Origin of the sequence: Bradyrhizobium sp. 2S1, assembly GCF_011516625.5 — a bacterium.
Lineage (GTDB): Bacteria > Pseudomonadota > Alphaproteobacteria > Rhizobiales > Xanthobacteraceae > Bradyrhizobium > Bradyrhizobium septentrionale.
This window is the reverse complement of record NZ_CP147717.1, coordinates 10,278,027-10,335,099: the sequence shown is the minus strand read 5'-3', so window position 1 is coordinate 10,335,099 and position 57,073 is coordinate 10,278,027. Positions and strand designations below refer to the sequence as shown.

Here is a 57,073-nt window from a genome sequence, read left to right as displayed (position 1 = left end):
CGAGGACGGCGAGATGCCGATCGATAACAACCTTCTTGAGCGCGACATCAGAATCTTCGCCTGTGGCAGGAACAATTGGCTCTTCAGCGATACCGTTGATGGAGCCAGGGCCAGTGCCGTTGTCTATAGCCTGGTGCTGACCTGTCGCGCCTGTAGCGTTGAGCCCTTCGCATGGTTGCGACATGTCCTCACCGAATTGCCCCAGCGCCGCGACGACGACGATATTGAAGATCTACTCCCTCTCAACTTCCCCAAAAGCCGCAGCGCCGAAAACCCGGCCTGATATAACATAATCTCTCGTCCAGCAGCGAATCCACTGGCTCTCGTAGGGGCCGACTGATTCTATGCGAGATTCAATGTGACGAGAAAGTCGCGCTTACGGATATCAAGCGGATGCGCGCCGATCTTGCGGCGAAGAGCGAATGGTTGAGGAAGGTGCGGGCGGGAGCGCGATAAGGTGGAGTGGCAGCGTGCGCTGGAATCCCCGACCGCGTTCCTGGCGGAGCAGGCCAGGGCGGCAGATCTCGTTGTTTTCAAACGCAGGAAAATTCAGTCCGATTACTTTCACTACCTCGATTCGGATGAGTGAACCTCCTCCGAATTGATGGACACCTGTAGTAGGCTCGAAGAGCCAGGAGAGGTGTTGGATGGAAGGACGTCAGCGTAGGTCGTTTACGGACGACTATAAGGGGCAAGCGGTCGATCTGGTCGCTTCGAGTGGCCGCTCGATCGGATCGGTGGCCAAGGAACTTGGCCTGCGCGATTCAGTTTTGCGGCGCTGGGTGGAACTACGTGGAACTGGGCGAGAGCCGACGGCTGCGGCGCGGCGCCCCACAACGCAAGCGACGCTGCCGTCGGCGGACCACGCGGCGGAGATCGCTCGTCTGCAGCGAGAGAACGAGCGGCTGCGCATGGAGCGCGACATTTTAAAAAAGTCGATCGCGATCTTTGCTGGGGGGCCGAAATGAGATTCCGCTTCATCGAAGATCGCCGCGCCGACTATCCTGTGACGATCCTGTGCGACGTGCTCGGTGTCTCGCCGGCCGGCTATTATGCTTGGTGCTCCCGGCCGGAGAGCCAGCGATCGGTCGCCAACCGTGAGCTTGTCGACGACATCAAGCGCGTCCATCGCGAGACAAACGGACGCTACGGCAGCCCGCGTATCCATGTCGAATTGAAGGCCCAGGGCCGCGGGGCGAGCCGTGGCCGCATCGAGCGGCTGATGCGCCATCACGGTATCAGGGCCATCATGGCACGGCCTCGCCGGGTGCGGACGACCGATAGCCGTCACGACCTCCCGATCGCGGCGAACCTGCTCGAGCGCAACTTCACCGCCACTGCGCCGAACCGGATCTGGCTCGCCGATATCACCTACATCGAGACCGATCAGGGTTGGCTCTATCTGGCCACCGTCATGGATTTGTACAGCCGCAGGATCGTCGGCTGGGCGATGGCGGATCATTTGCGTGCCGAGCTGCCGCTGGCAGCCTTGCGGATGGCCGTCTCAGCGCAGCGGCCTGGCGCCGGTCTGATCCATCATTCCGATCGCGGCGTCCAATACGCATCGGCGGAATACCGCAAGGTCGTGCAATCTGCCGGCTTGAGGGCATCGATGAGCCGCAAGGCCGACTGCTATGACAATGCTCCAATGGAGAGCTTCTTTCACACGCTCAAAATCGAGCTCGTCTACCACACTCACTATGCAACACGCGCAGAGGCCACACGTGATATCTTTGCTTACATTGAAGGCTTCTACAATCGAACTCGTCGTCACTCCGCCATCGGCTATGTCAGTCCGATCGAGATGGAGCTAAAAGCAGCTTAACCTTGTCCATTTTTTCGGGGGAAGATCAGAGGCCATTCTGCGGATGGGTCCCACGCTGTCAGTGCCGGAAGGTGTGACCAAGTTATCGGCCGACCGCGTCGTCGTCGGTTGGAAAGATACCCGCGAGGCACGTCGGGCGGTTCGAGACGCGTTGCCCTTCCTGATCCGGGCTTCGAAGGTGACGATCGCCGAAATCTGCGCGTCGGATGAGCAAGATGTAGCCGCGCGCGCGATGTCGCGGGCTACCTTGAACGGCACTGCGTCAATTGCCAGTTCGAGGTTCGCGTCCACACCGCGGAGCCAGACGCAGAGTACCTCATCAGGCTGGCGAGGACCGAAGGCGCCGATCTTATCGTTACGGGTGGCTATGCGCACAGTCAACTGGGTGAATGGATGTTCGGTGGCATGACGCGCGGCTTGCTGCATATTTCAGTGATGGTGAGCAGCGATTTCGCGCGATCATGAGCGGCGAATTCAGACGATCGTGAGCAGCCCGCTCCGGCCGAGGCGGTGATAGAGTCAGCGTTCTGGCTGCTCGTCAAGGGTGATGGTTCTGGCGTTGCGTTTTCGCATGCTTTCGCCGGCAAGCTGGAGGCGGTGAGCGTTATGGACGAGGCGATCGAGGACAGCGTCGGCGTAGGTTGGGTCTCCGATAACTTCGTGCCATGTGTCCACAGGGAGTTGGCTGGTTACGATGGTGGAGGCGCGGCCATGGCGGTCCTCAAGGACTTCCAGTAGATCGCGCCGTTCGGCAGCGGTGAGCACTGACAATCCCCAATCGTCCAAAATCAGAAGCTGGGCGCGGCCAAGGGTTTTGAGCAAGCGGGCATAACGTCCATCCCCCCGCGCGAGTGCCAACGCTTCGAACAATCTTGGGACGCGATGATAGAGAACCGAGCGATTGTCGCGGCAGGCCTTGTGGCCGAGGGCACAGGCTAACCAACTTTTGCCCAATCCGGTCGCTCCGGTTATGAGCAAATTCTCGTGGCGATCGATCCAGTCGCCGCTGACCAGCTTGGCGAAGACGGCCCGGTCGATACCCCGCGGCGTGCGCAAATCGACGTCCTCCAAGCAAGCATTCTGGCGGAGCGCGGCCAGCTTGAGGCGCGTAGTGAGCCGCCTGGTGTCGCGTTCCGCGGCTTCCCGGTCGACCAGCAGGCCGATGCGATCTTCGAACGGCAAGGCTTCGAGATCAGGTGATCGTCGCTGCTCCTCGAAGGCCTTGGCCATGCCGCTCAAGCCGAGCTCGATCAGGCGTTCGTGGGTGGGATGGGTGAGCATACAGGTCTCCTTGGCTTCAGTGGAAATAATCCCGGCCGCGGATGTTGCCGTGGCGCAGGGGTTGGGGTTCGGAGGGCTCGTCGAGAAAGGTGCGATCCAGGCCGTTCTGGAGGATGGAGCGGATCGAGGCGACGGATCGCGCCTTGATCAGAATGCCGCGCCGGCAGGCCGCGTCGACGCGCTCGGCGCTGTAGCTTTTGGCCAGCGACAGAATGCCGAGGCAGGTGCGAAAGCCTTGCTCGGGATGCGGCCGGGCCGCGATCACGGCCTGGAAGAAGGCGGCGGTCGACGGACCGATCCGCTCGCCGGCGGCGATCACTCCGGCGGGCGTCCATTGGCCGTAGCGCCGATGGGCGCTGGGCATGTGGTCGGCGGTGGTGGTGTGGCCCCGCCGGTTGGGCGCGCGGGCGTGGCTGGCGATCCTGCGGCCGTTGTGGAAGATCTCGACCGTCCTGTCGTCGATGCGGGCATCGACAAGCTCACGGATGAGCCGATATGGCGTGGAATACCAGTGTCCATCGATCTCGATATGATAGTCGGGGCCGACCCGGCATCGCTTCCAGCGCGCGAAAGCGTAAGCCTGATCCGGCAGCTTTGTGAGCTTGGGCTTGTCGAGTTCGGAGAACAGTTCGGCGCGGCTGGCGCCAAAGTCGCGCATCTGCCGGGCATTGAGTTCGACGACGAGTATTTTGATGGCTGCGTTCAGCTCCGCCAACGAAAAGAAGCGTTGGTTGCGCAGCCGCGCCAAAATCCATCTCTGGGCGACTTGCACCGCAACTTCGACCTTTGCCTTATCTTTTGGGCGCCGCGGCCGGGCTGCGAGAATGGCCGTGCCGTAATGGCTCGCCATCTCGGCATAGGTTCGGTTGAGGCCAGGATCGTGGCGGTCGGGATTGGTGACGGCGGCCTTGAGATTGTCGCAGACCACGAATGTCGGCGCGCCGCCGAGGAAGGCGAAAAGGTTGATGTGGACCCGGATCCAGTCGGCGAGCCCCTCGCTTGGGCAGGCCTCGGCGTAGGTATAGTTGGAGGCGCCCATCGCTGCGACGAACAGCTTCATCGACTGCACTTCCCCACTTGAGGGGGCGATGACGTCGATGGTGTCGCCGGCGAAATCCACGAAAACCTTCTCGCCGCCCAGATGGGTCTGCCGCATCGAAGGCCGGGCTCGCCCCTTCCAGGCCTCGTAGGTCGTGCAGAACCATGGTAAGCGCGCATTTTACTGCACAGGCTGCGCGCGCGGCTGGCCGCGGCGTCGCGTGGCGCCGGGGCCCAGCGGGATCATCGGAACGGCTTGATTGATCCTGAGCGTTTGACGGTCAGCCGCTGTCGTTGTCAGCTGGCAGGTTTTTTTGAGCGGTGCAATTGAACGGCAACAGATCTTCGATATCGGCGTCTGGCGCGCGTTGGGGCAATTCGGTGAGCGCGTGACGTAGCCATGCATAGGGATCGACGCCGCATGCCCGGCATGTCAGCACCAAACTGTAGATCACGGCGCTTGCCTTGGCGCCGGCAACGGTGTCGCTGAACAGCCAACTTTTTCGTCCGGTGCAAAACGGCCTGATGTCGCGCTCCAGAACATTGTTATCGATCGGGGCGAGACCGTCACTGGTGTAACGGGTCAGATAATCCCATTGGTTGCGTGCATAGGCGATCGCCTTGCCGGTCAAGCTTTCGGGTAGCACCTTCGGCGCCTGGTCGTCGAGCCAGGTCCGGAAGGCGGCCAATACCGGCAGGCTATGCTGCTGGCGCAGCCGCAAGGTGTATGCGGCGCGCGTTTCGCCGTCGGGCGGCGTCTGGCGCGCCACCCTCTCGACCTCGTACAACGCCTCGAAGAACTTGAGCGCCTGCAATGGCGGACCGCCAGGCTTTGTCCTGGCCTTGAGCGCATCGGTAAATTTCCTGCGCGCATGCGCCATACAGCCGAGATGGGTCGCGCCTGTCAGCGTGCGCCAGGCGTCATAGCCGTCGCTCATCAACAAGCCGCGATAGCCGGCCAGGAAGGCCTGAGGATGTTGCTGGCCGCGACCGGGCTGGTAATCGAACAGCACGACCGGCTGCGCGCAGTCCTGGCCGCTGCGATAGGCCCACATGAAGGATTTGGCCTGCGCATCACGGCCGTCCTCTTTAAGAACCTGGACCCAGGTTTCGTCGCCGTGGACCAGGGGCTGCGACATGAGCTTTTGCTGTAGCGCGTCATAGACCCGATGCAGATGCAACTCGCTCGCCCGGATCACCCAGTTGCCCAGCGTCCCGCGGCTGATGCTGACGTCGGCGCGCCCCAGCGCGTCCGCCACACGGTACAGCGGCGTGCCGTCGACGTATTTGTTGGCGAGCACCAGCGCCAGCGTCGATGGCGTGGCGACGCTACCCGGCAGCGGCTGCGCCGGCATCGGCGCGGTCACAATCGGGGTGTTCAGCGCGGTGCGCTCGCAGTGACGGCAGGCATATTTGAACCGCACATGTTGCAGCACCGACGCCTTGACCTCGACGTGCAACTGCTCGGTGACGGTCTCGCCCATCCGATGCATCCGATTATGGCAGCACGGACAGTCCTTTTGATCCTCACCCAGATCGTGTTCGACGCGTTGGCGCGGCAGATCGTCAGGCAGCGGCTTGCGGCCGCGTGCCTTCGGCGCCGGCTTTGGAGCCTCCGGCAATCCCGTGTCCGGCACGGCGACCGCCTCGACATCGTCGTCGTCCCGGCTTTCAGCGGCGGCCTGCTCGGCTTCGTTGAAGATGCGCTCCTTGAGCTTTTCGCTCTTCGGCGCATACCGGTGCAGGCGCTCCAGGCGCAACTGCTCCTCTAGATGCAGCACGCGTTGTGCGAGTTTCTCGTTTTCGGCCTTCAGCGCCGCGATCTCGGCCGCGTGCGCCGCGATCAAGGCTTCCAGTTCGTGCGTCGTGGGCTTGCGACTCATCGGAGTCTTGAATCGAAGTCATGCCGCCGCGTCAACCGGGCTCCCATGTCTTCGTCATGTCTTCGGCCGCGTCATCTGAGAACGGCCATGCCGAAGCCCGATGACGCCGCCCGCATCGAACACGCTCAGCCCACGCTCTGATATTGCCGCACCGGATGACGACGCACCGCCGCGATGTTGATGCCGTCAAGCAGCCAGTGCAGCTCCTCCGTCGTCAGCGTCAGCACCGCCTCCTGACTTCGGGGCCAGTGGAATCTGTCGGCCTCCAGCCGCTTCAGCAGCATCCAAAATCCTGACCGATCATAAATCAGCAGCTTGATCCGGTCGCGGCGACGATTGCAGAACGCGAACACCGCGCGCTGGAACGGATCCAGCCCCATCGACTGCTCGACCACGATCGCCAGGCTGTTGATGCCCGCCCGGAAGTCAATCGGTTCGCGGTGAAGGTAGACCCGAAGATCAGACGCCAGTCGGAACATCGCAACGCCCCAGCGCTTCAATCACCGCCGACAGCAACTGCGCGTCGCCGCCTTCCAGCGAAAGCGTCACGCCGTTGGGCATCGATGCCGTCAGCCGCCCTGCACAGGATCGCTCCGTCGCGCAAACCGCAATCGCGCCAGCAGATCGAGTTGGCGACGGCGACGGCGCGCGAACCGGAATAAAGGCTGGCGCAATCGGCGCCCGCGCCTCCGGCTGGCCATCCCCGTTCTGAAGTTGTCGCTTGGCCACCCACTTGCGCAGCAGGTTCGCGTTCACGCCGTGTTGCAGCGCAAGCCCCGCCAGCGACACGCCAGACTGCAGACAGGCCTCGACCAGCCGCTGTTTGCTGGCCGGATCATAGCGACGCCGGCCATTGCGCAACACGCCGACCGTCTCAAGTCTCAAAGGTTCTTCTGGAGTGATCATCGATCGTGTCCACCTCGCTCATGGTGGACACCTCATCCCATCCCCGCGCTCAACTGCATAGGTGCGTAGAAAGGAGCGCTTACGAACCATGTGTAGCCGAATCCATCGGGATGGCTGGCGCGATACTCGTCCCACAGCAGCCGGCGGGTCACGTTGCGCCGGCGCAGCTCCTTGTCGACATAGCCCCAGTCGGGAACGGGCCGCTGTGGGCTCTGTGACGCAGGCCTCGGCGCAGGGAAAAGCAGCAGCTCCAGGTCTTCGTCGGTCATTCCGACCGGCAACGGCCAGTTCAGTCCGGCAGCCCCGGCTCGGCGCAGATAGCTGTGCACGGCTCCGTTGCTGATGCCCAGGGTGCGCGCGATGGCTCGCTCCGGCAAGCCTTGAACATGTTTTAAGCGGAGAACCTCTTTGATCCGGCGCATCGACAATCTCTGGGTGGGCATCGGCCTTCCTCGTTCACTGACGAGGCAGTTCCTAAGCCGGTTGAGTTGTCGGCCGAAGCGGGCTGAGCCGCTGAAAAGCTGCTCACGATCCCGCGAAATCCGTGCTCACGATCGTCTGAAATCTCTGCTCACGATCCCCTGAAATCCGTGCTCACGATCCCGCGAAACATGCAGCTTGCTGCAGCAACTCCAATCTGCCTGCTGATGTCGCACTAATCGCTTAAGTCGGGAGCCGCGGCAGCGGCGCTCTCGCCACCCTCCGACACTGATTGATCACCACAGTCAGCGCAATTCCCCGTTGAGTAGTTGTAGCGTATCGGCCTGACGGGCCTTCAGGCAGGCGCGCGCGCAACCCAATGATCACCATCCTTGACATAGGATCGCTTGACCGCCGACCACGCGGTCCGGTACGCGATTTCTTCCTGCCTGCGGTCGCCCGCATGCGCGGCAAATCCGTGATTGAGGGCCTCGCGATAGATTTCCTGGGCGTGGGGTGGCAGATGATTTTGGATCGGGAGCGGAAGGTATCATTCGAGCGATAAGGAATGTTGATCTCCGTCAATCCACCTGCGCCCACTCCTCGTCCTCGGGCGAGCGCTCAGACACGAGCCCATATACGGAACCGAACCGCCGCAGGTGATCATGGACCTTGACTACGCCCTTGACTTTCTCTGCGGCAACGATGGCGGCCGTCCGACAAGGTTCTTCGAAATTGTGCCGCTGAGATGAACGATTCCATCCTTGACGATCACGTTCAGTCCGGACGGGCACCAGTCCTTGTTCTCGATCTCCTCGACGACTTGTGCGCGAATACGTTCATCGTCAGTGGTAGGGGCGGCCACCCGGCCGGCCAGGCTTGCCGCCGCCTGCATCAGGTCTGACCGGGTCACAATTCCAGCGAGCTTCCCGTCTTGCACGACCGGAACGCGCTTGATGTTGTTTCTCTCCATGATCTCGACGACCTCGGCCAAGGTGACCTGTTCGTCCACCGTGATCGGAGCGGCGGTCATGATCTCGGCCACCTTGCAACCGCGCTCGTGAACGTAGTTTTCGGCGGCTTCGCCTGCGCCAAGGATCAATTCGAGCCAGCGGGCGCGCTTGCGTTGCGTGCCGATTTCACTTCTCCGCAGAAAATCGCTCTCGGACAGGATGCCAACCAGCGCGTGCCGCCCGTCGACAACCGGCAACCCGCTGATGTGATGCCGGACCATGAGGCTTGCGGCTTCCCTCATATCGGCTTCGGGAGCGATCGAAATGACGTTCCGGGCCATGATCTGATGAACTCGCACAGAAACCTCCCGTAGCTGATCTCTGAACTGATAAGCGTTGCAGGGCGACTGGTGCTTGATCCGCGTCAATCCGCCAGGCCGGTCGGCAGGTGATGCTTGCCGCGCCAGGTCGGCAACCGTGGAGCTGATTGCCGCTCGCCGCCGGCCCGGAAGCATCGAGCCGGCACAGTCTCAAGGTTGACGTGCATCAAGGCGGGCGCGCTGTGCCCATCCTAGACTAGAATCGCTAAATGGAGATAGCGCATGTTCGCAAAGGATGTGATGCGCGCCTCGTTCGCGACAATCGAGCCGGGCGCGGCGTTGCTTGATGCTGTTCGGCTGCTGCTGGAAACGGGTCAACGAGGCTTGCCCGTGCTCGACGGCTCCGGATCTCTAGTCGGCGTGATTTCGGAAGGCGATTTTCTCCATCGCAGGGAACTCGGCGTGCATTGCCCCGAAGGGTTCTGGCTCGAATGGCTTCTCAGCAAGGAGGAGGGAAGGCTCGTACGCGAGCGGACCCGGGCTCTCCGTGTTGATGCTGTCATGAGCCGCAAGCCCGTTTTCGTCGACGAGCATGCAACGGTAGACGAGATCGTCGCGGAAATGGACAATCATCAGATCTCGCAGGTGCTGGTACTTCGCGACACGCGGGTCGTTGGCATTGTGGGCCGTGCGCAGTTGCTCCTGGCGCTCGAGCAAAGCCTCAGCAGATCGACGACGGATTGAGCTGCGCCCCACCGGGTGGCAACGCGCGGTTGATCCGGATCAACTCCAGCGCATGCTGGCGGATGTTAGTCTAGATGCGGTTCACAGGCAAAGGAGGCTACCATGATGACCCGGAACGTCGGACGCGTTCAGTATGCCCGAATCATCATCGGTTTGGCTCTGACCGCTTATACCGTGAAGGATGGCTCGCTCGGGATAGGCTGGCTGGTTGCCGGGACCCTCGGCTTCATCCTGATCGCGACCGCATTCTTATCGTATTGTCCGCTCTACACGTTGCTGGGAGTGAACACCCGGCAGAATCCCAGCTCGGTCTAGAGATCTGGCAACGTTGATGAGCATAGATTTTACTCTTGCCGAGCTGCGATCACGGCTCGATCGCCTCGACCCCGGCGCTGTTTTGAGAATCTCCGAGCACGATTATGAGCGGCTGTTTGGAATCAACGAGGTCGCTGCCGCCAAGGTCGCGCAGTTTGCCGGGACGAATCGTTGCGTGAGCATCCCGGGCGCAGATGCGGTGTACTTCCGCAGATGGAGCACTGACGAGTACGAAACGAACGAATCGACCGAGTTGGCGTAGCGCGACGCTGCAGTATTCCGCTGAATCGAAGTTCGCGCACCCTCAGTCGAGGGTGATGATGGTCAGAAGCAACCGGAATATCTCCCAGCCCGCGGCGGTCAGCAATGCTCCAACGATCAACAGCCGGCCGTACCATGAGACGGTCGGGCCGCCTCGACGATGCCGACGCCGCGCGGAGTCTTCGAACGTCGGCATCGAAGCGCCCGCCGTAGCGACGCGATCACTGCTGTCAACCGCCTCTTCAAACCTCTGCCGGTTCTGCTGCCGTGGTCGATCCATTTGCCGTCCAGCCCTGCACCAAATGACATGAAGGATCGCAAATGCGGATCAACTGTGGTCCGGCGTGCCACCAAGACTACCGCACGCCGGCACGCCAGATTGTCGTCATCCATTCAGGGCGGCATCGCCGGCAGGATGTTGTCGTCCCCATGCGGCGCGATTTGGCTCGCGCCGAGCGACCGCAGGAAGCGCAAAATGCTTTCCGGCCTCAGCGGCGGCGAGGTAGCCGAGCGTTATCAGAATAATAGCGCCCAGAAGCACAGGCGGCAGGCCCGCGAACCCGAATAAGGATCGGACGGGCCCCAGCGCCAGGAAGGCGGCGGCGGCAAGGGCGCCCAGCGAGCCCAGGACCAGCACGCGATGCGGCCGGTTGGCCCACCATGGCGGTCGCCGTGAGCGGATCAGGAAGATGACCAGGATCTGGGTGGCGATGGATTCCAGGAACCAGCCGGTCTGGAAGGCCGCCGCGTCAGCGTGGAAGACCTTCAGAAGAATGATGAACGTCGCGGCGTCGAACAGCGATGAAATCGAACCCATGACAACCGTGAATCGCAAGATATCGGCCATACTCCACGATTGCGGTCTCTCGGCATCCTCCTCGTCGATCTCGTCGAAGGGAATGCCGATCTCGGAGAGATCGTAGAGCAGGTTGTTCAGCAGGATCTGCAGCGGCAAGAGCGGCAGGAACGGGAGGACGATGGACGCCAGCGCCATCGAGAGCATGTTGCCGAAATTCGAACTGGTCCCCATGCGGACATATTTCAGGATGTTCGCGAAGGTTCGCCGTCCCTCGATCACGCCGGCGCCCAGCACCGAGAGATCCGGAGCCAGCAGGATTATGTCCGCCGCGGCGCGTGCCACTTCGGTCGCGCCGGCCACGGAAATCCCGACATGGGCCGTGTGAATTGCCGGAGCGTCGTTGATGCCGTCGCCCATAAACCCGACAACGTGACCACTCTGGCGCAAGGCCCGGATGATCCGCCTCTTCTGCTCCGGATCGACCCTGGCGAACAGGTCGACATCCTCGATCTGCGCGGCGAGCGCCCGATCGCTCAAATCGGCGATCTCGTTGCCGGTCAGGATGCGGCGTGAGGGTAATCCGACGGCATCCGCGACGTGAGCGACCACCGCCGCGTGGTCACCGGAGAGCACCTTGATGCGGACGCCGCGTGCCATGAGTTCCCGGACCGCTTCAGCTGCGTCGCGCTTGGGTGGGTCGGCGAAGGCGCAGAAGCCGACCAGCGTAAGGACACCCTCGTCCTCCGTCGTAACGTCCGCTTGATCCGGAGCCATAGTCCGAATGGCGACGCCTAGGAGCCCGTCCAGATATGTTTTCGTGACGGGCATTTGTTGTAGAGTAGCAGGCTCAGGCTGCGTTTGCGAGGTTGAACAGCTTGAGGAGGTTATGGACGGTGCAGATCATTGTCCACTCGGCGCGCACTTTCTCGATGCCCCGCAACAGGAACTGGCGGAAGCCTCTTGCCTGTTTGATCTGCCCGAACACCGGCTCCACCACTTGCTTTCGCAATCGGTAGGGTGTTTCGAAGCCGCCATCGTCGATCTTCTTTCGCATGGCCTGTGTCAGCGGGCCGCCGACTTTTCCGTTCGCTACTGTCGGGTGCTTGGCGCGACCGGGCGCGACATAGCCATCGATGCTGCGTGTGTCGAGCGCTTCGAGATTGGCTTCGCTGCAGTAGCCGGAATCCGCTGAGGCCTGCCGCGGCTTGCGGCCAAGATTGCTCTCGATGGCCTCGATCAGGGGCACCAACTGGCCCTGATCGCTGCCGTGCTGGGTCAGTTCTTGCGCGACAATGATCTGGGCATGTGCATCGACGGCCGCCTGGGCATTATAGGCCTGAACGAAGCCATCCTTCGACTTCATGATGCGGCTTTCCGGATCGGTGAAGTTGCGTTGCGCCTTGGGATTGGGTTCCTCCGATGGCAGCGCCGCCGGTTTGCCCGGCTTCTTGCGGCCTTCGGCCTGGCGCTGCTGTTCCTTTTCGGCCTCGATGCGGCGCTCTTCCTCCGCCGCCAGTTTGGCGTCCGCTTCCAGCGCCGCCATCGCTTGCTGGATCTTCGCCAGCCGTTTCTGCTTGTCGACGGTCCAGTCCGGCAGTTCGTCGCTGTTGCCGAAAGTCTCATCCTCCGAGGCATCCGCCGCCTCGGCGGCCGCCAGCATGCGAGCGACCTCGGCCTTCAATTCCGCCTCGCGCTTCTTCATGCGCTCATAACTCATCGCCTTGTGTTTCGACGCGTTCGCCTTGATCTTCGTACCATCCAGCGCGACATGACCGAGCTTGACCAGCCCGGCCGTCTCGCACAACTTCAGAACCTGCACGAATAGCGCGCCGAGCGCCTTCAAATGTCGCTTGCGAAAGTCGCTGATCGTCCGAAAATCCGGCGCATCCAGCGCCACGATCATCACAAAATCGTTCCGCTCCCGGCAGGCCTTGGCAATCCGACGCGACGAATACAGCCCACTCGCATAGCTATGCAGCAGCAGCGCCACCATCATCCGCGGATCAAACGGCGGCTGCCCAAGCCCGCTCACATAGCTGCCCATGATCTCCCTGAGATCGAGGCTCTCCCGCACCAGATCAACCATAAACCGCGAGACATGGCCTTTCGGCACGAAGTCCTGCACATTCGGCGGCAGAAGCAGCGTCTGATCGATGTTCCAAGGCCGAAAATACTTGCTCATCGCCCAATGTTGAATCAGACCCGACCAGATTTGAACAGCGACTATCCAGACAAGCTCCTAGTAGCCGAAAGCCCTGCCGGGCATGGTCATCTTGCTCGGCGCGATGGCTGTCATCCAGCGGTCGCGCCAAGCCGTCGACCTCGACCGCGACCGCACGAGCCATGACGGCTTCCGGTGCGCCCTTGACGATCAGAAATCGGTCATTGCCGCGTGCCGCGAGGACCGAGAGGCAGCGGCGCTCGAAGTCGAAGGGGATTTCAGCGAGCCGGGTCCAGGCGCTGCTTCCCGACGGGATATCCACGGCGAGCAGGGCCTCATCCAGCGGGCTGCGGATGCCGGTCTGGAACGCGCTGTTCAATCGTGCCAGTTCGAGCACCCGCTCGCTACAGCGCCCCGCGGGATCGATATCCGCCGCAAGCGCTATTTTCGCTTCCGTCAGCGTGCCGGTCTTGTCGACGCACAACGTGTCCATCGCGCCAAGATCGTGGATCGCGGAGAGCCTTTTGACGATCACCTGTCTCTTGGCCATCCGCTGCGCTCCGCGCGCCAGCGTCACTGTCATCACCATCGGCAACAGCTCAGGTGTCAGGCCGACGGCCAGCGCGACGGCGAACAGGAACGATTCCATGGCCGCCCGATGCGCCACGAGATGGGCGAGCAGCACGAACAGCGTGAGGAAATCGTCAGTCTCAGAATGAGCATACCGAGCTTCTGCACGCCCTGCTCGAGCGCACTTGGCGGATCGTTCGCCAAAAGCGCGGCGCTGATCATGCCGAAGCGTGTACGGCGCCCGGTCTCGACGACAAGCATGGTTCCGCTGCCGCCGACGACGCTGGTGCCGGCGAACAGGGCATTGCTAGCTTCCGCGGGCAGACTGGTGATACAGGGATCGGTCGTCTTGGCGGCCAGAAACGGTTCGCCTGTCATAAGGGCTTCGTTCAGTTGGAGATCGCGGGCCTCAAGCGCGACCCCGTCGGCCGGCACGAGGTCGCCCGTCCGGAGCTGCACGACGTCTCCGGGGACGAGCTCACTCACCCGCAGCGCAACGCTCGCGCCATCGCGAATGGCATCAGCCTGGATCGCAACCGATCGTCGCAAGGCATCGACAGCGACTTCCGCGCGATGCTCCTGCACAATATCCAGCGTCAGCGACAGGCCCACCACGAGGACGATGATCGCAACGCTTCCCAGGTCGCCGCTGAATCCTGACACTGCTGCCGCCACGATCAGGATGGCAATCAGCGGATTGATCAGACGGTGCACGACCTTCTGCAGCATCGATCGCGTCTGGGAAGGCTCGGCGAGGTTCGGACCGATTTGCGCCAGCCGTCTTTCGGCCTCCTGTTGGCGCAGGCCGCGCCGTGGTGCATCGAGAGTACGCAACAGCGAACTGGTTGGCTCCCGCCAGAACGCCTCAACGGCTGGCCCATACGTTGACAGCTTGAGCGGCATGAGAGTCTCGCGATGCTGGAAAGGATTTGCGGTAAGTCATAGCGCGGCCGCATGGGCTCGAGGTTGATGTGGCTCAAGCCGTCCGGACCGCGTATGCCTTATTCCGACGTAGCTAATCCCTTGGTCAGGCTCGCAAACCCGCTTCAAGGGGCGGCCACGCCAGGATCGGACAGCGCCCGTCACTTGTTAACCTGCGTACGCACAGCTAGGATGACGGACCCTGTACGTGAATGGGAGCAGAAGACCGTCCCATGGAGCAGTTTGTTCACAACAAGAACCTGGCCTTGTTCAGGAAGAAGCGCGCTGATCCGCGGCTTACGGACGGGGAGCGCAAGATCGTGCACAAACTGCTGGCGGACGAGGAGGCGAGGCAGATTGCGCCGCATAACGCGAAAGAGGATCGCAAGGCCGATTGACCTGGACCAAGGTCGGCTCCTTCGTCATCCGTTTCCCTGAACTTGCCGGTTGCCAATAGCTGGCAGCTTCAACTGTTTGATCGCAGGCACGCGGGTCCCGCGAAGCTCCCGATGGCAACCTATTACTTCGACCTGAAGGATGGTGTCCCGGTCTGTGATCGGATCGGACTTGAGTTCGCAAGCCGATACAGCTGTGATCACACACAGCAAGCAAACGGCGAGCAAGATCCGACATGAGAATCCGACCGCATCCGTCGATCATTATGTCGCGGTCATCGATGAGCCGGGTAGGGAGATCCATCGGGAGCCGATTTCTTCAGGCAAGGCCTGAGCCAAGTGCTCGCTGTACCGACGTAGTGTAGACGGCAGTGCCAGTCAGGCAGCACGAGTGCTATAATGGCTGATCGTCTTCCGTCGAGGGCTCCTCCTGCAGCGAGACAAAGTCACCGCCGCCATAGTCCTCCTCTGGCGGCGGGACTTTCGAGAGCTGATCCTCGCCCGCTTCACGCCGGCAACCGGATGCCGCCGCGCAAGCCTACGACCCCGTCATGCACGCTGACATTCAGCGCGTTGGGCCGCCAAGGCGCACGCGCCAGTGCGGCAATAACCGACGCGCGGATCTGGTCGTCGTTGGCGGAAGCGGAAGGCCGATCGAGGCGGAGGTTCGCGATGGCGGTGATGAAGTCAGTGCGCGTGACCATCCCGACCAGCCTTTTATCGCGCATCACAGGAAATCGTGTGACGCCGTGCGATTCCATGAGTTGGACGACCTGTTCAAGCGGTGTGTCCTCCTCGACCGTGATCGGACTGGGCGACATGATCTGACTACCTTGCGGCCGTGTTGGCGGGCGAAGTCGAGTGCGACCTGGTTCGCGCCTGCAAGCATCGCAAGCCAGCGGCCGCGGCGCCTTTCCGTCCCGACTTCCACGCGTCGGATGAAATCTCCTTCTGACAGGATTCCGACTAGCACTCCATCCCGATCGGTGACCGGAAGGCCACTGACGCCATGGGACAGCATCGTCTTGATAGCGTCGATCACCGATGCGTCGCCGTCGATTGTGATTACGTTCCGTGACATGATCTCCCGTACGTGCACGGCGAAATTCCTCCCAATGGCGCTGACACGTTCAGCTAACTCCCGGAAACAATGAGGTGCGTTGATCCTTATCAACCAAGCGGTCGTCTAATCACGCTGATATGCCGCCGGCGCGGCGGGCGCCGGGCCGGAATGACGCCGACAGCTGGTAACCGCCTATGGTTCCTGACAGCCTGACCGCTCGCCTGAACGACAAGAACTCCCGTCAAGATCCGGGGAGAGGCGACGGCTTGGCCTTGGGGCGCGATCTCCGGCTCGATGTATGCCGAGGGATTGCTCTCTGGTGCATCTTCCTCGATCACATCCCCAACAATGTCTTCAGCTGGTTGACCCTGCGGCACTATGGCTTCAGCGATGCGGCTGAAGTCTTCATGTTCGTGTCCGGCGTGACCTGCGCGCTGAGCTACGGCGCTGTCCGCCGTCGCGAGGGGTGGTGGGCAGTCTTCGCGCATACGCTGCTGCGAGGCTGGGAGATCTATGCGGCCTTTCTCATCCTGACTATTACGCTTGTCGTGGTCGTGCACGCCTCGGGCAGCGATCGATTCGCGGACGAAGCCAACGTGAAGATTCTGTTGCAACAGCCGGGTGCCGCACTGACCCATGCTGCCATCCTGATGTATCGCCCGATGAACACGGATGTTCTGCCGACCTTTGTGCTCTTCCATCTATCGTTTGCTCCCGCCCCCTGGGGAATACTGAAGTTTCCCAATGCGTCCCTGCTGACCTCCGCGTCTATCTATGCGCTGGTGCAATTGTACGGCTGGAACTTGCCGGAGTGGCCTGTCATCAGTGGTATTTCAATCCGCTTGCTTGGCAATTCCTGGTCGTCCTTGGGGCGTGGTGGGCGATCCGGGGCTATCGGATGTTTTGGCCAAAAATCGTGTCGTGGCCCGTCGTTTTACTCGCGACAGCGTATCTCGGCTTTGGCCTCATGATCACATTGAGCTGGGAGGTCGAGCCATTGGCAGCCGCGATTCCAGGCTATATTACGCGGTTAATTTATCCGATCGACAAGCCGGATCTGGGCCTTTTGCGGCTCCTGCATTTCCTGGCCATTGCCATCGTCGTGGCGAAGTTCGTGCCACCGAATTGGCGGGGATTTACTATGGTCGGCCTGATTCATTGCGGCGAGCGTTCGCTCGAAACCTACTGCGCAGCCGTCGTGCTTTCCCTGCTGGCAAGTTGGTATCTCGTTGAAGTATCCGACAGCATCGCGGCGCAGTTCGTGGTGAGCGCCACAGGGGTCGCGGCGCTCGTCCTGTTTGCGACATGCATGGCCTGGATCGGCAAACGAAGCCGGCAACATCCGAAACTGCTGTAAGAGATGCTTCTCGTCTCTGTCCCGCGATCGCTTGTAGGAGACAATCAATCTTGCCGCTTACGCCACCATGAGCCGATTCGGCTTCACGCAGTTTCGCAACTCGACCCGGCGCGCGGTCGGAAGAGAAATTACGCCGTTCCGCTCGAGCTGGGTAAAGGTGCGCGAGACCGTTTCGATCGTGAGGCCAAGATAGTCGGCGATGTCCTGTCGCGACATCGGAAGCTCGACGGCGGCATTCTTGGTGGCGCGGCGCGCCATGTCATGCAGGAAGCCGACGACACGCTCTTCGGCGCTACAGATCAGGAGCATCAGATGCTGTTGAAACCGGCGCAGCTCCTGCGCCGCCGCGTCCCACAGCTGTCCCGCCAGATCCTTTTCGTGCGCGGCGCGGGCCATGAGGGCGGCGCGTTTTACGACGACGACCCGCGTCTCGCAGACGGCCTCGGCCGAGGAGATATGGCTTTCACCGGCCTCGAAGCCGAAGATATCTCCGGGCAGATAGAACGTGCCAATCTGGCGGCGTCCGTCTTCCAGGATCTTGTAGGTGCGGACGGCACCGGAGACAACCTGGTAAAGGTATTCCGCAGCCTCCTCCTCGCCGTAAATCTCGCTGTTGCGTGCGAACCGCATCGGCGCCCCGATCATGCCAAACGGCTTTTCGACATGCGCCTGTCGGGCGAGGATGCTGGTCGGGTGACGGCTGCTATCGCGAGAAATAGCGTTTTGGGTTTGCATGGCGACGCTCCATGGATGGGAAGATCGATGGAGGCAGATTGATCGCATCTCCTGGATTGGGAAATTTGGATGTTTCCCCTAAGTAGAAGCCACTTACGTATCTGTACGTAAGTCCAGGAGATACAGAGGAGGAATAGACGGTGTTCGTACGCCCAGATGTCAGTGTCTCGGCGCGCGGGGCGAAAAGCGACGCTAGGTCCCGTTCTTGTCGGGATAGGCAGCGCGTGTGGCGGCTCGATTCTCGTCTTGTTCCTGACGCCAGCGCGTCGTGCTGCGATCGGTGAGGACGAGCACGAGCGCAAAGACCGAGAGGAGGAGACAGACGGCTGCGACGACAAGCAGTGTGCTCATTGCCATGTTGGGCTCCTCGATCTGATCAGCCGGCCGCCTTGATGTCTTCCGGCGATTCCACATAGTAGCCGGAATAGCCGTCGACGAAGCAGAGGTGATCATGGACCTCCTTGACACCCGAGGTGTTCTCGGCGAGCACGATCGCGGCCTGGCGCGCGCGGTCATCGAAGATCAGGCCGTGCAGATGCACGACACCGTTGCGCACCCAGACCTGGAAGCCGGCGGGACGCCAACCGGTGGCGTTGATTTCGCGCAGGATTCGTTCACGGATATGGGTATCATCGGCCGTCGGGTCAGGCACTTCGCGCGCCAGCGACGCGACGGCTTGCAGGATGTCTGCTCGGGTGACGATCCCAACCATGGTCTTGCCATTCACAACCGGTACCCCCTTCACGCCATGCTTGTGCATCAAATGCACGATCTCGTCGAGCGGCGTCTGCTCGCCGACGGTGATCGGATTCGTAGCCATGACATCTTCGACCTTACGGCCGCGCTCGTGCACGAAATCGGTCGCGGCACGGCTGACCCCGGTGAAAAGCTCCAGCCAGGCCGATCGTTTGTGTCCTGTTCCGATCTCGGCGCGCTGCAGGAAATCTCCCTCCGATATCATGCCCCTGAGCGTACCATCTTCGTCCATCACCGGCAGACCGCTGAGGTGACATCGCAGCATGATGTTGGCCGCGTCCAGAATCTTCGTGTGCGGGCTGACGGCGATGATATGTTTGGTCATGATCTGATGCGCGCATGTCTGACCTCCATGTTGAAAATCAAATATTAAAGCTCTTTGCGCCCTGCATATTGACGTGGCTCAACGGACTGCTTGGCCGCGCTCCAGAGACTTCAAGAACAGCATGAAGTCGCCCACTTGGTCCGCATCGAAGCTGAATTGGGGCATGGTCGGATGGCCAGTGATGATTCCTTCCGCCAATGCTTCCTGCAGCATCTCGACCGGATAGCGCTCGTGCAGCGTCCGGAACGGCGGCGCTATCCTCAGCGGGCTGGGGTTCACCCGATCGATCGCGTGGCAGCGGGCGCAATAGAACTGCGCAAGGCGACGGCCTTGCTCCTGGTCCGCGGCGGCTGGAGCCAGCGCGGCGCAGATCGCGCTGGCGATGACGAGGCCGCAACCAATAGTATGCCGGAACGTCATGGCGGGATGCCTCACGTTGATTGGCGTTTAATGAGACATCAGGACCGGGACGGTCATCGCACGAAGCATATCGCGCGTCACGCCGCCGAGCACGGTTTCCTGCAGCCGGGAGTGGCCGTATCCACCCATTACCAGAAGGTCGAGGCTCTCATCCGCCGCGATCGACAGCAGGATCGACTGAACTTCTGACTTGGACGCCGGCAACGACGTGATCTTGGCCGGAAGCCCCTCCTTTGCAAGATAACGCACCAGATGGTCGGTGGAGCTTTCTGAGGGAATCGGATCAGCACCATCGATGGTGATGACGGCGAGAGCATCGGCTGCGTGCAACAGCGGCATTGCGTCATGGAGGGCGCGGGCAGCAAGCCGGCTGCCGTCCCAGCAAATCCCGATTCGCTTCGCCGAAAATGCGCCGTGGAACGTGTAAGGCATGAACAGGACAGGACCGCCGCTCTGGAACAATAGCTCCCGCGGGATCACGTCGTCGTAGCTGTCGTATTCGCCGCGCGGCTGCACTACCACGGTCAGGTCATGGAGTCGCGCGCTCGCGCAGATGATCCCGCGAGCATCGATGGGGAGCGCGCCCACGGCGCGGGTCGCGTAGGATATCCCTGCATTCCGAGCCTCGATGTCGAAGACGCGCAGCGCCGCCTCGGCGCGCTCCAGAGCCTGTGCATGTTCGACCTCGAACAGCGAGGCGACGGCCACTCCACCCCCGACTACGATCGGGACACTGGCAGTCTCATAGTCGATTGCCATCGCGTCAAGATGCGCGCCGGTGCTGAGCGCGAGCGAGACCGATCCGTCGACTGCGGGGCGCGGCGACAGATCCGTCGGAATGTGGACCAAGATGTTCTTGAACATGGGCCGTTCTCCAAAGGGGTACGAGCAAGTGCCATCAAAACACCGGTCGAGGACGGGCCAATTTGATCTGCCTCATGCGCGTTCGTGGATTCTGATTGAGCGGGATCAATTCATCGAGCGTGCTTTTCGCGCAAATGTTGTGCCCCAGCTTGCAGGAGCCGGCATGGCGCGCGTCGCATTGGTTACGGGTGGAAGTAGGGAAATTGGGGCCGCGATTGCGCGCGCCCTCGCTGCTGCCGGATGCCGCGTTGCGGCCTGCTATGCTAGGAATGTAGGAGCCGCGTGGTCTTTTCAGGATCAGACCGGAATTCCCGTTTTCCAGTGGGATCTCGCGAACTACGAGCCTGTGCAGCCGGTGTCCGCGAGGTGGAGGCGGCGCTGGGCCCAATCGACATCCTGGTCAACAACGCCGGTATCGTGCGCGACGTCACACTGCATCGAATGACCAAGCCGCAGTGGGATGCGGTGATCCGGACCGATCTCGATTCATTGTTCAACATGTGCCGGCCCCTCATCGAGGGCATGCGGGCGCGCAAGTTCGGGCGGATCATCAACATCTCGTCGATCAATGGGCAGAAGGGCCAGATCGGCCAGACGAACTATGCCGCGGCGAAGGCCGCCGAGCTCGGCTTCACCCGCGCGTTCGCGCTCGAAAGCGCGCGGTTTGGGATCACTGTTAATGCAATCTGCCCCGGTTACATCAACACCGAGATGCTGGCTGCGGTGCCGGCCGATGTCATGCAGAACTCTATTCTGCCGCAGATTGCGGTCGGGCGGCTGGGGCAGCCGGAGGAGATCGCCCGTGCCGTCGCCGTTCTTGCTGCCGACGAAGCAGGGTTCATCACCGGGTCGACGCTGTCAATCAATGGCGGCCAGCATATGTGGTGAATGGGAGACATGACAATGCTCGCAACCGATGTGATGCGCAGTTCGTTCGCAACGATCAAGCCGACTGCCACAGTACTCAATGCCGTCGAGCTGCTGCTTGAAACCGATCAGCGCGGCCTGCCAGTGATCGACGACGCCGGCGACCTTGTCGGCATGGTTTCGGAGGGCGATTTCCTCCACCGCGATGAGCTTGGCATCAGCCCGCCATCAGGAAACTGGCTGGAGTCTTTGCTTGGCATTGCGGAGAATACACCTGAACGCGAGCGCATGCGCACGCTGCAGGTCGGCTCGCTCATGAGTGGCGCGCCGATCACCGTCGATGTCGAGGCATCGATCGAGGACGTCGTCGCGCAGATGGATATTTACAACGTCGCCCAGTTCCGGTGCTCGGCGCCGGAACCGTCGTCGGTATTATCAGTCGCAGGGAACTGCTTGCGGCATTGGCGCGCCGATTGAGAGAAGCAGAAAAAGAAAGCATTGGAGTTACTTCATGAGCGAGATGACCCTGCAGTCACATGCGCACGCCGTCGTTTGGATCGATCACCTTGTTGCGAAGGTTTTCGGCATTGGGTTAACAGGCGTCAGCGCGACGGCCGTCCATGTGCATTTGGCGTCGCAGCACCTGCATCATAAGGCGAATACTGGCGATGGTCTCGTCCAGGCCGATGCGACATTTCTTGCCAGGGTGGGAGAGGCCGTAAGCGGTTGCACCGATTTGCTCGTCATCGGTCCAGGCATCGAGAAGGCCGAGCTGACGCAGTATCTCAGGGCGGAGCGGCCCGGCCTCCAGTTGCATGTTGAGCCGAGCGATCATCCGACCGACGCGGAGATCGTGGCGCTGGGTCGGAAGCGGTTCCACCTTGGCTGAGCGGCAAAGGCCCGGCGTCTGAACAGCTGCCAGGTCGAAAAGATAGATTGCGCCCGAGCCCATCCGGCTCGAGTTGGAGGCGAGCGATGACAGTCCATGCAGTTCTCGACCAGCCCACATCTGCCGCTAACGACGATGTGGCGACTGCGAGAGCGCCTGCGTCGGTGCCATCCGAGAGCCAGCGCATTGCCTCATCCAAAATGTTACTGGACAACTTCTCGCCGATGATTGGGTCGGTGCCATCGAATTGGTTCGGTGGCGCCTATGGCGGGAAAGATCAGCATGGGCGCTCGGCGGGAGGTGGTGTCGGCCGTAACGGAGCGCTACCGGTCGGCCAAACGAGTGGTGAACGGGCGCATCCTCGATGCGCTATGCGCGACGACGGGCTGGCATCGCAAGCATGCGGTGCGCGCACTTGGGCGGCGCGCAAAGGTTGAACCGGGTAAGGTCGAGGCTCCCGGAGAGCGCAAGCGTAGATATGGCGCTACGATCAAGGACGCGACAACGGCGCTATGGGAGGCGTCGGATCGGGTTTGCGGCAAGCGGCTCAAGGTGATGATCCCGACCTTGCTGGCGGCCCTCGAGCAACATGGCCGATTGCAGCTTGGGCAGGCGGACCGTGATTGTGTTCTGGCGATCAGTGCCGCTACCATTGACCGCCTGCTTGTCGATGTGAAGCTCGCGGCGAGCGGCGGCAGGCGGCGCCGTGCTGGATTCTATTCGGCTATCCGGCGCGAAGTCCCGATCCGCACGTTCAATGATTGGAACAGCCCGCCGCCCGGCTTCTGTGAGGTCGACATGGTCGCCCATGGCGGCACGTCAGTGGCTGGCTCGTTCATCCAGACCCTGACGATGGTCGATATCGCCACGGGCTGGACGGAGTGCCTGTCGTTGGTGACGCGCGAAGGTTCGCTGGTCGTCGAGGCGATCAACCGCGCACAGAGCCTGTTCCCTTGGCTCTTGCGCGGCGTAGACTTCGACAACGATAGCGCCTTTGAACGATGTCGTCGTGCCATGGTGTCGCGAACAGAAGCTCGAAGTCACGCGCTCGCGTGCCTACAAGAAGAACGATCAAGCGTTCGTCGAGCAAAAGAATGGTGCTGTTGTGCGTCGCTTGATGGGCTACGGCCGCTTCGATGGCGTCGAGACAGCGCGCGCGATGGGCCGCCTCTATGCGGCGGCACGGCTTTACGTCAACTTCTTTCAGCCCTCGTTCAAGCTGAAGGAGAAGCGCCGGGAAGGGGCTAAAGTGATCAAGCGCTAACGCTCGGCAAGACGGTGACTGCCGGCGAGCCGCGTGCCACGCACCGGCGAGCTCGTCGACCCTATAAAACCAGGGTTCGCATGCCGTCCAAGCTCGACGCACATATTGCCACTATCGAAGGCTGGCTGTCAGAGCAGCCACAGCTGACCGCGCTCGCAATCGTCGGCCGGCTGAGCGAGAATCACCCAGAGGAGTTCGGGACGAGACAGCATTCGATCGTGCAGCGCCTGCTGAGGGCACTTAGACGGAAGACGGCCAAGCAGTTGCTCTCGAAGGAGCCGCTTGCGGACGCCACGACCGCTGCCCCATTGCCCGGGGTTGTGGACGGCTCGGGCTATGGAGGGCCCGACCCGCCCACAGCCCCTCTCGTCGAGCAAGCCGGAAAGCCCACCTGGCGCGGTCAATCAATCGACATCGGATCGCCATCGGCAATGGCACCATCAGGGTAACATTCGCAGATGCGGCAATACGCCAGGCAATAGCGGGTGCCGAGTCGATCGACCAATTGGTCCCACGCGGCAATGGCGCGATGGACCGGGGGGCTTTCACCGGCTAGCCTGCGCTCGCATTCGCCGATTGGCAACTCCATCTCGCGGCCTCACCCTGCAAACGGCTTCAGCTGGCGCTGAACGCGGTTGCTGACGGCTGGCGCTTCGCGCGGATGGTGTCGACGCCGCATGCTGTCTGGCAGCCCTGGTTCATGGTCAAGCCTCAACCGGGTGACAACCGGTTCGCCGGCCGGGATTGGACATTACCGGCCTTTAACGTCATGGCGCAGGCATTCCTGCTGGGCGAACAGTGGTGGCATTCGGCGGCGAGCGGCCTGCACGACGTCTCGAAGGGAAATGCGGCAATTGTGGATTTCACCGTCCGCCAATGCCTCGATGTCGTGGCGCCGTCCAACTTTGCGTTCAGCAACCCCGAGGTACTGCGCGAGGCAATGGACTCGGGTGGCGGCAACTTCGTGTCGGGCTGGCGTAACTGGTTGGAAGATTGCAGGGACCTGTTGAGCGCCAGGCCGTCCGGACCCGCCCCATTTGTGGTCGGCAAAAACGTTGCCGCGACCAAGGGCAAGGTTGTCTACAGGAATGAGCTGATCGAGCTCATCCAATACGCACCCGAGACGGCCGACGTTTGCCCCGAACCGGTACTTATCGTGCCGGCGTGGATCATGAAGTATTACATCCTCGATCTCTCGCCGCAGAATTCGCTCGTGCGCTTCCTGGTTCAATGCGGCTTTACGGTGTTCATGATCTCATGGCGCAACCCCGGGCCGGCCGATCGCGAACTTGGTCTTGATCACTATCGCAAGCTGGGATCGACGCCGCCATCGACGTCATCAATCAGCTGTTCCCGAACGTCCAATCCATGCGGCTGGCTACTGCCTTGGCGGGACGCTACTCGCAATTGCGGCTGCTCGGCTGCAAAAGGAGCGGCCCGGCTGCCTGCGCTCGGTGACGCTCTTGGCAGCCCAGGTCGATTTCACCGATGCTGGCGAGCTGACGCTCTTCATCAATGAAAGCCAGGTCGCGTTCCTCGAGGATATGATGCGGCAGAGCGGCGTGCTCGAGACGGCGCAGATGGCCGGTGCGTTCCAGTTGCTGCGATCGAACGACATGATCTGGTCACGCCTGGTCCGCGACTATCTCATGGGCGAGCGCGCCGCACCGAGTGATCTGATGTCATGGAACGCGGACGCGACTCGCATGCCATACCGGATGCATTCAGACTATCTGCACAAGCTGTTTCTCAACAACGACCTTGCCGAAGGCCGTTATTTGGCGGACGGGCAGCCGGTGGCACTCTCCGACCTTCGCGTCCCCATGTTCGTGGTCGGCACCGTTCGTGATCACGTCGCGCCCTGGCGGTCGGTTCACAAGATTCACCTGTTGGCAAATGCCGATATCGCCTTCGTGCCGGCGAGCGGCGGTCACAATGCCGGCATCGTTGCTCAGCCGTCGGAGGAGGAGCACAGCTATCAGTTGTTGGAGAAGAAGACGGATCAACCTTATGTCGGCCCCGACGAGTGGCTGCGGAGGGCGGTGAACCGCGACGGATCCTGGTGGCTGGAGTGGGTTCAGTTCCTGATGGCGCATTCCGGTGCGTGGGTGCCGGCTCAATCGGGGTTTCACGCGCCCGAGGGTAGATTGCCGCTCGACGATGCGCCCGGACAGTACGTCCTGCAGCATTGATCCGGTCAGCCGTTGCCGTGGACGGGCTTGATCTGCCGCAAAGCGCCACCACCGGTGTTCGGCCACGAGCCACGCCCGTCTGCAGGAGAGAGGCATGAGTCATAATTATTCGAATTCTCTTCATAGTCGCGGGGGTCATCGCAGCGCTGTTTGTCGCGCGATACGCTCAACTTCGACATCATGCAAATGTTCGTCGTCGTCCTACTCGTAACCGGGCTTCTGATGGTCGGTGTTCTCTGGAGTGTGTGGCGGCGCCAAGCGTGACCTTCCGCCATTCGTTTGCGTGGCGGTGTCGTTCCGGCATAGCGGCTCAGCTCGCCGCGATCCTGCATTGCCGTTGTGCTTGGTGACGCCGGATCGGCTTATGTCGGCCACGCTTGAACGTAAGCTTAGAGTCCAGCCGCCGATCGCCCGGGGATGATTTTCATGCATAGAGAGGTCAAGGCAGGTTAAGCGAATGCACTCTTCTTGCATTCTAAGCCTGCATTCTAGCGGCCTTCGACCGTGGCGTCCCGACCGGTGAAGGCTATCAGCAGCAACGACAGCGCAGACGCCGCTGCCACAAAGGCCGCGGTCCAAGCTACCGCCGAGACGACAAAGGCTGCCTCAAATCGCCAAGCCAGAAGCGGCTCGGTTGAGGCAAGCGGCATCGCGTCGGGGAAGAACCAATTGTAGAATAGAACGAGCGCCGCCGTAGAGATGGCGCTTCCGGCAAAAAGAACACTCAATGCGCGTTTCATAGCATCCTCCTGTTTTGGTGAAAAGATGCTGACAGACTTCATCGGCTCGACCAATTCCGGATATTCCCTTAGGGCGCGGTCCGCAGGTCGGAAGGGCACGATGTGCTTCGCAAACAGGACATGCTGCGGTGGAGCGTTGTAGTGGGCGAGCCGGAGGCGTCCACGATTTCCCAATTGACGTCGCCGGTTTGAATCTTCGCTTGGACCCTGACCACGTCGACCGCGTCAAGGATAACAGAGACCCCTTGCGCCAAGGCGTGCCCGGCACGATCGAGAACTGGCCTGGTAGACGAGTTCGGATGCCGGGAGTATAGGTCTCCGGCGGCAATGTGGCGTGCTCGGCAACGGCATAGAGTTGCTTGCGAATGACATCCGATCGCAGAACCAGGGCGCCCGGAGTCATCCGTGAAGAATGCAGATCGGCCTGAGAGATAGGCAGAAGTTGTCTGGATAAAGTATTCGATTTTGCAGGAAAGCTGGGTGTTGGGCCACGGTTTCTTGCGTTTTGGGATTTTGCTTTCGAGCGATTCGTGATTCCCTGACGGCGGGTCATCGGCATTGGGACGGCGATGAGCAAACCGCGGGATGATCGTCAGAAAGACCTGTTGCTTCCGGCGCTCGATCAAATCATCGACATGGGCCACCCGCTGGTGCGGTTGGCGGCGCTGATCGACTGGAAGTTTCTGGATGACCGCTTTGGTTCGGTGTGCCAAACCGGGCCGGGGCAGCCTGGCCTGCCGACGCGGCTTGTCGCCGGCCTGTTCATTCTGAAGCACATGCACAATCTCTCGGATGAGGTGCTGTGCGCCCGCTGGATCGAGAACCCTTATTACCAATACTTCTGCGGCGAGTTGAGCTTCTGCCACAGTGCCGTTGGATCGATCGTCGATGACGCGCTGGCGCCAGCGGCTCGGCGAGGAACTGCTCGTCGCGTTGATCCAGGAAAGTCTGTCGGTGGCACACAAGACTGGCGCCATCGGTGCCAAGGACCTGGAGCGGGTGGTGGTCGATACCACGGTGCAGCCCAAGGCCGTTGCCCATCCGACCGACGCGCGGCTGATGCATCGGGCCATCACCAAGCTCGTCGGGCTTGCCAAGCGCAACCGTGTGCCGCTGCGCCAGAGCTATCTGCGCCTGGCCAAGCGCACCGCCATCATGGTCGGCCGCTATACCCACGCTCACCAGTTCAAGAGCGCCCGGCGCCAACTCAAGTTCCTGCGGACGCGGCTTGGCCGGATCATCCGCGACATCCGCCGCAAGATTGATGGCGATGCGCGGCGCTGGAAGCGCGCTTCGGCCCGCTGCTCGATCTGGCGCAGCGGGTGCGCAGCCAGGATCAGCATCAGCGCGGCCCCAAGGTCTATGCGTTGCATGCGCCGGAGGTCGAGTGCATGGGCAAGGGCAAAGCCCGCGCGCCTTACGAGTTCGGCTGCAAGGTCAGTATCGCCACCCCCGTGACGTCGCCGAAGGGTGGACAGTTCGTGCTCCATGCCAAGGCGCTGCACGGCAATCCCTTCGACGGCCACACGCTCGGCCCCGTGGTCGCCGACATGGAGAAGCTCACCGGCGTGGAGGCTCGTCGTATCCACGTCGACAAAGGGTACCGCGGCCACAACTACCCGCACCGGTTCAGGGTCTGGATCTCGGGTCAGGTTCGCCGCGTCACGGCTTCCATCCGGCGCGAGATGAAGCGTCGCGCGGCTGTCGAACCCGTCATCGGTCACGTCAAGGCCGAGCACCGCATGGACCGCAACTATCTCAAATGCCGCGTCGGCGACCGTATCAACGCCGTCCTCGCCGCGGCCGGCTACAACTTCGGCCTGCTCCTGCGATGGCTCGCAGAACTCTTGCGGGCCATCATCCGGGCCTTCGCCGAAACTGTCCCGGCTCAAAAGATCGCTTAAATCAGCGCTCGTCCGCGTTCTTCACGGAGGACCCCGGAGGTGGCGCGATCAGATGCGCCATGTCGCGCGCCAGCACGCTCTTGCCGGTACCGGACTTTCCGCCAATTGCAAGCAGGCGGGGCGGCCCCGGTTCAACGAGCCGGCGTGCAAACTCGAAATACCGATTTGCATGAATGGCGATCGTTTCGTCGCTTTGCTGCTGCCGCCGCTTTGTAGAGAGGACGTTGGAGCGTATTGCAGCGCGTATCGACAGAAACAGCGGCAGCAAGGACAACGCGTTCGATTGTGCATCCAAGGTGGCTTGCATGTAGCTGTTGAACAGTCTGTTGGCTGTCGGCCCTGCCCGGAGTACAACAGGTCCATCACGGGGAATGCGAGGTCATAAAGGACGTCGGTTGTTGCGATGACCGGATCGAACTCGATCGCATCGAACAGAACGGGCTCGCCGTCGAGTAGAACGATGTTGCCGAGATGTGCATCGCCGTGACAGTGCCGGACCTGCCCGCGGCGGGCGCGGCGGCGCAACAGCTCGAGATTGCGCGCGAGGGACAGATGGCTCAGTTCGTGCAGTTTAGCGATCGCCTCTCGGGACAGAACTGGCTCGGCGCAAAACTGCTCCGTATTGCGATCAATGATGACAGAGAGCGAGGCTAGCCATGGGAATCCTTTGCGTCCGGTTGCGGTCCGATGGGATTCCAGCAGGATGGCGGCCAGTCTCTCGCCAAGCTCCGGCCGGATTGGATCTTGCTCGGCGAGATGATCGAGCGTCTTGTTTTCATCGAAGCGAGCCATTTCGACGGCCCACTCGATAACCGGTCCGGTCCCTCCGATTGCCGGACCATCGCGCCCGCGTATGATTGGCACCATCCCGCGGTAGATGGAGGGGCGTAGCGCTTGTTGATGGCAATCTCATCCTCGCAAGCGCGCCGCCGCTTCTCCAACGTCGAGTAGTCGAGATAGGGAAGCTTGACCGCTCGCTTGACCTTCAAGACGCGCGAAGGTTCGAGAAAGACGATCGAACAATGCGTGTCGATCCGCCGCACGGCCACGTTCGGTCGGTCCGATCCGGCCAAAAACGACAATACAACGTCCTGGCTGGCTTCACCCGTGGCCGCGTCGGTAGGCGATTCCGCTGTCATCACGGTCTCAGCACAGCAGCGCCGACCAGCTTGCCGTCGCGCAGGCGCGCAAGCGCTTCGTTCGCCTGATTCAAGGGGAAGACGGTGACGTGCGTTCGGATTCCGGCCTTCGCCGCGATCCTGAGAAAGTCGACGCCATCCTGTCGGGTGAGGTTGGCAACGGAGATGATCTGTCGTTCACCCCAGAGAATGTTGTAGGGAAAGCTCGGAATATCAGACATGTGGATGCCGGCGCAGACCACGCGTCCGCCCTTGCGCAGCGCGCGCAATGCAAGCGGGACGAGGGGCCCCGCGGGTGCGTAGATGATCGCGGCATCAAGTTCGGCCGGCGGTCGATCGCCCGAAGAGCCGGCCCAGCATGCGCCGAGCGACAAAGCCAAGTGCTGGGCCTCGGTGTCGCCCGCACGGGTCAAAGCGTACACATCCCGCCCTTGCCAACGCGCCACTTGTGCGACGATATGTCCCGCCGCGCCAAAACCGTAGATGCCGAGTTTGCGGCCGTCGCCAGCCATCACCAGGGAGCGCCAGCCGATCAGGCCGGCGCAGAGCAGCGGTGCAAGCTCCGCGTCCTCGCCGTCTTCACCGAGCGGAAAGCAGTAACGCGCGTCTGCCACCAGGTGGGTGGCAAAGCCGCCGTCCCGCGTATAACCGGTGAACAGTGGATCATCGCAGAGATTTTCCTTACCCTCCCGGCAATAAGGGCAGTGCCCGCAGGTCGACCCGAGCCAGGGAACGCCAACGCGCGTACCAAGCTGCGCGCCGCTTACGCCGTCACCAATCGCGTCGATGCGGCCGACCACTTCGTGCCCGGGAACGATCGGATAGGAAATGTTTGGCAATTCTCCGTTGACGACGTGCAGATCGGTGCGGCAAACGCCGCAGGCGCTGACTTTCACGCTAACCTCGCCGGGACGAGGGACTGGGTCCGGCCGTTGCACTTGTTGCAGCGTCGCGCCGCGCGCGGTCAAGATCATGGCGTGCATACCGAAACTCGCTTTAGCTCGATGACCATTCTTTGATCACATCATTTGACTCCGTTTTGATCCTGGTCAACGGCCGATTGGCTCTTCCGGATTAGCTTTGCTTCGCAATCAAGACCCAAAAGGGCCTGCTCAAGACCACCGTCAAGAGGCTGGCCGCCAAGTAGAACAGGCGATCGACATCAAGACGGTGGCGTAAGCGCTTCGCGGGGTAGTTGCTCAGGCAGCGGTGCCTCCGCGAAGTGCCATCCAACCCAGGGGATCAGCCATGTACGAGTTTCTTCAGGAAACCGTCGCGAGCAATATGACGAAGTCGGTCCGGAGCGTCGCTCCCGAGATGAGCGTGGGCGATCTTTACCGGCTGTTCGCAAGAGACGACTATGATGCCTATCCCGTCCTGCGCGACGATATCGTGGTTGGGTTCGTCACGAAACTCGACGCCCTTAAGGTGTTCGCGCTCACGACGGATCACATATTGCCACATTATGACGATCGCATGGGGACGACAGTCGACGAGATCATGTCGTGCGATGTGATTGCAGTCGAGCCGGACACAAATCTGCAGCGTGTTCTGCAGCTGATGGTCGCACATCGGCTCAAGAGCCTGACCGTGGTTGACGGACATCACCACCTGCTCGGAATTATCGCTCGCGAGGACGTCATGCGGGCTCTGGCGCGCTGCACGAATCGACAGGCGCCTCCGCTGGTTCCCTGCGAGACTGTTCGATGTCTACTTTTGGCTTAGAGCGGGTTCTTTTGCCGCGAACAATAGCACTTGTCGGCGGCAGCTCGCGTCCGTCGTCGTTGGGCGCGGCTGTTCTCAGGAATCTTAAGGCGAGCGGCTTTGTCGGCCGGATCGCCGTGGTCAATCCAAACTACGCTGAGATCGGCGGCGAAGCTACGTTCCCGGACATCAAGTCGCTACCGTTCGTTCCGGATCTCCTCGTGATCGCGGCGCCGGCGGCTGCGATACCCGTGATCATCTCGGACGCCGCCGCGGTCGGCGTCGGCGGCGCGGTGATCCTGTCGGCGGGTCTCGGGCACGGCGCGGGCTCGCTTGCCGAAATGGTTGCGCGGACGGCGCGCAAGCACGGCATACGCCTGATCGGGCCCAACTGTATCGGGCTGATGGTCCCGCACGCGAAGCTCAATGCGAGCTTCGCGGCCCATCGTCCATTCGACGGACGGATGGCCCTGATCTCGCAGTCCGGCGCCATTGCTGCCGCGATGATCGAATGGGCTGCGCAACGGCGGCTTGGCTTTTCCGGCATTGTCTCGATCGGCGACCAGCTCGACGTCGACGTTGCCGACCTGCTCGACTATTTCGCATTGGACGACCATACCAACGCGATCCTGCTCTATGTGGAGGCCATCAAGGATGCGCGCAAGTTCATGTCCGCAGCGCGCTCCGCGGCGCGGCTCAAGCCGGTAATCGTCGTCAAGGCGGGGAGGATGGCCCAGGGCGCCAAGGCCGCTGCCACCCACACCGGCGCGCTGGCCGGTTCAGACGCCGTCTTTGATGCAGCATTCCGCCGTGCTGGTATACTGCGTGTGTACGACCTGCGCGAACTGTTCGATTGCGCCGAGTTGCTCGGCCGCGGTTTTGTTCCACGCGGCAACCGGCTGGCGGTTTTGACCAATGGCGGCGGGCTCGGTATCCTAGCGATCGACCGGCTTGCCGAACTCGGGGGCACTCCGGCGAACTTGACGACGGAGATCATTGCTCGGCTCGATCGGGTTCTGCCGCGAGGCTGGTCTCGCGCCAATCCCGTCGATATTTCCGGCGACGCCGATGCCACTCGCTACGTGTCCGCGCTCGACGCATTGCTCGAGGACACGAACAGTGACGCGGTGCTGGTCATGAACGTGGAAACGGCGGTCGCGCCGGCCGAAGGAATCGCCGAAGCGGTGGCACAATGTGTTCTTGATCGTCGGACCAGGAAGAGCGACGTTGGCACGCTGGTGCTTGCATCGTGGGATGGTGCCGACGACCGCACGGCGGCGACCTTTGAAGCTGCCCACATCCCGCATTTTCCGACCGAGGATGATGCGGTGCGCGCCTTCACGTATCTGGTGAGATTCCGCGAAGCCTCCGTCGCACTGGCCGCAACGCCGCCCGGTATCGCCTCGACCTTAAAGCCGGAAACGGCTGCGGCGCGGCGCATAATCGCGAAGGCGCTGTCCGAAGGGCGGGAATGGCTTGACCCGGCCGAGATCGCCGCCCTGTTTGAGGCTTACGATATTCCGATGGTGCCGACGATTGCCGCGCGCGATGCCGACGATGCCGCGGAGAAGGCCGCGCCGTTCCTGGCCCGGGGACTTGTGGTGGCCGTCAAGCTGCTTTCCCGCGACGTCCGTCACAAGTCGGATATCGGCGGCGTCATTCTCGGCTTGCTGACTCGCGAAAGCATCGCCGAGGCGGCCCGGACGGTGCTCGCGCGTGCCCGGAACGCGCGTCCCGATGCCACCCTTCAGGGGGTGACGATCCAACCGATCATCGAGCGGAGGGCGGCACGCGAACTGATCGTCGGCATTGCCGACGATCCTACCTTTGGCCCCGTGATCGTGTTTGGCCGCGGTGGCACCGCGGTCGAGGTGATCAGCGATAAGGCGCTGGCGCTGCCACCGCTCGACATGAACCTGGCGCGCGACCTGGTGGGGCGGACTCGGGTCTCGCGGCTGCTTGCGGCCTATCGCGACGTGCCCGCTGTCCCCGGCGACGCCGTGCCGCTCACCCTCGTCAAGCTGGCGCAGATGGCGGCCGATATTCCGGAAGTCGCAGAGCTCGACATCAATCCGCTACTGGCAGACGAGAGCGGCGTGATTGCGCTCGACGCGCGCGTGGCAGTCCGCAGACCAGTGCGGCTGTTTGCCGGCCAGACGCGGCTCGCGGTGCGGCCTTACCCGTCTCAATGGGAAGGAGAGCTTGCCCTCAGGGGCGGCTCGCGCGTCGTGATACGGCCGTTGCGGCCGGAAGATGAGCTAATGGTCGAGAGCTTCTTCAGGCGAGTGACCGCCGAGGACCTTAGGCTTCGCTTCTTCCAGGCAATGAAGAATTTTTCGCACACGTTCATTGCACGGCTGACTCAGCTCGACTATGCGCGTGCGATGGCCTTTGCGGCGCTGGATCCGAGTACTGGCGCGATGGTGGGAGCAGTCCAGCTTCATTCGGACTCGCTCTACGAGAATGCCGAATATGCTATCCTGCTGCAGTCAGACCTCAAGGGCAAAGGACTGGGATGGGCGTTGATGCAGCTCCTGATCCATTATGCGAGGTCGGAAGGACTCAAGCGGCTGTCCGGCGAAGTGCTGGCCGAGAACACGACCATGCTGAACATGTGCCATGAACTCGGTTTCACGGCCGCCGCAGTGCCCACCGACCACAGGATCATCAATGTCGTCCTAGACCTCTCCCTTCCGGCGATGGATGCCTTGGGGACCGACATCCTGATCCGGCGTGGGCGCGATCAAAGCGGCGAGACCGCAACGATCCGATAGGGATGCATGCCATCCGCCTCGCGGACAGAGACATATTCGCCGAGGCGAAAGCGCTCGTTGCCGAAATGATATCCGGCTTCATCGGCGGCTGCCCCTGCCACGTCGTAGTGGAATCGCCAGCTGTCGCTCGGTCCGTGCACAAGGTGGCCGAGTTCATCGTCCTCGTCGGGCCGCTGACGAACGACACGGCAGGCCTCGCGATGGGTTTTCCAAGTCTCGACATCGATCCGCGACGCCGTGTCTAGCGGAGCGACGATGATATAGCCGATCGCGGAGGCGCCCTCGGGGTGATCGTGCTCGCGTGCACGTTCGAGCCGGACCTGTCTGAATGAGTGCGGTAACGCAGTATTCGGCAAAGGCTTGAAAGCGGGGCGGTTCATCGAAATCTTCCTGAGCGTGCCCCGGTGCTGACGGGCCAAACATGCCAAATCATAGGCCTCCCGCCCGCAAAGCCGTTTGATTTGCGTCAAGAACGACCTGGAGGCCGTTGAAGCAAATTGCGTTGTGTCAAACACCGCCGCCGCCAGCCTCCTATGCTTGATAGGCAAACTTGGAGTTGGTTCCCTTGCTCAGCGTACCGGCATTGACAGCGAACGCAGACGATCCACGCCTGCTAACAGCATGCGGCGCCTGGAACGTTGCCAATGTCGAGCAGTTGGAGCGGCTGTGCGAGGGGGCGGCGCGCACTGACATCGGGGCGATTGATCTGCGTCACATCACCACGCTCGACACAGTCGGGGCTTGGCTGCTTGAAAAGCTGGCCCGCGGTGGCGCAACCAGAGCAGCCCTCACCGGTGCCGACGGTCCGCACGATGACTTGTTGGAAGAGGTGCGAGGACTGAACCGCGGCGGCCTGCGGAACGCAAATCGTTCAACCCCTTGCTGCAGAGGCTCGATCAGCTCGGCCGCGGCGGCCGGCGGCTGGCGTCCGATTCGGGGGCATTCCTCCATATGCTCGGTACCGTCAGCGCAGCCCTGCTAGGCATTCTCAGGCATCCGCGGTCGTTTCGGCTGACATCAACCGTCTACCAGCTCGGCCGAGTGGGGTGGCAAGCGGTACCGATCATAGCCCTGATCACGTTCCTGATCGGGGCCATCATCGCCCAGCAAGGGATTTTCCATTTCCGTCGCTTCGGCGCGGAATCCTATGTCGTCGACATGGTCGGCATCCTCGTGCTGCGCGAGATCGGCGTGTTGATCGTCGCCATCATGGTGGCGGGACGATCGGGGAGTGCCTATACCGCCGAGATCGGCGCAATGAAGATGCGTGAGGAGATTGATGCCCTCAGCACCATGGGGCTCGATCCGGTTGCAGTCCTGATCCTGCCACGAATCCTGGCGCTCGTGGTGGCGTTGCCGATCCTTGCCTTTCTCGGCTCGCTCGCGGCGCTCTATGGCGGCGGGCTCATCGCCTGGCTCTATGGCGGCATGAGCCCTGCAATCTTCATCGCACGTCTCCATGAGGCGGTTTCCGTCACGCATTTTGAGGTCGGCATCATCAAGGCGCCGTTCATGGCGCTCGTGATCGGGCTTGTCGCGGCCGTGGAGGGGCTGAGCGTCAAGGGCAGCGCGGAGTCGCTCGGGGAGCGAACGACCGCCTCGGTGGTGAAATCGATCTTCCTGGTGATCGTGCTCGACGGACTGTTTGCAGTCTTCTTCGCCTCGATCGGGATGTAGCCATGACCGACGCCCCGGCGATACACATACGGGACCTCGTGGTCGGCTTTGGCAAGAAGATCATCCTCGATCACCTCGACCTCGATGTGAAGGACGGGGAAATTCTTGGCCTCGTAGGGGCATCCGGTGGCGGAAAATCTGTACTGATGCGAACGTTGGTGGGATTGCTGCCAAAGCGCAGCGGGCAGATCGATTTCGCAAGCGGCAGCCTTGAACGTCGTTGGGGCATCCTGTTCCAGCAGGGAGCGCTGTTCTCGGCGCTGACGGCTCGACAGAACATTCAGTTTCCTCTGCGCGAGCGCGCGCGGCTTTCGCCGCGGCTGCTTGACGAAATTGCGGACGCAAAACTCGAGATGGTCGGCCTCGCGCGCGAAGACGGGGACAAGTTTCCGTCCGAGCTCTCGGGCGGCATGACCAAGCGTGTTGCGCTTGCCAGGGCACTGGCGCTCGATCCAGCGCTGCTCTTTCTCGATGAGCCGACATCCGGCCTCGATCCGATCGCGGCCGGCGAGTTTGACGCCCTCATCCGGACGTTGCACCGGACGCTGCGCTTCACTGTCTTCATGGTGACGCATGATTTGAACAGCCTACAAGCCGTCTGCGATCGCGTTGCCGCGCTCGCAGACGGCAGGATCGCAGCGATCGGATCGCTGCCCTCCGTGCTCGAGTCCGATCATCCTTGGGTCAATGCCTACTTTCATGGTGCCCGCGCGCAAATGCTCGGCTTGGGCAGCTAGCCCGTCTTATTCGTGAGAGTGCGTTGTTTTAGTCCGATTGATGTGGCCGCACATCTGCTCTGACGAGGCGCGCGGGATTGCCTTCGGCTTTTCACCGCCTGACGACCGGTACTTTGCAACGCGCTTGAGGTGTAGGTTGGGCGAACGGGGGGCGGACGCCCCGCCGGTCAAGGACCGAGCGGCAGCAGCGCGCCTGGCAAGCCGCGGATCAGGTCGGCTTCGGGACAGGCCGCGGCAAACGCAAGGCGAATGCGGCTCGTGGTCTCGACCACACGGGCAGCGAGTTTCAAGAGACGAAGACGCAGCGTCGCGAACTCGGCTGTGGCCAATTCCCGGGCTTTGGGAATCGCGTCGCGCACGGTCAGCATCAGCCAATAAGCGGCGGTGTGGAGAACGAGGCGGACTTGATTGGCGAGCGCCGAACGGCAGCTGGTGCGATCGGAGGCGAGCTGTGTCTTATGCAGCTTGATCAGATTCTCGGCTTGGCCGCGCGCGCAATACAGGCTGTCGTAGATCCACTCGGCCGAGCCGACATCGAGGCTGGTGACGACGAAACGGATGTCGAGGCCGAGCATCGTCGCCTCAATACGGGCGACGGTACGCCGTTCGCGATCCCAGGACTTGGCCTTGTGGCGCGTCTCGGTATAGCCACGCAGAACCGGCAGGTTCTCGATGGCGCGTCGCGTGCGGATGTCGTCGGCGGCCTCGTCGAGTTTTCTGGCGAGCGGCTTGGTGCCGGACAGACCGAAGATGTAGTCGATGCCGTTGGTCTCGCACCACGCCATGGCCTCCGGCCGGGCATAGTGCCCGTCGCCACGGAACGTGATTCGCGTGTTGTGCCACCGCGTCCGGATATGCCGTATCAGGCGGCGCAGATGGGCACGCACCTCGACGCCGCCCGGCGTCTTGCCGGGCCGCAGCACGACCGCCACGGGCCGGCTCTTCTCCGTGTCGTAGACGTGGATCGGCAGGAAGCAGCGTTCGTCATAATGAGCGTTGAACAGCGAGAGCTGCTGATGGCCGTGGACGACATCGCAGGTATCATCGATGTCGAGCGTGACGGATGCCGGCTCGCGCGGGTAGCTATCCATCCATGCGTCGACCAAAGTGTAGGTCAGTCGGATCACGTCGCGCAGGCGCGGAGCATTCTCCAGCCGCGACAGCGTCGGTTGGGAACACAGATCGCGACCCGTGTCTGGCAGCCGTCCGCAGGCCAGCTTGAATGCGGGATCGGACCGCAGATGATCGAGGTCGTCGGCGTCCTCGTAGCCGCAGCAGATCGCGAACATGCGCGCGCGGAACATATCGACAAGGCTGTGCACGACCCGCGTCGGATCGCGCCGATCCGGGAACACCCGGGCCAGATTGTCGGCCAAGCCGAGACGCCGCTCGGCCATCGCCAGAAGCATCACGCCCCCGTTCGAGGTCAGCCGACCGCCATCGAAGGCAGCTGTGACTTTCTTGGCGTGAACGGCTGGAAACGAGAAGGGCAGAATCGTATCGTCGGTCATGGCGGGCGTGGCGTTCGCGGTTGAGGTGATGGGGTTGGCTTTGCAACCGAATCCTACGCCGCATCAGCGCTTTACACCACGCTCGCCAGCCTCTCAGGCGCCCTCTGACGAATAAGACGGGCTAGACGAGAGAGAAACACATGGAAATTCGCGCGCCCTACATTATTGTCGGTGCATTCGTATTATCGGCAATCGTCGCGGTGTTCGGCTTTGTCTATTGGCTGAACAATGTCGGTGGCATTGGCAAGCGGGAGACGTATCAGCTTGTTTTCACCGATCCCGTGTCTGGGCTGCTCGTTGGTGCAGGCGTCCTCTTCAACGGTATCCGCGTCGGCGAGGTGACTGCACTTGAGCTGGTGCCGGAACGCCCGCGCGAGGTTCGCGCCAAGATCGCGGTCGCTGAGCACACGCCGGTGCATAGCGACACGCGCGTTGGTCTCGATTTCCAGGGGTTGACTGGTGTTCCCGTGATTGCGCTGGAAGGTGGTGATGATCCCGCGTCGCCGCCGGCGCGCGGGCCGCTGGTGGCCGAAAAGGGCGCCGGCCGGAGCATGACGCAGGCCGCGCGCGATGCCCTGCGCCGGGTGGATGCCGTTCTGTCTGGAAATGCGGCGCCGCTGCATAGCACGATCGATAATCTAAGTACGTTTGCTGAAGGACTCGCGCGCAACACCTCCAAGCTTGACGGCATCGTGGCAGGGCTGGAGCGCATGACGGGCGGCGGTACGCCCGCGCCGCGCAAGGTAGTCTACGACCTTCACGCCGTGGACAGCTTCGGGTTGCAACACCATGCAGCTCTGCCTGCGCCGTTGATCATAGCTGAGCCGACCGCGATTAGAGCCGGCCCCGGAATTCTGCACAGGGCGATAAGTGGAGTTTCTGCCTGACAGCGGGCACGCTGTGCCTGCGAATCAGGAGCGACAATGAGCAGAAGAACACGCCGGAACCACACACCGGCCTTCAAGGCGAAGGTGGCGCTCGCCGCCGTGAAGGGCGATCGAACGCTGGCTCAGCTTGCCGAGCAGTTCGACGTCCACCCCAATCAGATCACGGCGTGGAAGGCTCAGCTTGAAAGCAAGGCCGCCGATGCGTTCGGTCCCGGCGGCGGCTCCGGAGCGGAGCAAGCAGCCATCGACGTGAAGTCGCTGCACGCCAAGATCGGCGAACTGACGCTGGAGAACGATTCCTAAGAAACGGCAGCATCTACTTTCGGCTCCAAGGGATGGAGAACAAAGCCGAATGCCTTGGCACGCCGATGCAAATTGTTGACCACTCGCGTCCGGTAACGCGTCTCGTAGGACGAGGCCCCGGGATCGACATAGTCCATTCCGTATCGCACAGCATTGTAGAACAGAACTGCGATCTTCCGGGCCGTGGCGGTCACGGCCTTGGCCTTGCCGATGCGCGCTGAGAGCCGTCTATAAAAGGCGCCGAGCGCAGTGTCTGTACGACCCACGGTCACGGCAGCAAGGCGCAGAAGTGCCGCCGCTCGGCCGCCGGATCGGCGCGTTCGGGACGAGAGCATTTTGCCGCCGGAGACCTTGTTGCTCGGCGCCAGTCCCAGCCAGGAGGTAAAATGCTTTGCACTTGGCCACGAGGAGAGGTCGTCGCCGCATTCAGCGATCAGCTTCAGCGAGAGGTAAGGACCGAGGCCGTCGATCGCGGTGAGGTCCTTTCCGAGCAACGCGAACAGCGCCTCGCGGACATCGAAAGCTGGAGCGTTCGCCTGATCGGTTCGATTCCGACGCCGCGAGACCCGCGGCGCTGATCCGTGGCCATGCCCCCGATGGAAGCTCAGTTCCTTCAACACGGCTTCAATTCGGGCGTCGCAGGCAGATGCCTTCTCGTGGTAGGCGTCGTAAAGCGCAAGTGCCTGCTCGAGCGCAAACAGATGCTCGGCGCGGTAGCTTCCGGTGAGCGCCTTCGCGATCGTCTCGGCGCTGGAGCGGCAACTATAATGGCGCAAGCACGCCAGCGCCTCAGGATCGCGCTCGCCGGCAAGGATCGCCCGTATGATACGCAGGCCGGTCACGCCGGTGATGTCGGTGACGACGTGGTGCAGCTGAAGATTCATCTCCGTCAAGGCCTTCTGCATATGCTGGATGTGTGAGGCCGCGTACTCCAGCAGACGCTCGCGCTGACGCACGTAGGCTCGCAGCTCGGCAATCTGCCCTTTGGGCCGAAAGCTGGCCCGCAGCAACCCGAATGAATGGAGCCGCTGCAGCCATTGCGCATCGCTGACATCGGTCTTGCGCCCCGGCACGTGCTTGGCATCGCGCGCGTTGACAAGAAACACGTTAAATCCCCGGGCATCGAGAAGCTCGAAGATCGGAATCCAGTAGACGCTGGTCGATTCCATGACGACAGTCTCGACGCCGCATTCAGTAAACCAGTCGACTAGCCGATGCAGATCAGCCGTGAAGGTACCGAAGCTGCGGACTGGCTCCGGTGCGCGATCTGCCCTCACGGCAGCCATGTGCATAGTCGCTCCGACGTCGATGGCAGCCGCGTCCGGGTGCACCATCTGCATCTTACCTCCGTTCCTCGACTTCGATCTTTTGGGGTTCATCTCTAATCCTCCTGCTGACGGCGGCGGAAGGGCTGGGCTGCGCTATACGTCAGATTCCTAAACGGGATCGCCGGATGGCGTCACCACTCTCAAGTGCGCGACAACCCATGGACCAGGTTTTTTAACGGGGTCACGTGCCACCAAAATCGTATCGGCCGCTCCCTCCCGGTCGGCAATCTAGCGCCGGTCCGTTTCTATCCCACAGGGGGAGCGCATCGCCGCGCATAGTTTTTTAGAAGGAGCGCTCACCAAGGCGGGATTGCTGAGCGCAAAGCGATGATCGACCGTGAGCACGAGCTGTCGATCACCAGGCAGGCGGAGGCTTTGAACATCAGCCGCGGCAGCGTGTACTACCTGCCGCGGCCGGTGCCGGACGCCGACCTTGCGATCATGCAGCGCCTCGACCGGCTGCATCTGGAGTTCCCTTTTGCCGGCTCTCGCATGTTGCGAGGGCTGCTGGCTGCCGATGGGTGCAAGATCGGCCGTCGGCATGTGAAGACGTTGATGCGGCGGATGGGGATAGAAGCGCTCTATCGCCGTCCACGCACGACAAAGCCCGAGCCGGGCCACAAGATCTACCCGTACCTGCTGCGCGGGATGGAGATCACGCGGCCGAACCAGGTGTGGGCGATGGACATCACCTACATCCCGATGGCGCGAGGCTTCGTCTATCTGGCGGTTGTGCTCGACTGGTTCAGCCGCCGCGTGCTGTCGTGGCGCGTATCGATCACCATGGAGGCGGCGTTCTGTGTCGCGACGCTTCAGGATGCCCTGGCTCGTCACGGCAAGCCGGACGTCTTCAATACGGATCAGGGCTCGCAGTTCACCGGACAGGCTTTTAACGGCGTGCTCGCCGACAACGGCATTGCGATCAGCATGGACGGCAAGGGAGCCTGGCGGGACAACGTGTTTGTCGAACGGCTATGGCGCAGCGTCAAATACGAGGAGGTGTATCTGCGGGCCTATGACAGCGTCAGCGAGGCCCTCGCGTCGATCGGCCGATACCTCGACTTCTACAACGGTCGGCGCCCGCATTCGAGCCTTGACGGCGTCACCCCCGATCAAGCCTACTTCAACCCGCTGCCACTCCGCTTGGCAGCCTAACCATGGCAGAGGCTCCACTTATCGACGCGGAAAATCTGTTCAGACAACCGGAGCCAGCTCAATTACCCACCTGCAGACCCAGCGTTTTCTGTTCTCGCCGGAGGAAGAAAATCAAGGGTTTGAGGCCGTGCAATGGAGCGACAGCCTTCCGGCGCTGGTGCAGGCGCGACTACTGCAGAGCTTCGAGAATTACGACATCGCACATGCGCCGTTCCGCGCCGACAGCGGCGTAGAAGGTGCGTCACGATCTGCTGATCGATCTCCGTCGTTTTGAAATCGTGCTCGGAACCCAGCCGCGCGCGATCATCTCCTTCTCTGCGAAGATAGTGGACCAGAATGGTCAGGTAAAGGTTGCAAAGATTCTCGATGACTCCGAAGAGATGACCTCACTGACGCCGCCTGAGGCGGCAGCCGCATTTGATCGGGCCTTCGGCGCGCTCGCACGCGAGCTCGTGATGTGGGTTGCGGCGACGGATTGAATAGGGCGGTTGTAGTGGGCGCAACCTAGCAACCTGCAGCCAGCAGGCTGCGGCAGTGCCGCGCAATGCTGATCTCCTCGTTGGTGGGAATGACCAGCACATCCACCGGGCTGCCCTTCGCAGCGATACGCTGCTTGCTCAGCGCATTTGCGGCCATATCCATCTTGACGCCAAGCCAGGCGAGACGATCACAGATGCGTTGCCTTATTTCAGCGGCGTGTTCACCGATGCCGCCGGTGAACACGAGGCCGTCAAGTCCGTTGAGCGAGGTCGCCATCACAGCGACCTCCGCGGCAACCCGGAACGTGAAGAGATCGATCGCGTCGCGTGCGGCGGCTTCCGGGCTTGCCAGCAGGGCGCGCATATCGGCCGAGATGCCGGACACGCCAAGCAGGCCCGACTTTTCGTACAATAAATGCTGGACCTCGTCGGCGGACATCTTCTCTTCTTGCAACAAATAGAGCAGCACGCCCGGATCGATCGTGCCGCAGCGTGTTCCCATGACGAGACCGTCGAGTGGGGTCAGTCCCATGGTGGTGTCGACGCTCTTGCCCTCGTGCAAGGCACAGAGGCTGGCGCCATTGCCGAGATGTGCCACCACCGTGTGCTTCTGCGTCGGTGCGAGTGCGGCGAGGCGGCCCGCGACATATTCGAAAGAGAGCCCGTGAAAACCATAGCGCCGGATGCCGCGGTCTTCGAAATGGCGCGGAATGGCAAAGCGGCTCGCAAGCGGCGTCAGGTTGTGATGGAAGGCTGTATCGAAGCAGGCGATTTGCGCGAGGCCTGGCCGCAGCGACTGCACCGCACAAACCGGTGTCAGACAGCGCGGCTGGTGCAGCGGGGCGAGCGGGGTCAACGCGTCCATCGCGGCGAGAGCTTGGTCGTCGATCATGATGGGGCGAAAGAAGTCGCGTCCGCCATGCACGACACGATGGCCAACCGCGACAAGCCTGTTCCCGGCGAGATGCCCGTCAATCCAGGTCAAGATGCCGCTGAGCAGATCGACCCGCTGTCCTTCGCCGCCGGGAAGGCCTTTCTTGAACAGCTGTGTTCCGGACGCATCGGTCACCACGATGTGTGGCGCCGTTTGCTGCTCGTCGATCAGGCCCTTACACTTCAGTTCCGGCTCGACGGGTTCAATGTCGAACAAGCCGAACTTGATGCTGGAAGAGCCTGCATTCAGCACCAGGACATGATCGGACATAGGCGGTCTCTTTCGTGCTCGCTGCAGATGCGGCCTTTCAAATCCTCGATCACCGCAGTGTCGTACCACCTGCGCCGTTGCACCACGCCCAGTCTCGGATCTCCGGCATATCTTCGCCGTGCTCGCGCACGTAACGCGAATGCTCGGTCAGCCTGTCGCGGAATCCCTGCTTGACGTGGGCCGCGCTGATGTCGAGCCCCGGCACCCGCTCGATCGCCTCGATCGCAAGATGGAAGCGGTCAAGCCCGTTCAACACCACCATGTCGAATGGTGTCGTGGTGGTGCCTTCCTCAGCGAAACCGCGCACATGCATGCCGGCATGATTGGCGCGGTTATAGGTCAGGCGGTGGATCAGATAGGGATAGCCGTGATAGGCGAAAATCACCGGTTTGTCTCGCGTGAACAGGCTGTCGAAGTCGCGGTCGGACAGCCCGTGTGGATGCTGCTCCTTCGGCTGCAACGTCATCAGGTCGACGACGTTCACCACGCGAATCTTTAGGTCCGGCAGCGCCTTGTGCAGCAGATCGACTGCGGCGAGTGTCTCCAGCGTTGGAACGTCGCCGGCGCAAGCCATTACCACATCCGGCTCGGCGTTGGGCGGCTCGGTGCCGGCCCATTTCCAGATGCCGATGCCCGCCTCGCAATGATTGATCGCCTCACGCATCGAAAGCCATTGCGGAGCGGGCTGCTTGCCCGCGACGATCACGTTGATGCGATCGTAGGTGCGCAGGCAATGATCGGAGACCCACAGCAGAGTATTGCCATCGGGTGGAAAGTAGACGCGGACGATATCGGCCTTCTTGTTGGTGACGAGATCAACGAAGCCGGGATCCTGATGGCTGAAACCGTTGTGATCCTGTCGCCAGACATGCGAGGTCAGGAGATAGTTCAGCGAGGCGATAGGACGCCGCCACGGCAGCGCGCGCGAAACCTTCAGCCACTTGGCGTGCTGGTTGAACATCGAATCCACGATGTGGATGAAAGCCTCATAGCAGGAGAAGAAGCCGTGACGGCCGGTGAGCAGGTAGCCTTCGAGCCAGCCCTGGCAGAGATGCTCGCTCAGCACCTCCATCACGCGGCCGTCGTGCGCGAGGTGGACGTCGTAGGGCTCGATCCCTTCCATCCAGACCCGGTCGGTGGCTTCGAACACCGCGTCCAGCCGGTTGGACGAGGTTTCGTCCGGGCCCATGATACGGAAGTTGCGGGCGTTCGCATTGAGACTCACGACTTCGCGCAGAAACTTGCCGAGCTCGCGAGTGGCCTCGGCGACCACGCCCCCGGGGCTCGGAACGTCGACGGCATAGCTGCGGAAATCCGGTAGCTTGAGCTCACGCTTGAGCATGCCGCCATTGGCGTGCGGATTGGCCCCCATCCGGCGGTTGCCAGCCGGAGCGAGCGCCTGCAAATCCGGTTCGAGCCGGCCGTCCCCATCGAACAGCTTGCCCGGCTCGTAGCTCCTCATCCAGTGCTCAAGCAGCTTCAAATGCTCGGGATTGCCTCGCGGATTGGTGATCGGCACCTGATGGGCGCGCCAAAATCCCTCAACCTTCAATCCATCAACTTCTTTCGGGCCCGTCCAGCCCTTTGGACTGCGCAGTACGATCATCGGCCACTTGGCGCGCCGAAAGCCCGCAGCCTGTTGGCGTGCATGTTGCTGGATGGAACGGATATTGGCGAGCGCTACGTCTAGCGTGTCGGCCATCAGCCGGTGCATGGCGTGCGGATCGTCACCTTCGACGAACAGCGGCTCGTAGCCGTAGCCGATGAAGAGGCTGCGGACTTCCTCGTCATCCATCCGCCCCAGCACGGTAGGATTTGTAATCTTGTAGCCGTTGAGGTGCAGGATCGGCAGCACTGCGCCGTCATGCATCGGATTCAAGAACTTGTTGGAGTGCCAGGACGCCGCGAGTGGGCCGGTTTCCGCCTCGCCGTCGCCGACGACGCAAACGGCGATCAAATCAGGGTTGTCGAACACTGCGCCATACGCGTGCACCAGCGCATATCCCAGCTCGCCGCCTTCGTGAATTGAACCCGGCGTTTCCGGCGCCGCGTGGCTCGGAATGCCTCCGGGGAAGGAGAACTGACGGAACAACTTTTGCAAGCCATCCAGGTCGCGCGTCACCTCCGGATAGATTTCCGTGTATGTGCCCTCCAGATAGGTATTGGCGACCATGCCGGGACCGCCATGCCCGGGACCGCAGACATAGATGACGTTGAGATCGGACGCTTGGATCGCACGATTGAGATGAGCGTAGATAAAGTTGAGCCCCGGTGTGGTGCCCCAATGACCAAGCAATCGCGGCTTGATGTGCTCGGGTTTAAGCGGCTCGCTCAGAAGTGGGTTTGCCAGCAGGTAGATCTGGCCAATGGAAAGGAAATTGGCGGCTCGCCAGTAACGGTCGAGCAACTCGAGATCTTTGACCTGCGCTCGCTCATTTGGACCCGTGACTGATTGCATGCCGCTCTCCCGAGGAAGGGGTCAGGAATGACCTCAAAATCTGCTAATCGGTTCCGAGTTAAAAGGCCAATGTGACGGGAATAGCTTGAGCCAGCTCAAAGATGCTGGCCAATGCTCGCCCGAGCCTCATTGTTCCCGGCAACGGTGGGCTATCACGCCTTCGCGAAGCCGCTCAGACGGCCGACGGCCGAAAGTGGAAAAGACAGGCCCCACGCTGCCCCTCCGGAAAGTTCCCGTCGTCTTCTGCTGCGGATTGACCCTGCTCAATGCGTCTGTTCGGGCAATCGCGGATGCTGCCAGTATTCTCATCCTCCTGACGAGCGTCACCATGGCCGATCAAGCGAAATTGCCCATTGTCGAACAAGCAGAGCCTCACCAAGACACTCCAACTGTCAGTCGCGCGGAGCAGCCCGCTGATCGCCACTGGTTCCTGGACAAATTGGAAGATGACGAAGTTCGCGAGGCCCTGAAAGGCAGCGCGGCACTCGCCCCTTGCCACACAGAAACAGGTTGGGGCGGTGCTTGAGCGAAACAGTGGATAGGAGGGGGCATATGACCGGTCCCCGGTCCGCTCGCTCCGGTTCGATGCCGAGCCCCGAGCATCACGTCGACAGAGCTGATGCGCTTCCAGGTCAACAACCCGAGAGCGCTGAAGTTGATTCTCGCGCGCCCGAGGCCTTGCGCAGGATACTGATGTCGCCAAGCTATCAGGAGGCGGATCAGGATGCCGATTTCATGCAGAGCGAGGCGACGCGCGGCGTCCGCCTTCAGCTCGATTTCCTCAAGACAGAAGCCCTGCTCCGGGAGCGACAGATAGCCCATACCATCGTCGTCTTTGGCAGCACGCGCGTTTGTGAGGCGCAAGCGGCCCAACGGACGGTCGAAGCGATAGCTGGACGGCTGTTGTCGAATCCCGAAGATGAAGGGCTGCGGCGTCGTCTACACGCGAAGCCGTGCGTAACGATGATCACGACACCGGGGCTTGGTGCGAGTTGGGCCAGCCGCAACAGTCATCTTATCCGGCAGCCGCGATACCGGCTCAGGCGCCGGCGTATGATTTCGGACATGTCGTCGCCTTGGGCTTCAATCACGGCCCGCAACGCGCCCCCGACGTCCTGATCGGCGCACTGAATAGAAGAGGAATGCTGCCGCAGTCATTCCAGCAGCCGACAGGTCTGATTATTCATGGTCAGCCCTATATGGCGGTGTTGGGGCCAGGGATGAGGGAAGTGACCCCCAACAATCCGTTCAGCGCGAACATTATTCTGATGCCCCAATTTATAGGCGGCTAAGTCGGCGGCGAGAGGCTAGGCGCGATTCTTCCACCTTACCACCTGCGGTACGCGCTTGATCCACATACCGCACGATGTTCTTCATGGGCCAGCGGCAGTCACGGTGTCGATCCACCGTTCGGGCAGATCGACAGCGCTGACAGGTTCGCTTTTAAGCCCGTCGCTCGGTGTCGAAGCGTCCGATTGGCTGGTCGATCACAGCCCGGCACCCACGATCCGGCGAGCGCGGGGTCGTGAGCGAGCCGACCCACGTCGTTCACGCGTCCTGGTACCCAACCAAGGTTCTGGTGCCGGCAAGCGACGCGCCAGCAGACCAAGCGCATTACCGAGTTCGCCGTCGCGAATGCGCACGACCGCTCAGTCGATCCTGGAGTGCCTGCCGATCGGCGACGAGGTTGTCGAGGTGAAGCGGCTCGTCATCAGGCCGCTGCCCTTCCGCCAATCGTCTCGCCAGCGTCCGTGTGCCGTCCACCACAAAGACGCCGCAATCACAATTGTTCTCCTGCCGGTTCATGCGCGCGGTCTCGAGGCGAGCGCCCAGCCTGACTGCGAGTTCTCTTGCCCGGTCAGCGTGAGAACGCTTCGGCAAGGAGTCGTAGTGATAGGCAACGATCCCTTCCGGCTCGCGGCGATCAACGAGCAGCAGCGTCCAATGCGTACCGTCGCTGCTACTGACACCGCCATTGTTCACTGGCACGAACAGGAAGTTGGCGGTATCGTTACCATGCTCGTCATTGACGATCGCCAGCAAGGTTTCCTGCACGACGTTCGCGTCATCGGTCAAGCGCAGCAGATGAGCTTCCGCGGGCCGCAGAAACCGGGTGTGGGCGGCCAGATCCGGATTGTCCCTCTGCAATTCCCGCTCCAGGAGTGTGTAATCCGCCGTGATATGCTCGTCACCCAGCCACTGCGTGCGGCGGAGCGCCAGCGGACGCTGCACTGGGACGCCCGATCCGGAGGCCTGTTCATCCGGCTGATCCAGAGGGCCGGACGAGCTTTCGCGACGACTTTTGCCAATCCCTGACTTGAAACATGACCACAGCCCACAGCCTTTGGCACCCTTCGTCGGCATCGCAGACGTCGCAGCCTTGGTCGATGACGATGTTTTTCGCATATCTCCCGCGAAGCCTTCGATGCCCACTGCTGCGGGCTCGTGGGATTCGAAGCTAGCCCGTCCTATTCGTGAGAGTGCTTTTTTTAGTCCGATTGATGTGGCCGCACATCTGCTCTGACGAGGCGCGCGGGATTGCCTTCGGCTTTTCACCGCCTGACCGACCCGTACTTTGCAACGCGCTTGAGGTGTAGGTTGGGCGAACGGGGGGCGGACGCCCCGCCGGTCAAGGACCGAGAGGCAGCAGCGCGCCTGGCAAGCCGCGGATCAGGTCGGCTTCGGGACATGCCGCGGCAAACGCAAGGCGAATGCGGCTCGTGGTCTCGACGACACGGGCAGCGAGTTTCAAGAGACGAAGACGCAGCGTCGCGAACTCGGCTGTGGCCAATTCCCGGGCTTTGGGAATCGCGTCGCGCACGGTCAGCATCAGCCAATAAGCGGCGGTGTGGAGAACGAGGCGGACTTGATTGGCGAGCGCCGAACGGCAGCTGGTGCGATCGGAGGCGAGCTGTGTCTTATGCAGCTTGATCAGATTCTCGGCTTGGCCGCGCGCGCAATACAGGCTGTCGTAGATCCACTCGGCCGAGCCGACATCGAGGCTGGTGACGACGAAACGGATGTCGAGGCCGAGCATCGTCGCCTCAATACGGGCGACGGTACGCCGTTCGCGATCCCAGGACTTGGCCTTGTGGCGCGTCTCGGTATAGCCACGCAGAACCGGCAGGTTCTCGATGGCGCGTCGCGTGCGGATGTCGTCGGCGGCCTCGTCGAGTTTTCTGGCGAGCGGCTTGGTGCCGGACAGACCGAAGATGTAGTCGATGCCGTTGGTCTCGCACCACGCCATGGCCTCCGGCCGGGCATAGTGCCCGTCGCCACGGAACGTGATTCGCGTGTTGTGCCACCGCGTCCGGATATGCCGTATCAGGCGGCGCAGATGGGCACGCACCTCGACGCCGCCCGGCGTCTTGCCGGGCCGCAGCACGACCGCCACGGGCCGGCTCTTCTCCGTGTCGTAGACGTGGATCGGCAGGAAGCAGCGTTCGTCATAATGAGCGTTGAACAGCGAGAGCTGCTGATGGCCGTGGACGACATCGCAGGTATCATCGATGTCGAGCGTGACGGATGCCGGCTCGCGCGGGTAGCTATCCATCCATGCGTCGACCAAAGTGTAGGTCAGTCGGATCACGTCGCGCAGGCGCGGAGCATTCTCCAGCCGCGACAGCGTCGGTTGGGAACACAGATCGCGACCCGTGTCCGGCAGCCGTCCGCAGGCCAGCTTGAATGCGGGATCGGACCGCAGATGATCGAGGTCGTCGGCGTCCTCGTAGCCGCAGCAGATCGCGAACATGCGCGCGCGGAACATATCGACAAGGCTGTGCACGACCCGCGTCGGATCGCGCCGATCCGGGAACACCCGGGCCAAATTGTCGGCCAAGCCGAGACGCCGCTCGGCCATCGCCAGAAGCATCACGCCCCCGTTCGAGGTCAGCCGACCGCCATCGAAGGCAGCTGTGACTTTCTTGGCGTGAACGGCTGGAAACGAGAAGGGCAGAATCGTATCATCGGTCATGGCGGGCCTGGCGTTCGCGGTTGAGGTGATGGGGTTGGCTTTGCAACCGAATCCTACGCCGCATCAGCGCTTTACACCACGCTCGCCAGCCTCTCAGGCGCACTCTGACGAATAAGACGGGCTAGATCCAGGGATGAGCGTAATATCAAGTCCTGCCGGATTATTTGGGGTCGGGTGCCTTGTTCCTTGCCCCAGCTTCGTCGTGTAAGGCCGACCATGGATGTAAAAATGTGTTCGCGACTGGAGCGGTGACGTCGGCAGGAGGCCTTTTCTGCTCAGTACACCGATCAGGACATCGGAGGCTGATTGGCAACCATGGTCCCATGCCAAGCCGACGATATGCGTGAAGTCTTGCGCACGCGGGAAGTCCTCCGTTGGCACGCTGGCCTGTATCTCAACCGCGGGGCATGACAACTGGGCGGGCAGATCCAGGTGGCTCGAAGCGGTGCTGAACCCAGGAGATGCCGGTCGCTCAAGATGGCCGAAGGTCGGGGATGGTTCGGCGCTTGCAGACTGCGATGGCGACATCGGCTGTGTCCTCCCAAAAGGTCCCATCCCGCGCTTGGTTGAATCGAAGGCGCCCGGCAATAACCTCGAACGTCAGGCGCTGGAGCCCCGGATCGGAGACCACGCTGTGCCGAGCACTATCAGCCTCACACCTCGATCAAGGGACGGCACGGGCATCGTGGCCGGAAGGACCCTCGAATTCGTTTCAACAAGAGAGACAAGGACTTCGGATCCGTCTCGCACGCCCTCCCCACGCTCATGATCCGCGAGCTGAACGGAGTTAGACAGGAACGCGACACGATCGATTAGATAATTTCCGTGCAACGCGACCGAGTCCTGATCGCGAGTCCGCGCGGGTGTACTCTGAAACGCCAAACGCACACTTGAGCGCTACAAAATGCGAACGAACTGAACCCTTAGCGCGTCAGGTAGTCTCACAACCGCGCAGAATACAAAATACAGAAAGGAACTCGGTTGGCGCATGGGTTACAGTGCGTCCTTCAACGATCGGACATCATGTGATTGCTTGGCTTACCTACGAATCCTGCTCGTCCGGTGCGAGACGCAACAATTTTGCGGCACAGTCAACTACCAACCCGCGTAATTGATCTTGATGACAGAAACATGTCACCTTCCGCCGCTGAATATCGGCCGACCAAACGCACGAACAAGGAATCGGCATGCAAGACCAATCACAGCAATCTGTTCCCGCGAGTGGCTCCGGTCCGCGCGCTGATTCCTTACTCACTGAAATGCTGCGTGCTCAGGTCTGCTCCAGCAGCGAAGTCTCGTTCCTCATAGAAGCGCATGACGGCCTCTCCGCCGCAATCGCCAAGCGCGTGAGTTCAAGGGTCTCTGGGCGTCGGGCCTGTCAATTGCCTGCTCGTTGGGCTGCCGCGACGCCAATGAAGCGTCCTGGAGCCAACTCGCCGACGTAGAACGAGCTTCCTGTGCTTGTTGTCGGGGATGGCGGCTTCGGCACTTCAACAATGCTCGTCTATTGGCACGCACACTCCGTCAGCGTGGCGCTGCCGGGATTGCGCTGGAAGACAGCTATTTCCCGAAGACGAACTCGCTTATTGGCGAGCGGCATCCCCTCGCCGATATCGACGAATTCTCCAGCCGCCCGCTTGCGTGCCGTGAAGGATACGGTCGCGGACGATTTGGTGCTTGTTGCCCGCATCGAAGCGTTGATTGTCGGGCATGAAATGGAAGAAGCCGTTTTGCGCACTCACGCTTGCGTGGATGCGGGAGCCAATGCGATCCTCATTCACTCGCGAAAGAGCGCCGCAGACGAGATCCTTGCGTTCACGCACGCCTGCCAGAACAGGTTGCCGGTCGTGATCGTTCCAACGAAATACTATCGAACATCGGTCTCTGCTTATTGTAAAGCACGCATCGCGACGGTGATCTGGGCCAACCATTCCATGCGAGCGGCAATGCGGCAGGTCTGCGGCCGCAGCTGAGGGGAACACTGTCAGCATTGAGCCCGATATCGCGACACTCGACGAGGTCTTGAGGAACGACGAATTCGCAAGTGCAGAAGCGCGCTATCTTCGCCCTGCTGACTTAAGGCAATAGCTTCTCTAACATACTCATTCTCGAAGGACCACCGCCATGCAACTGGCTGCCTTGCCATCATGCTCAAGCGCGCTTATCAGCAAGTCGCAGGTTTTCACTCCTGAAATTGGGCATACCATCGACTGCCGCGACAGCTCATACGCGGCCGATCTGCCCATTGCCGCAATATCTCGGCCGATCTCCCCACCTCAACGACCATCCAGTCACCGACGAAGGGTCACGAGCGCATTTCTCTCTCGGAGAAACCCCAACGCGGACGATGATCCGCGCTTCCGAAGATGTAGATCCGCTTTTCACGAAGCCCGTAGACCCCACACAGCAGCAGAACAACCGACATTGTGGGACCTTTGGAGAGCGCGTGGGGTTGGCTCAGCGGACAGTCTTGTTCACATCGTCGGGCGCCGCTGCGGCGAGGACTGCCGCCAAGACCCCTCGGTCTGAGGGAGTTGCCCATCCCCTCACAGGAGCTCTGCCGGGACCAGATTAACTACCGAAATCGCGGTGACGATCCGTGTCGTTTACGCTTGGGAGTGAGGACGCGATATCAAACAACGACGAAGGGGAATGAAATGACCACCGATGCTCCGAAGAAAGCCGTCATTCTGGCCGCGGGCTTCGGCTCCCGTTTGCGGCCGCTGACCGATCTGCGGCCCAAGCCGCTTGTCGAGGTCAATGAAACGCCGATACTCCATAACGCGCTGCGAAACTTGGAAGCGGTGGCGTGGAAGAAGTCACAATTGTATGGGCTACCGCAAGGACGCTATTCAATATGCCTGCGGCAGCCGCTTTGGCGAGCTCGAAATCAACTCTGTCGAATCGTCCGGGTTCGACCGCACCGGCCGCGCCTATTCTCTTTGGCTGGCGCGCGACGCGCTTTTTTCCGGAGACTGCTTCATTGTCGAAGGGTGACGTCTTCTTTGAAGAGGATGCGTTGCGCTACCTAATGATGAGCCAAGCAACCGACGTGGCTGCAGTTGCTCCCTTCAATGAATCGATGGAAGGTTCGGCGGTCTTGTTGTCGGATAGCGGCGTCATCACGAGTTTCCGCATGAAACAGACCGCAGCTAACCTTGTCGCGGATGGCCCAAGACGTTTCAAGACGATGAACCTGCTACGATTGTCAGCGACGACGCTGAGAGCAACGATCGTTCCAGCGCTAGATGATCTCATCGGATCTGGAGCTACGCAGGCCTACACAGAGGCGCTCCTTGCCAGCCTGATGGAAAGACGAGGCTTACGGATTGCAGCGTCGCGCTGCGACGGTCTCAGGTGGTACGAAATCGACAGCACCGAAGATCTGCCTATCGCGGAGCGCATCTTCACAAGAGCGCCCGCCTTCGATCGCGCCGGGCTACAGAATAGGCGGAGGGTCCAACGCCAAGATACCTTTGGTATCCAGAAAACGCCATAATGTGTTTCGGCGTGGAAGAGTGTCCGCGCCATGGTGAGGTCACTGTACCGGACCTCGTTTTCCCGGGCTTTAGGCAGGCTCCGCAGCGCTCTGGACTGCCAACCGCAGGGCACGCACTCCGGCACACCTACAAATCGCTGACGACCGCGTTGGGGGTGCCGGACATCCTCTCCAGCATCCTGCTAGGCCACGCCGTGCCCGGCATCAGCGGGCGCTATATCGGCGAGCTAGTACCCAGAATCAGAGCTGAGTGATACGGCGGCCTTTGAAACGGCGTTGACGGACCTTTTTCTTGGTCCAGACGAAGGGCTCGGCTCTGTCGTTGTATGCGTTGACGTAGGCATCGATGTGCTCCTGAAGCTGCGTGAGGCTTGTGAAGGAGGTGCCGCTGAGCGACTGCCCCTGCAAGATCGAAAACCATACCTCGACCTGATTGAGCCAAGACGCACTTGTCGGCGTGAAATGAAATTGCACGTTGGGGTGGGCCTTGAGCCAATGCTCGTTCTTCTTGTGGGTGTTGAGGTTGTCGAGGATGACGTGAAGCTTCCGGTTCGGAAAAGCCGCGGTGACGCTGTTCATGAAGTCGAGAAACTCGACGCGGCGTCGGCGTTTTGAATGCGCCGCGATGATCTTTCCGGTGGCGACTTCGAGCGCCGCAAACAATGTTGTGGTGCCATGCCGCTTGTAATCGTGGCTCTGGCCGGTCAAGGCGCGGCCATTGGGCAACTTCAGATAACCCTGCGCTCGCTCCAAAGCCTGGATCGAGGGCTTCTCGTCCACGCACAGCACAATGGCCTTCGCGGGCGGGGCGACATAGAGGCCGACAACATCGGCGGCTTTGGCCGTAAAGTTCGGGTCGTTGCTCTCACACCAGGACTTACGAGCCGCGAGGTCAATCTTGTGGCTGCGCAGGAACCGCCAGACATATTGGACGTCAACATCGCCCAGCGCCCCGGCCAGCAGGGGCCCGGTCCAGCGTGCGAACCCGTCCGGCGGCGGCTTGTCCAGCAGCTTCAGAATCCGCTTGTCGGTGGCCTTCGTATAGATTGGCTGCTTGCCCGGTCGCGGCTTGTCTTGCAGCCCTTCAAGGCCTTGGTCGGCATAGCGATGCCGCCAAAGGCTGACAATCCGCGGCTGGACCCCAACTTCCTTGGCGATCGACCGAGTGCTGCGTCCATCCGCCGCCAACAGAACTATCCGCGCCCGCTTCAAATCGCGCTGCAACGTCACCGGGGTGTCATTCGGCCTGCAATATTGACCCCCTAAGCCGGGGGATCGGCGTCCAAAATTGACCCCCTACAGATTGATCTGTTGCGCTGCCTGCTTTGGAACGAAGCAGGTGGTGGGGGATGCTGATCGTGGAGACAATTGCCCGGATCCGGCGCGAGCACTTCATCAAGGGCAAGACGATCAAGGAGATCGCCCGTGACCTGAAGGTGTCGCGGAACACGGTCCGGAAGGTGCTGAGGTCGGGAGAGACCTCCTTCGAGTACGAGCGGCAGGTGCAGCCGCGGCCAAAGCTGGGACGATGGGCAGTAGAGCTTGACGGATTGCTGGCGGCGAACGCGGCCAAATCGGCTCGTGAACAGCTGACGTTGATCCGGATCTTCGAAGAGCTGCGCGGCCGCGGCTACGACGGCGGTTACGATGCCGTGCGGCGTTACGCCAGGCGGTGGAGCAAAGAACGCGGGCAATCGACCGCGGCGGCTTATGTCCCGCTGAGCTTTGCCCCAGGCGAAGCCTACCAGTTCGACTGGAGCCACGAGGTGGTCTTGCTGAGCGGGACCACGGTGATGGTGAAGGCCGCCCATGTCCGGCTCTGTCACAGCCGCATGCTGTTCGTGCGGGCCTATCCGCGGGAGACGCAGGAGATGGTGTTCGACGCCCACGACCGGGCGTTCGCTCTGTTCAAAGGCACCTGCACCCGCGGCATCTACGACAACATGAAGACCGCCGTAGAGACGATCTTCGTCGGTAAAGGGCGTCTCTACAATCGCCGCTTCCTGCAGATGTGCAGCCACTATCTGGTCGATCCGGTCGCCTGCACGCCGGCGTCGGGCTGGGAGAAGGGGCAGGTCGAGAACCAGGTCGGGCTGGTCCGGGAGCGCTTCTTCACGCCGCGGCTGCGGTTCAAAAACCTCGACGAGTTAAACGCCTGGCTGCTCGACAAATGCATCGCCTACGCCAAGGCTCATCGCCACCCGGAGCTGGTCGATCAGACGATCTGGGAAGTGTTCGAAGCCGAGCGTCCCAAGCTCGTTCCCTATGCCGGCCGCTTCGACGGCTTCCATGCGGTGACGGCATCGGTCTCGAAGACCTGCCTGGTGCGCTTCGACAACAACAAGTACTCGGTCGCAGCCAGCGCAGTCGGACGGCCGGTCGAAGTCCAGGCTTATGCCGACCGCATCGTGATCCGTCAGGATGGACGCATCGTTGCCGAGCACCCGCGATCCTTTGGCCGCGGCGAGACGACCTATGATCCCTGGCACTATGTGCCGGTGCTGGCTCGCAAACCCGGTGCCTTGCGCAACGGCGCTCCCTTCAAAGACTGGGTGCTGCCGGCCGCGATCGAGCGGATCCGGCGCAAGCTTGCCAGCACCGACGATGGCAATCGGCAGATGGTCGACATCCTCACCGCGGTGCTGACTGACGGTCTGTCCGCGGTGGAAGCGGCCTGTGCCGAAGCGCTCGGTCATGGCGTCCATTCCGCCGATGTCGTGCTCAACATCCTGGCCCGTCAACGTGAACCCGCCCCACCGGCCAACATCATGACGCCGGCCGCACTGACGCTCCGTCATGCACCGATCGCCGATTGTGCCCGCTACGACAACCTCCGGAGGACCATCTGATGGAACGAACCCAAATCTTCGACCTCATGGGCGAGCTCAAGCTCTACGGCATGAAGGCTGCCTTCGACGAGATCATGGCAACTGCCGTCAAGCGCCAGCACGAACCTCAGCGCATTGTCGGCGACCTGCTTAACGCCGAGATCAACGAGAAGCAGGCCCGCTCGATCAAATACCAGCTGACCATTGCCAAGCTGCCGCTTGCCAAGGACATCGCCGACTTCCAGTTCGACGGCACGCCGATCAATCAGACTCTCGTCAATGATCTCGCCAGCGGCGGCTTCATCGCCCAGCAACGCAATGTCGTGCTGGTTGGCGGCACCGGCACAGGCAAGACCCACCTGGCCATTGCCATCGCCAGAAGCTGCATCCGATCCGGTGCCCGCGGCCGCTTCTTCAACGTAGTCGACCTCGTCAATCGCCTCGAGACCGAGACCCGCAACGGACGGCAAGGACGGCTCGCCGAGCATCTGACCCGGATGGACTTCATCGTGCTGGATGAACTCGGCTATTTGCCCTTCGCCCAGTCCGGTGGCCAGCTCCTCTTCCACCTCGTCAGCCGGCTCTATGAGCGCGCCTCCGTCATCGTGACGACCAATCTCGCCTTCGGCGAATGGCCGAGCGTGTTCGGCGACGCCAAAATGACCACAGCGCTGCTCGACCGATTGACCCATCACTGCGACATTGTCGAGACCGGCAACGATAGCTGGCGGTTCAAGAGCCGAGACGACGATCACGCCACCCGCGCTCGTCTCGCCTCCGCTATCCCGGCCAGCTCCGACGAGACGAGCGCTACCAGCAAAGCCCGCCGCACGAAGGGGTCAAAATTGGACGCCGATGAGGGGTCAAATTTGCAGGCCGATTGACAACCACTCTTCCTGACTTCGTTCAATGGTAGGACGCTCGGCCGTGGACCGGGAGACGCGGTGTTTGATTCACCCAGTCTGAAGGCCTCCGAGTATTCCTGGAGCAGCCGCAATCCGTCGTTGGGCGACTTCGACCGGCAGAACCACGACTCGTGACGCTCTTCGACGCCTTCGAACTCGTTCAACGACGAGTAGGGGTTTTTGGTCTGGGCGCTCCACGCGACCACGGTGTGGAGCCACATCAGGTTGTTCCTTTACGCTTGTGGTCCCATGCGTCGGCTTCTGGTGCCGGAGGGATTGTCGCGTTGTTCAAGATATCCCGCTCGGCCTGCGTCACAGGGGTTGGTTTCACCGGAAGCTGCGCC

Annotated in this window: 45 protein-coding genes, 1 tRNA gene and 17 pseudogenes (2 of these 63 only partly in view); 30 read left to right on the top strand and 33 right to left on the bottom strand. The window is 61.7% G+C overall.

Annotated elements, in window-relative coordinates; all coding sequences use genetic code 11:
* Positions 1-283: pseudogene (gene tnpC, locus HAP54_RS49160) on the top strand (IS66 family transposase); it begins 1,301 nt to the left of the window's first position.
* Positions 284-647: 364 nt separating this feature from the next.
* A protein-coding gene (locus tag HAP54_RS49155) for an IS3 family transposase (protein WP_414646174.1) occupies positions 648-1,825 on the top strand; the annotation gives its coding sequence in 2 pieces (ribosomal slippage) (positions 648-939 and positions 939-1,825; 1,179 coding nt in all).
* A 519-nt stretch (positions 1,826-2,344) separates the two neighbouring features.
* Here the strand turns inward: HAP54_RS49155 and istB (HAP54_RS49150) are convergent.
* The 8 genes and pseudogenes from istB (HAP54_RS49150) to HAP54_RS49115 form a co-directional block, all read right to left on the bottom strand.
* On the bottom strand, positions 2,345-3,106 hold the full coding sequence (gene istB, locus HAP54_RS49150) for an IS21-like element helper ATPase IstB (RefSeq protein WP_029085260.1): 762 nt from the start codon (positions 3,104-3,106) through the stop codon (positions 2,345-2,347).
* A gap of 16 nt (positions 3,107-3,122) precedes the next feature.
* Positions 3,123-4,310, bottom strand: a pseudogene (istA, locus tag HAP54_RS49145) (IS21 family transposase); the annotation flags it as partial.
* Between the two features lie 115 nt (positions 4,311-4,425).
* On the bottom strand, positions 4,426-6,027 hold the full coding sequence (gene tnpC / locus HAP54_RS49140; RefSeq protein ID WP_166205729.1) for an IS66 family transposase: 1,602 nt from the start codon (positions 6,025-6,027) through the stop codon (positions 4,426-4,428).
* 125 nt (positions 6,028-6,152) lie between these two features.
* Complete coding sequence (gene tnpB / locus HAP54_RS49135; protein ID WP_166205730.1) at positions 6,153-6,506, bottom strand: IS66 family insertion sequence element accessory protein TnpB; 354 nt, start codon at positions 6,504-6,506, stop codon at positions 6,153-6,155.
* Positions 6,487-6,933 carry an IS66-like element accessory protein TnpA gene (tnpA, locus tag HAP54_RS49130; protein WP_166205731.1) on the bottom strand — a complete coding sequence of 149 codons (447 nt, stop codon included), beginning with the start codon at positions 6,931-6,933 and terminating at the stop codon, positions 6,487-6,489. The genes tnpB and tnpA overlap by 20 nt, the downstream gene beginning before the upstream one ends.
* An 83-nt stretch (positions 6,934-7,016) precedes the next feature.
* Positions 7,017-7,376: pseudogene (locus HAP54_RS49125) on the bottom strand (sigma factor-like helix-turn-helix DNA-binding protein); the annotation flags it as partial.
* Between the two features lie 332 nt (positions 7,377-7,708).
* Complete coding sequence (locus tag HAP54_RS49120) at positions 7,709-7,855, bottom strand: ChaB family protein (protein WP_338075783.1); 147 nt, start codon at positions 7,853-7,855, stop codon at positions 7,709-7,711.
* Positions 7,856-7,934: 79 nt separating this feature from the next.
* Positions 7,935-8,665 (bottom strand): annotated as a pseudogene (locus tag HAP54_RS49115) (CBS domain-containing protein).
* A 243-nt stretch (positions 8,666-8,908) separates the two neighbouring features.
* Here HAP54_RS49115 and HAP54_RS49110 point away from each other — a divergent pair.
* The 3 genes from HAP54_RS49110 (at position 8,909) to HAP54_RS49100 (ending at position 9,947) form a co-directional block, all read left to right on the top strand.
* Complete coding sequence (locus HAP54_RS49110; RefSeq protein ID WP_165128213.1) at positions 8,909-9,370, top strand: CBS domain-containing protein; 462 nt, start codon at positions 8,909-8,911, stop codon at positions 9,368-9,370.
* A 102-nt stretch (positions 9,371-9,472) separates the two neighbouring features.
* Positions 9,473-9,685: a YgaP family membrane protein gene (locus tag HAP54_RS49105; RefSeq protein WP_210297434.1), complete on the top strand. Its 213-nt coding sequence runs from the start codon at positions 9,473-9,475 to the stop codon at positions 9,683-9,685.
* Positions 9,686-9,701: 16 nt separating this feature from the next.
* Positions 9,702-9,947, top strand: a complete 246-nt coding sequence (locus HAP54_RS49100) for a hypothetical protein (RefSeq protein WP_029084194.1) — start codon at positions 9,702-9,704, stop codon at positions 9,945-9,947.
* A 42-nt stretch (positions 9,948-9,989) separates the two neighbouring features.
* On the opposite strand, the gene HAP54_RS49095 is transcribed toward HAP54_RS49100, so the two are convergent.
* From HAP54_RS49095 to HAP54_RS49075, 5 genes are all read right to left on the bottom strand, one after another.
* Positions 9,990-10,226, bottom strand: coding sequence for a hypothetical protein (locus HAP54_RS49095; RefSeq protein WP_166298314.1), 237 nt, complete (start codon positions 10,224-10,226; stop codon positions 9,990-9,992).
* Positions 10,227-10,331: 105 nt separating this feature from the next.
* On the bottom strand, positions 10,332-11,519 hold the full coding sequence (locus HAP54_RS49090) for an HAD-IC family P-type ATPase (RefSeq protein WP_224741467.1): 1,188 nt from the start codon (positions 11,517-11,519) through the stop codon (positions 10,332-10,334).
* 73 nt (positions 11,520-11,592) lie between these two features.
* Positions 11,593-12,927 (bottom strand): IS1182 family transposase, encoded by a 1,335-nt coding sequence (locus HAP54_RS49085; RefSeq protein WP_166202952.1) that lies wholly within the window; start codon positions 12,925-12,927, stop codon positions 11,593-11,595.
* Positions 12,824-13,555: a hypothetical protein gene (locus HAP54_RS49080; protein WP_283843116.1), complete on the bottom strand. Its 732-nt coding sequence runs from the start codon at positions 13,553-13,555 to the stop codon at positions 12,824-12,826. Before HAP54_RS49080 ends, HAP54_RS49085 begins: the two co-directional genes overlap by 104 nt.
* Positions 13,513-14,379 carry a cation-transporting P-type ATPase gene (locus HAP54_RS49075; RefSeq protein WP_283843117.1) on the bottom strand — a complete coding sequence of 289 codons (867 nt, stop codon included), beginning with the start codon at positions 14,377-14,379 and terminating at the stop codon, positions 13,513-13,515. Before HAP54_RS49075 ends, HAP54_RS49080 begins: the two co-directional genes overlap by 43 nt.
* Positions 14,380-14,630: 251 nt before the next feature.
* On the opposite strand from HAP54_RS49075, the gene HAP54_RS49070 reads away from it, so the two are divergent.
* Positions 14,631-14,795 (top strand): hypothetical protein, encoded by a 165-nt coding sequence (locus HAP54_RS49070; protein ID WP_165128215.1) that lies wholly within the window; start codon positions 14,631-14,633, stop codon positions 14,793-14,795.
* A 503-nt stretch (positions 14,796-15,298) separates the two neighbouring features.
* Here HAP54_RS49070 and HAP54_RS49065 read toward each other — a convergent pair.
* Positions 15,299-15,613 carry a CBS domain-containing protein gene (locus tag HAP54_RS49065; protein WP_224496629.1) on the bottom strand — a complete coding sequence of 105 codons (315 nt, stop codon included), beginning with the start codon at positions 15,611-15,613 and terminating at the stop codon, positions 15,299-15,301.
* Positions 15,520-15,873, bottom strand: a complete 354-nt coding sequence (locus HAP54_RS49060) for a CBS domain-containing protein (protein WP_224496630.1) — start codon at positions 15,871-15,873, stop codon at positions 15,520-15,522. Before HAP54_RS49060 ends, HAP54_RS49065 begins: the two co-directional genes overlap by 94 nt.
* Before the next feature lie 176 nt (positions 15,874-16,049).
* Here HAP54_RS49060 and HAP54_RS52705 point away from each other — a divergent pair.
* Positions 16,050-17,212: pseudogene (locus HAP54_RS52705) on the top strand (OpgC domain-containing protein).
* A 57-nt stretch (positions 17,213-17,269) separates the two neighbouring features.
* Here HAP54_RS52705 and HAP54_RS49045 read toward each other — a convergent pair.
* From HAP54_RS49045 to HAP54_RS49025, 5 genes are all read right to left on the bottom strand, one after another.
* Positions 17,270-17,947 (bottom strand): helix-turn-helix domain-containing protein, encoded by a 678-nt coding sequence (locus tag HAP54_RS49045; protein ID WP_166298313.1) that lies wholly within the window; start codon positions 17,945-17,947, stop codon positions 17,270-17,272.
* 192 nt (positions 17,948-18,139) lie between these two features.
* Positions 18,140-18,298, bottom strand: coding sequence for a hypothetical protein (locus HAP54_RS49040; protein ID WP_166298312.1), 159 nt, complete (start codon positions 18,296-18,298; stop codon positions 18,140-18,142).
* Between the two features lie 25 nt (positions 18,299-18,323).
* The gene (locus tag HAP54_RS49035) at positions 18,324-19,028 is read right to left on the bottom strand and encodes a CBS domain-containing protein (RefSeq protein WP_166208652.1); all 705 of its coding nucleotides are present in this window, start codon (positions 19,026-19,028) and stop codon (positions 18,324-18,326) included.
* Positions 19,029-19,106: 78 nt separating this feature from the next.
* On the bottom strand, positions 19,107-19,448 hold the full coding sequence (locus HAP54_RS49030; protein ID WP_166298311.1) for a c-type cytochrome: 342 nt from the start codon (positions 19,446-19,448) through the stop codon (positions 19,107-19,109).
* 27 nt (positions 19,449-19,475) lie between these two features.
* Positions 19,476-20,312, bottom strand: a complete 837-nt coding sequence (locus tag HAP54_RS49025; protein ID WP_166208646.1) for a universal stress protein — start codon at positions 20,310-20,312, stop codon at positions 19,476-19,478.
* Between HAP54_RS49025 and phbB the strand changes: the two are divergent.
* The 7 genes and pseudogenes from phbB to HAP54_RS48990 all read left to right on the top strand — a co-directional run bounded on the left by phbB (position 20,287) and on the right by HAP54_RS48990 (position 25,524).
* Positions 20,287-21,200, top strand: a pseudogene (gene phbB / locus HAP54_RS49020) (acetoacetyl-CoA reductase). The gene HAP54_RS49025 and the pseudogene phbB sit on opposite strands and share 26 nt — an antisense overlap.
* A 9-nt stretch (positions 21,201-21,209) precedes the next feature.
* Positions 21,210-21,656: a CBS domain-containing protein gene (locus tag HAP54_RS49015; RefSeq protein ID WP_248114335.1), complete on the top strand. Its 447-nt coding sequence runs from the start codon at positions 21,210-21,212 to the stop codon at positions 21,654-21,656.
* 34 nt (positions 21,657-21,690) lie between these two features.
* Positions 21,691-22,068, top strand: coding sequence for a hypothetical protein (locus tag HAP54_RS49010; RefSeq protein ID WP_165128233.1), 378 nt, complete (start codon positions 21,691-21,693; stop codon positions 22,066-22,068).
* A gap of 264 nt (positions 22,069-22,332) precedes the next feature.
* Positions 22,333-23,316 carry a hypothetical protein gene (locus HAP54_RS49005; protein WP_166298309.1) on the top strand — a complete coding sequence of 328 codons (984 nt, stop codon included), beginning with the start codon at positions 22,333-22,335 and terminating at the stop codon, positions 23,314-23,316.
* 96 nt (positions 23,317-23,412) lie between these two features.
* Positions 23,413-23,781 (top strand): hypothetical protein, encoded by a 369-nt coding sequence (locus tag HAP54_RS49000; protein ID WP_029084184.1) that lies wholly within the window; start codon positions 23,413-23,415, stop codon positions 23,779-23,781.
* 212 nt (positions 23,782-23,993) lie between these two features.
* On the top strand, positions 23,994-24,851 hold the full coding sequence (locus HAP54_RS48995) for a hypothetical protein (protein WP_312022761.1): 858 nt from the start codon (positions 23,994-23,996) through the stop codon (positions 24,849-24,851).
* The gene (locus tag HAP54_RS48990) at positions 24,796-25,524 is read left to right on the top strand and encodes a hypothetical protein (protein ID WP_312022762.1); all 729 of its coding nucleotides are present in this window, start codon (positions 24,796-24,798) and stop codon (positions 25,522-25,524) included. Before HAP54_RS48995 ends, HAP54_RS48990 begins: the two co-directional genes overlap by 56 nt.
* A gap of 488 nt (positions 25,525-26,012) precedes the next feature.
* Here the strand turns inward: HAP54_RS48990 and HAP54_RS48985 are convergent, their stop codons facing one another.
* Complete coding sequence (locus HAP54_RS48985; RefSeq protein WP_248114336.1) at positions 26,013-26,318, bottom strand: hypothetical protein; 306 nt, start codon at positions 26,316-26,318, stop codon at positions 26,013-26,015.
* 515 nt (positions 26,319-26,833) lie between these two features.
* Between HAP54_RS48985 and HAP54_RS48980 the strand changes: the two are divergent.
* Positions 26,834-28,168, top strand: a pseudogene (locus tag HAP54_RS48980) (IS5 family transposase).
* 1 nt (position 28,169) lies between these two features.
* On the opposite strand, the gene HAP54_RS48975 reads toward HAP54_RS48980, so the two are convergent.
* From HAP54_RS48975 to HAP54_RS48965, 3 genes and pseudogenes are all read right to left on the bottom strand, one after another.
* Positions 28,170-28,475 carry a hypothetical protein gene (locus HAP54_RS48975; protein ID WP_029084182.1) on the bottom strand — a complete coding sequence of 102 codons (306 nt, stop codon included), beginning with the start codon at positions 28,473-28,475 and terminating at the stop codon, positions 28,170-28,172.
* 179 nt (positions 28,476-28,654) lie between these two features.
* A pseudogene (locus HAP54_RS48970) lies at positions 28,655-28,960 on the bottom strand (hypothetical protein); the annotation flags it as partial.
* Between the two features lie 346 nt (positions 28,961-29,306).
* Entirely contained in the window at positions 29,307-30,290 is a 984-nt protein-coding gene (locus HAP54_RS48965; RefSeq protein WP_166298308.1) for a zinc-dependent alcohol dehydrogenase family protein, read from the bottom strand.
* A gap of 265 nt (positions 30,291-30,555) precedes the next feature.
* Between HAP54_RS48965 and HAP54_RS48960 the strand changes: the two genes are divergently transcribed.
* Positions 30,556-31,032: an HPP family protein gene (locus HAP54_RS48960; RefSeq protein ID WP_166298307.1), complete on the top strand. Its 477-nt coding sequence runs from the start codon at positions 30,556-30,558 to the stop codon at positions 31,030-31,032.
* Positions 31,014-33,785 carry a bifunctional acetate--CoA ligase family protein/GNAT family N-acetyltransferase gene (locus HAP54_RS48955; protein WP_165128241.1) on the top strand — a complete coding sequence of 924 codons (2,772 nt, stop codon included), beginning with the start codon at positions 31,014-31,016 and terminating at the stop codon, positions 33,783-33,785. The genes HAP54_RS48960 and HAP54_RS48955 overlap by 19 nt, the downstream gene beginning before the upstream one ends.
* Here HAP54_RS48955 and HAP54_RS48950 read toward each other — a convergent pair.
* A complete protein-coding gene (locus HAP54_RS48950; protein WP_165128243.1) occupies positions 33,755-34,165 on the bottom strand; it encodes a hypothetical protein in 411 nt (136 codons plus the stop codon). The genes HAP54_RS48955 and HAP54_RS48950 overlap by 31 nt on opposite strands.
* A 185-nt stretch (positions 34,166-34,350) precedes the next feature.
* On the opposite strand from HAP54_RS48950, the pseudogene HAP54_RS48945 reads away from it, so the two are divergent.
* Together HAP54_RS48945 and HAP54_RS48940 are read left to right on the top strand one after the other, a co-directional pair.
* Positions 34,351-35,462: pseudogene (locus HAP54_RS48945) on the top strand (MlaE family ABC transporter permease).
* A gap of 2 nt (positions 35,463-35,464) precedes the next feature.
* Positions 35,465-36,199, top strand: a complete 735-nt coding sequence (locus tag HAP54_RS48940; RefSeq protein ID WP_165128245.1) for an ABC transporter ATP-binding protein — start codon at positions 35,465-35,467, stop codon at positions 36,197-36,199.
* Between the two features lie 167 nt (positions 36,200-36,366).
* On the opposite strand, the gene HAP54_RS48935 is transcribed toward HAP54_RS48940, so the two are convergent.
* Positions 36,367-37,710, bottom strand: a complete 1,344-nt coding sequence (locus HAP54_RS48935) for an IS1380-like element ISBdi2 family transposase (RefSeq protein WP_166204320.1) — start codon at positions 37,708-37,710, stop codon at positions 36,367-36,369.
* 140 nt (positions 37,711-37,850) lie between these two features.
* Between HAP54_RS48935 and HAP54_RS48930 the strand changes: the two are divergent.
* Both HAP54_RS48930 and HAP54_RS48925 read left to right on the top strand, forming a co-directional pair.
* Positions 37,851-38,546 (top strand): annotated as a pseudogene (locus HAP54_RS48930) (MlaD family protein); the annotation flags it as partial.
* An 87-nt stretch (positions 38,547-38,633) separates the two neighbouring features.
* Positions 38,634-38,894: pseudogene (locus HAP54_RS48925) on the top strand (transposase); the annotation flags it as partial.
* Positions 38,895-38,896: 2 nt separating this feature from the next.
* Here HAP54_RS48925 and HAP54_RS48920 read toward each other — a convergent pair.
* Positions 38,897-40,279, bottom strand: a complete 1,383-nt coding sequence (locus tag HAP54_RS48920; protein WP_166298319.1) for an IS110 family transposase — start codon at positions 40,277-40,279, stop codon at positions 38,897-38,899.
* Between the two features lie 228 nt (positions 40,280-40,507).
* On the opposite strand from HAP54_RS48920, the pseudogene HAP54_RS48915 reads away from it, so the two are divergent.
* A pseudogene (locus HAP54_RS48915) lies at positions 40,508-41,383 on the top strand (IS3 family transposase); the annotation flags it as partial.
* A 236-nt stretch (positions 41,384-41,619) separates the two neighbouring features.
* On the top strand, positions 41,620-41,862 hold the full coding sequence (locus HAP54_RS48910) for a hypothetical protein (protein WP_224741469.1): 243 nt from the start codon (positions 41,620-41,622) through the stop codon (positions 41,860-41,862).
* A gap of 25 nt (positions 41,863-41,887) precedes the next feature.
* On the opposite strand, the gene HAP54_RS48905 is transcribed toward HAP54_RS48910, so the two are convergent.
* Entirely contained in the window at positions 41,888-43,066 is a 1,179-nt protein-coding gene (locus tag HAP54_RS48905) for an acetate/propionate family kinase (RefSeq protein WP_166298306.1), read from the bottom strand.
* Between the two features lie 49 nt (positions 43,067-43,115).
* A complete protein-coding gene (locus HAP54_RS48900) occupies positions 43,116-45,524 on the bottom strand; it encodes a phosphoketolase family protein (RefSeq protein ID WP_035977914.1) in 2,409 nt (802 codons plus the stop codon).
* Positions 45,525-45,717: 193 nt separating this feature from the next.
* Here HAP54_RS48900 and HAP54_RS48895 point away from each other — a divergent pair, with 193 nt between their 5' ends.
* Together HAP54_RS48895 and HAP54_RS48890 are read left to right on the top strand one after the other, a co-directional pair.
* Entirely contained in the window at positions 45,718-46,050 is a 333-nt protein-coding gene (locus tag HAP54_RS48895) for a hypothetical protein (RefSeq protein WP_156928919.1), read from the top strand.
* Positions 46,051-46,076: 26 nt separating this feature from the next.
* Positions 46,077-46,643 carry a hypothetical protein gene (locus HAP54_RS48890; protein ID WP_175612289.1) on the top strand — a complete coding sequence of 189 codons (567 nt, stop codon included), beginning with the start codon at positions 46,077-46,079 and terminating at the stop codon, positions 46,641-46,643.
* A gap of 495 nt (positions 46,644-47,138) precedes the next feature.
* On the opposite strand, the gene HAP54_RS48885 is transcribed toward HAP54_RS48890, so the two are convergent.
* Together HAP54_RS48885 and HAP54_RS48880 are read right to left on the bottom strand one after the other, a co-directional pair.
* On the bottom strand, positions 47,139-47,957 hold the full coding sequence (locus HAP54_RS48885) for a hypothetical protein (protein WP_165128251.1): 819 nt from the start codon (positions 47,955-47,957) through the stop codon (positions 47,139-47,141).
* Between the two features lie 196 nt (positions 47,958-48,153).
* Positions 48,154-49,497, bottom strand: coding sequence for an IS1380-like element ISBdi2 family transposase (locus HAP54_RS48880; protein ID WP_166204320.1), 1,344 nt, complete (start codon positions 49,495-49,497; stop codon positions 48,154-48,156).
* Between the two features lie 1,259 nt (positions 49,498-50,756).
* Between HAP54_RS48880 and HAP54_RS48875 the strand changes: the two are divergent.
* Both HAP54_RS48875 and HAP54_RS48870 read left to right on the top strand, forming a co-directional pair.
* Positions 50,757-51,585, top strand: a pseudogene (locus tag HAP54_RS48875) (isocitrate lyase/phosphoenolpyruvate mutase family protein).
* 569 nt (positions 51,586-52,154) lie between these two features.
* Positions 52,155-52,996, top strand: a pseudogene (locus tag HAP54_RS48870) (phosphocholine cytidylyltransferase family protein).
* A 240-nt stretch (positions 52,997-53,236) separates the two neighbouring features.
* Here HAP54_RS48870 and HAP54_RS48865 read toward each other — a convergent pair.
* Positions 53,237-54,232, bottom strand: a pseudogene (locus HAP54_RS48865) (IS630 family transposase); the annotation flags it as partial.
* A 113-nt stretch (positions 54,233-54,345) separates the two neighbouring features.
* Here HAP54_RS48865 and istA (HAP54_RS48860) point away from each other — a divergent pair.
* The 3 genes and pseudogenes from istA (HAP54_RS48860) to HAP54_RS48850 form a co-directional block, all read left to right on the top strand.
* A pseudogene (gene istA / locus HAP54_RS48860) lies at positions 54,346-55,836 on the top strand (IS21 family transposase); the annotation flags it as partial.
* A gap of 8 nt (positions 55,837-55,844) precedes the next feature.
* Positions 55,845-56,708, top strand: coding sequence for an IS21-like element helper ATPase IstB (istB, locus tag HAP54_RS48855; RefSeq protein WP_166294386.1), 864 nt, complete (start codon positions 55,845-55,847; stop codon positions 56,706-56,708).
* A gap of 11 nt (positions 56,709-56,719) precedes the next feature.
* A tRNA-His gene (locus HAP54_RS48850) sits at positions 56,720-56,791 on the top strand.
* 158 nt (positions 56,792-56,949) lie between these two features.
* Here HAP54_RS48850 and HAP54_RS48845 read toward each other — a convergent pair.
* Positions 56,950-57,073, bottom strand: a pseudogene (locus tag HAP54_RS48845) (HD domain-containing protein); its annotated part runs 470 nt beyond the window's last position; the annotation flags it as partial.

Coding starts and splice junctions, on each gene's coding strand:
- HAP54_RS48950 (WP_165128243.1), bottom strand. CDS start 34,165: ATGAACCGCCCCGCTTTCAAGCCTTTGCCGAATACTGCGTTACCGCAC.
- HAP54_RS49095 (WP_166298314.1), bottom strand. CDS start 10,226: ATGGATCGACCACGGCAGCAGAACCGGCAGAGGTTTGAAGAGGCGGTT.
- HAP54_RS49015 (WP_248114335.1), top strand. CDS start 21,210: ATGACAATGCTCGCAACCGATGTGATGCGCAGTTCGTTCGCAACGATC.
- HAP54_RS49110 (WP_165128213.1), top strand. CDS start 8,909: ATGTTCGCAAAGGATGTGATGCGCGCCTCGTTCGCGACAATCGAGCCG.
- istB (WP_166294386.1), top strand. CDS start 55,845: ATGGAACGAACCCAAATCTTCGACCTCATGGGCGAGCTCAAGCTCTAC.
- tnpC (WP_166205729.1), bottom strand. CDS start 6,027: ATGAGTCGCAAGCCCACGACGCACGAACTGGAAGCCTTGATCGCGGCG.
- tnpB (WP_166205730.1), bottom strand. CDS start 6,506: ATGTTCCGACTGGCGTCTGATCTTCGGGTCTACCTTCACCGCGAACCG.
- HAP54_RS49030 (WP_166298311.1), bottom strand. CDS start 19,448: ATGACGTTCCGGCATACTATTGGTTGCGGCCTCGTCATCGCCAGCGCG.
- HAP54_RS48890 (WP_175612289.1), top strand. CDS start 46,077: ATGACCGGTCCCCGGTCCGCTCGCTCCGGTTCGATGCCGAGCCCCGAG.
- HAP54_RS48920 (WP_166298319.1), bottom strand. CDS start 40,279: ATGAACCCCAAAAGATCGAAGTCGAGGAACGGAGGTAAGATGCAGATG.
- HAP54_RS49025 (WP_166208646.1), bottom strand. CDS start 20,312: ATGTTCAAGAACATCTTGGTCCACATTCCGACGGATCTGTCGCCGCGC.
- HAP54_RS49105 (WP_210297434.1), top strand. CDS start 9,473: ATGATGACCCGGAACGTCGGACGCGTTCAGTATGCCCGAATCATCATC.
- HAP54_RS49045 (WP_166298313.1), bottom strand. CDS start 17,947: ATGCAAACCCAAAACGCTATTTCTCGCGATAGCAGCCGTCACCCGACC.
- HAP54_RS49040 (WP_166298312.1), bottom strand. CDS start 18,298: ATGAGCACACTGCTTGTCGTCGCAGCCGTCTGTCTCCTCCTCTCGGTC.
- HAP54_RS49000 (WP_029084184.1), top strand. CDS start 23,413: ATGCCGTCCAAGCTCGACGCACATATTGCCACTATCGAAGGCTGGCTG.
- HAP54_RS48935 (WP_166204320.1), bottom strand. CDS start 37,710: ATGACCGACGATACGATTCTGCCCTTCTCGTTTCCAGCCGTTCACGCC.
- HAP54_RS49090 (WP_224741467.1), bottom strand. CDS start 11,519: ATGGCTCCGGATCAAGCGGACGTTACGACGGAGGACGAGGGTGTCCTT.
- HAP54_RS49035 (WP_166208652.1), bottom strand. CDS start 19,028: ATGACCAAACATATCATCGCCGTCAGCCCGCACACGAAGATTCTGGAC.
- HAP54_RS48880 (WP_166204320.1), bottom strand. CDS start 49,497: ATGACCGATGATACGATTCTGCCCTTCTCGTTTCCAGCCGTTCACGCC.
- HAP54_RS48900 (WP_035977914.1), bottom strand. CDS start 45,524: ATGCAATCAGTCACGGGTCCAAATGAGCGAGCGCAGGTCAAAGATCTC.
- HAP54_RS48960 (WP_166298307.1), top strand. CDS start 30,556: ATGTACGAGTTTCTTCAGGAAACCGTCGCGAGCAATATGACGAAGTCG.
- HAP54_RS48975 (WP_029084182.1), bottom strand. CDS start 28,475: ATGCAAGCCACCTTGGATGCACAATCGAACGCGTTGTCCTTGCTGCCG.
- HAP54_RS49100 (WP_029084194.1), top strand. CDS start 9,702: ATGAGCATAGATTTTACTCTTGCCGAGCTGCGATCACGGCTCGATCGC.
- HAP54_RS48940 (WP_165128245.1), top strand. CDS start 35,465: ATGACCGACGCCCCGGCGATACACATACGGGACCTCGTGGTCGGCTTT.
- HAP54_RS49075 (WP_283843117.1), bottom strand. CDS start 14,379: ATGCCGCTCAAGCTGTCAACGTATGGGCCAGCCGTTGAGGCGTTCTGG.
- HAP54_RS49070 (WP_165128215.1), top strand. CDS start 14,631: ATGGAGCAGTTTGTTCACAACAAGAACCTGGCCTTGTTCAGGAAGAAG.
- HAP54_RS49005 (WP_166298309.1), top strand. CDS start 22,333: ATGGCGGGAAAGATCAGCATGGGCGCTCGGCGGGAGGTGGTGTCGGCC.
- HAP54_RS49080 (WP_283843116.1), bottom strand. CDS start 13,555: ATGGAATCGTTCCTGTTCGCCGTCGCGCTGGCCGTCGGCCTGACACCT.
- HAP54_RS49085 (WP_166202952.1), bottom strand. CDS start 12,927: ATGAGCAAGTATTTTCGGCCTTGGAACATCGATCAGACGCTGCTTCTG.
- HAP54_RS49065 (WP_224496629.1), bottom strand. CDS start 15,613: ATGTCGCCCAGTCCGATCACGGTCGAGGAGGACACACCGCTTGAACAG.
- HAP54_RS48905 (WP_166298306.1), bottom strand. CDS start 43,066: ATGTCCGATCATGTCCTGGTGCTGAATGCAGGCTCTTCCAGCATCAAG.
- tnpA (WP_166205731.1), bottom strand. CDS start 6,933: ATGATCACTCCAGAAGAACCTTTGAGACTTGAGACGGTCGGCGTGTTG.
- HAP54_RS49010 (WP_165128233.1), top strand. CDS start 21,691: ATGAGCGAGATGACCCTGCAGTCACATGCGCACGCCGTCGTTTGGATC.
- HAP54_RS49060 (WP_224496630.1), bottom strand. CDS start 15,873: ATGTCACGGAACGTAATCACAATCGACGGCGACGCATCGGTGATCGAC.
- HAP54_RS48965 (WP_166298308.1), bottom strand. CDS start 30,290: ATGCACGCCATGATCTTGACCGCGCGCGGCGCGACGCTGCAACAAGTG.
- istB (WP_029085260.1), bottom strand. CDS start 3,106: ATGCTCACCCATCCCACCCACGAACGCCTGATCGAGCTCGGCTTGAGC.
- HAP54_RS48995 (WP_312022761.1), top strand. CDS start 23,994: ATGGTGTCGACGCCGCATGCTGTCTGGCAGCCCTGGTTCATGGTCAAG.
- HAP54_RS48955 (WP_165128241.1), top strand. CDS start 31,014: ATGTCTACTTTTGGCTTAGAGCGGGTTCTTTTGCCGCGAACAATAGCA.